This is a genomic window from Jejuia spongiicola (assembly GCF_023502325.1).
In the GTDB taxonomy this organism is placed as follows: Bacteria; Bacteroidota; Bacteroidia; order Flavobacteriales; family Flavobacteriaceae; genus Wocania_A; species Wocania_A spongiicola.
The window spans coordinates 230,686-288,356 of the sequence record NZ_JAMFLZ010000001.1 but is presented as its reverse complement, the minus strand read 5'-3'; the positions used below and the strand labels follow the sequence as shown (position 1 = coordinate 288,356).

The window sequence follows — 57,671 nt, the reverse complement described above, 5'->3', positions numbered from 1 at the left end:
TATTTCGTCTTGCTTTGGGAGGGTTTATGATTTATGGAGGCATTCAGAAATTTCAAAAGCCAATTCCTGAACCTATAGAAGTAGTAGAAAAAGCTCAAAAGTTTACTTCTCCTGAGAAAGAAAACACATTACAAAAGATACTTTATATAAGTGGTACTAAACAGACAGGCTATTTTTGGCAAGTGTTGGGAGTTTGCGAGTTATTATTTGGGCTACTCTTAATTATACAAGGAACGGGTTTTATTGGTGCTATATTTTTATTACCAATAACATTACATATTTTCTTATTTCATCTCTTTTTAGAAACTGATGAAATTGCAGAACTCATACAAACCGGAGGCTTATTTGTCATAAATATTGCCTTGGTATTACGCGAACAAGAAAAATGGAAGCATTTAGTTTGGATTAAACCTATTTAGGTTTTAAAATAAAAAAACCACTCATATGAGTGGTTTTTATTTTTATTATAATACTACTTTGTTAAAGCATTTCTACTTTTCCAGTATGTAAATTATAAACACCTCCAACAATTGCTATTTCACCATTATCTTCCATTTCTGTTAAGATTTGGCTTTTCTCGCGAATACGCTTAATTGTTAGCTTTACATTATTTTCTACTGTTTTAGCAACAAATGTTTTATTAGATGAGTTTAATTCTCCATCAACTTCATCAGCACTTTGCTTTACTGCTGGTAAAATGTTTTCTAACATTGCAGTAATATTTCCTAGTTCAACACCATCGCAAGCTGCTTTTACTGCACCGCAAGCTTCATGGCCTAAGACAAGAATCAACTTACTTCCTGCTACATTACATGAGTATTCTAAGCTTCCTAAAATATCTACGTTCTCAAAATTCCCCGCTACTCGAGCAACAAAAACATCGCCAATAGCTTGATCTAAAACAGTCTCAACAGGAACTCTCGAATCAATACAAGATAAAACTACGGCTTTAGGAAATTGTCCTCCTGTAGTCTGGTTTACTAATGCGCTATTATCAACGGATTGTGTAGTATTATTTACAAATCTATTGTTTCCTTCTAACAAATCTTCTAAAACACTATTTGGAGTTAATGCCATTTGTGCTTCTTTATTTAATGCTATATTTTTCATCTTTTTATTTTTTAAATTCTACTTATTTTTAAACAATTGATAATTACTTATCTCCATTTATATTATGCTTTATCCAAGCTAAACATTCTTTAAAGTTATCAAATATATGCTCTTTTGGAATTAAATCTGGTACAATATCAATACGTTCCATCATATACCTAGGCTGTTTTAATAAACCAACAAAAAGAACTTCAATGTTTTTCTTTCCTAATTCCTGCAGGATATCTTCCATAGCGTATAGCCCAGATTGATCCATGTATTGCATTCTTCCTAGTCTAATAATTACAGTATTGGCTGTATCTGGAATTTGTTGAGATAGCGCTTGAAAATCACTAGTTGAACCAAAAAACAAAGGTCCTTTTATATGTTTAATAAACACTTTTTCTTTTAAGTTATCTGGGAAGTCAACCTCATCAGCCCAAGCCTTTTCTTTTAATGATTCAACATCACTTCGTTCTGCAGTTAAGTCACCTATTTTTTTCATGAACATTAACGACGCTATTACCAAACCAATTCCTACGGCATAAATTAAATCCCAGAACGTAGATAATAATAATACAATAAGCATTATTAATACTTCTGAACTTAATTTAAATGGCCCTAATTTTATATCTCTTGGTAAACTTGGAATTGCTTTTAATCCTTTATAATCCATAACTCCAATACCAACTGTAATCAATATCCCAGCTAAAACTGCTGCAGGAATTTGTGACGCAACTGGACCTAAAGCCAATAATATGATTAATAAAAGAACACCAGCTATCATTCCTGATAATTTAGTTTTACCACCTGATGTAATGTTTACAACAGTTCTGATGGTTGCTCCTGCACCAGGTATTCCACCAAAGACAGCAGCTATACTATTACCAATACCTTGACCGACCAATTCTTTATTTGGTTTGTGTTTGGTTTTTGTCATATTATCTGCCACTACACTTGTTAATAATGAATCTATTGCACCTAGTAAAGATAATGTGAGTGCTGTAAAAATATAAGGCGTTATACTACTTAAAGAAAACTGTGTAAAAATCTCGAGATTAGGTATTGGTAACCCACTTGGTATTTCTTCAATAGGTCTATAGTCTAAACCAAAACCTACGGCAATACCAGACATTACTATTAATGCTACTAGAGTACTCGGAACTGCTTTGGTAATACGTTTAAAGCCATAGATTATAAAAATGGTTCCTAGTGCTAATATAAGTTCTAACCAATTTATGTTTTGGATAGCTCTTGAAAAGACTTTAACTGCTCCTAAAGCACCTGATGCTTCTTTGGCTGCTAAAGTTTGAGATTCTTTTAAAATAGCTTCTTGTGAAATTTCTCCTGCCCTAGAAATAGTTTCTCTAAAATCTTCAAGAACCAAAATACCTTCACCTGCTTCGTCTTTCAGGATGTTTTCTAAAATAACTTCTTCTGCTTGAGGTTTAAATTGGTTTACATATTCCATATCCTCTTTTGGATAATACCCTAAAGACGGAAGAATTTGGGTTAATAAAATAATAACCCCAATAGCCGTCATAAAACCAGAAACTACTGGGTAAGGAATGTACCTTATATACTTTCCTAAGCCTAAAGCTCCCAAGCCTATTTGCATTAATCCTGCCAATAAAAACACCGTTAAGATTATTGGTAACGCTTTTGTAACATCTCCATCGTTAGCTGCAATAATTCCAGCAATTACAACCATACTAACGGCTGTCATAGGTGCGGTTGGTCCAGAAATTTGTGTGTTTGTGCCTCCAAAAAGAGCCGCAAAAAAGCTAATAAAAATAGCCCCATATAATCCTGCCGTTGGCCCTAAACCAGAGGAAACTCCAAAGGCTAATGCTAATGGTAGTGCCACAATTCCTGCGGTAATTCCACCAAAAGCATCTCCTTTTATGTTCGAAAATAGATTCTTCATTATTTTGAAATTTTAGTTAAACTTTGTTTTTTCTTAAAAAGTAAAAAACGTAATTATATTAAATTGATCTCTGCTTGATGTTTCGAAAAACTGATTCATATAACCCGCTTCTAATCTTAATTTATTACTTATATTATATCCAACACCAGCATAAACCCTATTTCTATCAAAAATAGATGTTTTAGTGTTTAAAAAGATCTCATTATAGGCAGAAAGGTAATATTTACTTAATTCTTTTCCTTTCTTATTTAATGGAATGTTTAATCCTAAAAAATACCTGAAACGCATTTTAAAATCTGATTCTACAAATCGCTGTTCAAACCTATATCGATGACTAAGTTTAACCGAGCCTACTTTTTGTTTTGATGTAAACTGTTGAAAAATCCTGTGTTCGTTAACCGAAACTTTATTGTCTGAATTACCAACATAGTTTTCAGAAAGAATATAACCATATCCTAGTAATATGTTGTTTTTGTTTTCGTTAAAGGTATAGCCTAAGCCTGTTCTTAATAAAAGTTGCTCCAAATCGCCAATAGCATTGTAATTTCTATACTGAATTTCATTATGGATATTCCACTTACTATTTAATTTTTTATTACCTATATAAATAAGCCAATTACCAAAATCGCTATCCTGACTTTCAGCAAGCTTAGGCAGCATTAATGCAATAATTAATGCTGCGAAAGCTATTCTCTTTTTCATATTAATTTCTCTCATTTTATGCCGTTTTTGGTCTTAGTTTAAAAAATTCAATATAACTATCTGGATTTTCAACAATACCACGTTCAGAAATCAGTTTTATATCAATATGCCTTGTTTTTGCTTTATGGGCAAAATCTTCAAGAATTTCAACAATATCATTATCTAAAAACCTCGTTTTTCTAACATCTAGCTCTAAAAATGAGTTTTCAGGAAGTCTATCTAATTCCTTTAAAATAGCTCCTTTGTTAAAAAACGTTACCTCTTCTGCTAAGGTCATTTTTAGCTTTTGCTTGCCATTGCTTTTATCTTCAATATGTAAAAAGTGTGAATTTTGGTAACTTTTAATAAGAATAACTATAATACCTACTGCAAGCCCTAAACCGATACCATACAATAAATCGATAAAAACAATTCCAAAAACAGTAACATTAAAGGGTATCCACTGTTTCCATCCCATTTGATACATTTTTTTAAACAGCTTAGGTTTTGCCAATTTGTAACCTACAATTAATAAAATAGCGGCTAAAACAGATAGCGGAATCATATTTAATAGCCTAGGTATTAGAACTACAGAAATTATCAATAAAAACCCGTGAATGATTGCTGATAGCTTACTTTTTCCGCCAGATTGAATGTTTGCAGAACTACGAACAATAACTTGTGTTATTGGCAAACCACCAATTAAACCAGATATAATGTTACCTGTTCCTTGGGCAAACAATTCCCTGTTTGTTGGTGTAACATTTTTATTTGGGTCTAATTTGTCTGTAGCTTCCACGCACAAAAGGGTTTCTAAGCTTGCTACCAAAGCAATCGTAAATGCTACAATCCAAATATCAGGATTAGATATAGCACCAAAATTAGGAAAACTAAATTGTGCAAAAAACGTTGATAAATCATCTGGAATTGGCACATTAACTAAATGTGATTCTGAAATGTTTAACGATGTATAGGGTTGTGTTATAACATAAAAAATAATTCCAACAGCAACAGCAACCAAAGGCCCTTGAACTATCTGAAATATTTTGCTTTTTTTTGATAGTACTTTATCCCAAAGTAATAAAATAGCTAACCCCAAAAAGCCTATAATAGTTGACCCAACTTGAATATGATCGAAAATATTGAATATCTGTGTTAGAGTGGTTTCTCCATTCACTTTAAATAATGTGAACGCTTTGTCATAACCAAAAAAGTGTGGTATCTGTTTTAAAATAATAATAATTCCAATACCAGTTAGCATCCCTTTAATTACTGATGACGGGAAATAATACCCAATAATTCCTGCTTTAAGGGCTCCAAATAAAATTTGAATAATGCCACCTATAACAACGGCTAGTAAAAAGTTTTCATACCCTCCCAAAGTTCCTATAGCGGTTAATACTATAGCTGCTAATCCAGCTGCGGGGCCGCTCACCCCAATTTTAGAGCCACTTAATAACCCTACAACAATACCTCCAATAATTCCTGCAATTAATCCTGAAAAAAGTGGTGCCCCACTTGCTAAAGCAATACCTAAACATAATGGTAGTGCTACAAAAAATACGACTATACTTGCTGGCAAGTCATTTTTAATAGTTTTAAACATATTCTAAATTAAAAGTTGCTTTTAGTTTTGCTTAAATTTTAAACTAAAAGTTTTTGACTAATTAAATTACCTTTTTAAAAAGGTTAAAACCTGAAATATTATAATATGTGTAATTCTGGAGGGGGAGAGATAAGGTTTAAATGCGTTTTAGGATATTTTTTGTAACAATACCCTAAATTATTATTGGTCTTTTTTGAATCAAAAACAAAATCATTGTCAATACTTTCTGAAAATAAAACTTCTGTGTCTTTGTTTTTTTCATGCCCTTTTTCTTCCTCTTCAGAAGAAGAATAAAACACAGAAACATCAATAGAATCATCAACCATATAAATAATAGTTGGAGCTACTGTAAACAGTAAAAAGACTACTGAAAAAAAAATAGAAGCTATGTTTTTTAGCATATAATTTTGAATTTTACCAATTGTAAATATAGTATTTAAAATTTATTTTGTTTAATAAAAATTGCTTAACATTTTAATATCTTCAGAATTCACCCAACCTGTTTTCCCATCTGATAACTTTATTTTTTTCCAATTGTTCACAGTGTCTAAAACTTGAACCTTGGTACCTTCATGTAACCTAAAAGACTCATCGCTTCTTGAGTTTGGTTCACTCTTTACTTTACTTTCTTGTACGAAAACAATAGCGGGCTTGTTATTTTTATCAATATTAAATTTGTGAAATGCTAGGCTTAGTGAAATACACAATAACAATAAACTTGCTACACTACCTATAAAAGCAAGACGTTTATTGATTGTAGAATAGGCAAAATAATAGATTAAAAATAATATAACGAAGCACAATACAAAAACAACAGATGTTTTTGACCAAGCATCAAAACTCATCATGTTAGTTATATTTTTAGTAAGCTTAGTAAAGCCTGTTTCTGGAATAACATCAATAGCATCTATAGTCATGTTTTTTGCAAATGCCATGTTGTTTTTTATGTCATCATCATTTGGTGATAATTGTAATGCTTTTTCATAAAAGTAAATACTTGGTGCAATGTTATTTAATTTATAATGCGCATTTGCTAAATTAAAATACAAATCTGCCGAATGTACTTTAGTTTCTATAATACGGTTGTATTTATCTATGGCTTCAGCATATTTCCCTTCATTATATAATGCATTTGCTTGCTCGAAAATAGCCTCATTTTGAGGAAAAGCAGTAATGCTATATAAGAATGTTAAAATGTATACTATTTGTTTCATTTAACGTGCTTGTTTATCTATTAACGAAATAGTTTTAGCTGCCTTCTCGTAATCTTGTTGCATTTCTACATTTGTAATAGGTGTATAACGTGCTAATTCACAATTTTTAATAATACTTACAAAATCTGTAATAGCTGTATCATCAACCTTTTTATCTTTAAGCAAGCTAATTATTTTGTCTTTACTTAAGTCGCTTATTTCTATATGCAATTTGGCTTTTAAATAATTGTGCAATGCTTTTTCTAGAGCTATATAAAAGGCCTCCTTTTTACCTAATGCTTTTTTAGCATTACCTAAATATTTCTTAGCTAATTTATCTGCTTTTCTAATTTTATTACCATAAACATCAGCATCTCTAGTTGCTTTCTTCTTTCTAATAACAATAGCTAATGGAATGGCTAAAAAGGGTAATAATAGTGCACTCCAAAACAATGGAGTCTTAAAAAAATATGTTGGCTTTGTAGATGTAAAATTCGTTTTTGTTTTTATAAATGCAAATTGATCATTGTTTAAAACTACACGCTGTTTTCCTGAGTTTGCAGTAGTTACATTTGAATTTGAATCATTATTATTAAGAGGCCCATCTAAAACATCGATTACAATCTCATCTGACGACAACCTTTTATAACTTTCTGTTTCTAAATCAAAATAAGAAAAAGTAATATTTGGTATTGGGTACTTGCCTTTATACTGAGGCACAACGGTATAGCTATCTGAAATACTTCCTTGCATACCCGCCAAATTTGTTTTAACATTTTCGGCATGTTCTGGCTCATACACTTCTAAAGAGCTTGGTAATGAAATTTTAGGTAATTTAAATAATTTTAAATTGCCCTTTCCACTTACATTTACTTTTACTTGAAGGGATTCTGAGGCATCTAATTCTGTTTTTGATGTTGATACATTAAACTTAAAGCTACCAACAGCCCCTGTAAAATCAATTGGTTTTCCTGCTTCTGGCAAAGCTTTAACATTAATAATTTTATTCCCTGCCGAAACAGTTTTATGAACACGAGTCATTAAACGACTACCAAAAATGTCTCGTCTATTTGTTGGTACCTGTACTGTTATATCTAAACTTAAAGGTTCTATATTTAGTTTTCCTGTTTTTTGAGGATATAATACTGTTTTACGTAAAACTAAAAATCTATAATCCTCTCCTTTATATGTTCCGTTTTGGACCTTTTGCCCCTTCATATCTATGTTCTGACTCCAAAAATCGTTATATCTTGGACTGTCAATCTCGCGCCAATTATCAACCCCTGTATTTGGTGACACGTATAGTTTGTATACCACAGTAATAGCTTCATTTAAATACGGATTAGATTTTGAAACTTCAGCAATTAAATGAATGTTTTCTGATGCTATATAATTTGGGTCATTAGGGTCTTTGGGTTTATCGACTGCAGCTGTAACCACAATTTTTGTTGGTAATGTTTTATAGGTTTCACCTTCAATAGTAATTGTTGCCTGCTTAATAGTAAAGTTTCCTTGTTTTTTTGGTGCTAAAAAATAACTATATGTTTTTTTATAAGTTCGAACACCATTAATCCATGAATTACTTACCGATTGATTTGGTCCACCAATAATTGTAAAACCTGTAAAGCTTGGTGGATTAAAATTATCCCCATCTTGATTCATTTCAAAATCAACTCGTAAACGTTCATTTACACCTAATTTCTTTTTACTAACCTTGGCTTCAAATTTTACCTGAGAAAAGGCAAAACTAGTTCCTAACATTAGTACTAAAATTAATATGCGGGTTTTTAATTTCATTTTTATTTACAACAACTAAGTTTTACCAGTCTTTTTCTGTTTTTATTTTTACGCCTTTTTGCTTTTCAGCATTCATTTTCTCTTGAACCTTTTTTTCTTGGTTATTCATAGCTTCTAATAAACTCTTTATTTGCTGAGGCGATAATTGACCTGGTTGAGGCTTAAGTTTTTGTTGCTCTTTTTTCTTATCATCTTCTCCCTTTCCTTTATCTTCTTTTTCATCTTTAGGCTTGCCTTCGTCATCTTTTTTATCTTCTCCTTCTTTTTTATCCTTATCGCCTTCGTCTTTCTTATCGTCTTTGTTTTCGCCTTCTTTATCTTTTTTATCCTCGTTTTCTTTCTTCTCTTGATCCTCTTTGTTTTCGTCGTCTTTATTTTGGTCTTGCTGATCTTTTTGTTGTTCGGCACAAACTTTAGCTAAACCAAGGTTATAACGTGTTTCATCATCAGAAGGGTCATTCCTTAAAGCACTTTTATAAGCTTCAACAGCTTCCTTACACTTTTTATTTTGCATTAATATATTGCCAATATTATGAAATGCTTTATGCTTTTCGGTTTTTGACACAGCACTTTTTACAGCTTGTTGGTGGCGATATAAAGCCTCTTCGTAATTCCCTTTTTTGTAATACGAATTTCCTAAATTATAAACTCCAGCTACGCTTGTTGGTTGCTCTGATATGGCCTTTCTATATGCCATTTCTGCTGAAACAAAGTCGTCTTCATTTACTAAAGAATTTCCTTCATGCACATAGTTATTGGCTTTTTTTAATGCTAATAACTCCTCTTTTTCTTGTGCAAAAGAAATGCTCGATATTAAAATAAATATGAATAATAAATGTTTCATGTTTTTAATTATTACTCTTTGGTTTGTCTTATAAATTGAGTGCTTAAATAAACTTGTTTCCACACCCCTTTTTCATAAGTCCCTACTTTAAAATTATAGGTATTGTCATTAACATATTCCCACATATCTGTAACTACAGATGTTCCATACTGATATTGATAAATAATATTTTTTCCTTCTGCAAGTACCGTACCTTCTGTTACTCCGCCAAAAACATCAAATTCCCAAAACTTTATGGTTTTAGAAGCTGCATCAAATTTTCTAATTCCCATATTTCTATCACCTATTTGAGTTTGCTCTTTATCAATAAATCCTTTTGAATCTGCTATAATAATGGTTTTCTCTAGGTCATATTTAAAAGTGATTTCTTGAATAAATTTACTCCCATCTCCCCAATTGCCATCAGCTTTCCATGTTTTATCAATTAAATTTTCAAATATAGAAAGCTCTGCACTTTGACCCATAGTTACTATTGGCATAAAAACTATTAGAAATATGACTACTATTCTTTTCATATCATTTTATTATCCTAAGATATTAAACCTTTCAATTTATGTTCGTTAAAAAATTTATAAATTCTCGTTAAACAAATTCAGCTTTTTTAACCATGCTGTTTTTCGTTCTAAAAGAAAAACATCCAACAATAAAAAGAAAATACCAAACCCTAAAAACCATTGAAACTGATCTTTATATTCTGCAAATTGCTTTGCTTCAAATTCGGTTTTATCCATCTTATTTAATATCTCTCTAATACTCTCAACTACATTACTGGTGCTTTTTCCATTTATATATGCTCCATTTGCTTCTTCAGCAATGCTTTTAAGTGTTTCCTCGTTTAACCTTGTAATTACTGTTTCGCCTTGTCTGTCCTTCTTATAATTTAAAACTATACCATTTCGCTTTTCTGGTATAGGTCCTCCTTTAACATCTCCAACACCAATAGTAAAAATTCGGATACCTTCTTCATTTGCTTCCTCTGCAAGAGTTACTGCTTCTTCACTATGGTCTTCACCATCTGAAATAATAATAAGCACCCGATTTGTTTGCTCTTCATCATCAAAATAGGTTTTAGCTAATTTAATGGCCTCATTAATTGCTGTTCCTTGCGACGATAGCATATCTGTATTCATACTACTCAAAAACATTTTAGCTGATCCGTAATCTGTTGTTATTGGTAACTGCGGAAAAGCTTTACCTGCATAAGCAATTATACCCACACGGTCACTTGCAAGGTTATTAATGATTTGAGTTACTAGTTGTTTTGCTTTTTCTAATCTATTTGGTGCAATATCTTCGGCAAGCATACTTTTAGAAACATCTACAGCAAAAACAATATCAACCCCTTCGCGTTTAACAGTTTCTAATTTAGTCCCAATTTTTGGGTTTACTAGTGCAATTGCTAAACATGCAAAAGCCAAACTTAAAACAACTACTTTTAAAATAGATTTGAATAATGATCTATTCGGACTTAATCTTTTAAGCAACTTTTTATCCGCAAACTTATTCTGCGCTTTATGTTTCCATATTTGAAGTACTAAAAAGAATAGGATTATTACTGGAATAATTCCCAGTGCCCAAAACCATATTTTTTCTTCTAACTGCATTTATTTTTTATTTGTTTCTGCAACGAATTCACTAACTATCTTGTTTTTCTAAACAAAACTTCTAAAGAAAGTAAAACGCAATAGTAGCTCTAAAAGCAATAATGCTCCAGCTAAAAGTACTAAAAATCGATACTTTTCTTCGTAGTTATAAAATTTGAATTCTTCAATTTCAGTTTTTTCAAGCTTATTTATTTCGCTATAAATTTCTTCTAGTTTTTTGTTATTAGTTGCTCTAAAATATTTTCCGCCAGTAACTTCGGCAATTTCTTTAAGCAATTCTTCATCAATTTCAACCTGTACACGTCCGTATTGAAAATTTCCATTAGCTAAAATAGCCACAGGCGATAATGCCATTCCGTTTGTTCCTAAACCTATAGTATAAACTTTTATTTCGCTGTCTACAGCCAATACACTAGCCGTTTTAGGGTCTATAGCTCCAGAATTGTTTACCCCATCAGTTAACAAAATAATAACTTTACTGTTTGCTTTACTATCTTTTAATCGGTTTACAGCTGTACCTAAGCCCATACCTATTGCTGTTCCGCCTTCAATAATCGTATTGTATCTTATTTCTTTTAAAGATCGTAAAACGATCGCTTTATCGCTAGTAATTGGCGTTTTGGTATAAGCCTCACCAGCATATTCTACCAAACCAATTCTATCATTTGGTCTACCCTTAATAAATTCTGCTGCTACCTTTTTTAAGGCTTCTAACCTATTTGGCGATAAATCTTTAGCCAGCATACTTGCAGAAACATCAATTGCCATAACAATATCTATCCCTTTAGTTGTTTTAGTTTTTGTAGATACATCAACTGTTTGTGGTCTAGCAATTGCAGTTATTAACACCCCTAAAGCTATTAACCTTAAGCAAAACAATACATGCTTCATTTTTGGTAACCATGAATTTGTTATTTTAAAGCCCTTTAAACTCGATATATTAAGTTCTGCTGTTTGTTTTTTATGCTTAAATATATACCACAAAATGACTAATGGCAATAGTAGCAACAGCCAAAACAACTCTTTATTTAAAAATTGAATCCCTTCAAACATTATTCTTCTGCTTCTTTAAGTTCAACTGAATTTAAAATACGCTCTACCATTTGATCTGCATACGTATCATCTTCTGGGCTTGTTATTATAATTTGTTGCATTACATTTTCAGATGCAAACTGTAGCAAAACATAATGTGCGCTTCTTAACTCTTTTGAAGCTATTCCTGGTATTTTCATTGTACCTGAAGTTTTTAAGCCTTCAGCTCCGTTTGGTGTTGTAAATTTATCTCGAAGCACAACAATGTCTTTAGCTCCTACTGCTTCCATTGATTTTATACTTCCTTCTGATGCCTTTTCCAAATCAATCTTGTTTTCTCCTAAGTTTTTATAGGTTGACGTATTAACCGTAACACTAAAAAGATCTAACAAGGTACCATAGACAAAAGATGTCATGTCAACCTGTGCCTTCACTTCATCTGGGACAGGTAAATCTGTTCGCTTTAAAACTTTTGGTGTATTAATAGTTACTGGTGGGAATCCGTAAGCACTAGTAACCCAATCACCTTCTAAAAGAGTTTTACTTTCATGCCCTATAATGGTGTCTTTAACATAACCAAAACCGTGTTTAATACCAAAACCAACAAAGGTAGCTATTAGTAAAAACACTCCTATAGCAACAGTAATAATAACCTTTTTGCGTTTCTTTTTACGCTCTTGCTCTTCTTTATATTTTAAATCTAAAAGTTTTTCTTCTTCAGTTGGCTCTGGTAATGCTTCTTTTACATGATCTATTTCAATATCAATAGTATTTCTATCTAATTTTGCTAACTCTATATCTGGTGCAGATTTTGCAAATTTTACTAAATCGGCACGTTTTAAAATGCTTTCAAGGTTATTAATATCTTCTTTACTAATATCTACTTGATTTCCTTCTTTAAGTAAAGTTAGCCTATTTATAAGTTCGTCTGTTGTACTTTCTAAAGCGCGATTATAGACTTTCTCGTCTAAATATTTTCTAATAATAAATGTAAGATCTGAGTAATAATCCTTTAGATTTTGGTTTTCTAAATAAGGGCTTTCATCTAGCTTTATTAAAGCCAATTTTGCTCTGTCATATGGTGGTAATAATGCAATTTGCTCTTCTTCAGAGAGTGGCTTTTTTCTCCAGATAAACCAATAGATTAAAAATGCAATTACACCTACAATTAATAATGTTAGTAACAAATATTTCCACCAATTGCTGCCACTTTTATTTACTTCTATAATGGGTTTAATATCATAAAGACCTTGTTTAGTAGTATCTACAACAATATTATTTACCTCAACTTTTAATGAGTCTGTAAAAAAGGTTTTGCTACCAATTATAACTTTCTGCCTAGGAATAGTATATGCTCCAGAATCAAATTGTGTTAAACCATATTTTTTAATAAGGTTGTATTTATTATTATTTTTTAAGGTATCAACTTTATATGATTCAATCATTTCTAAAGGCGAAAATGTTTGTCCTTCAGGAAACACTACCAAACTTGTGGTATCGGTTTCAACTTGAATATGATAGGTGATTTGTTCACCTATTTTTATAGTGGTTGAATCTATTGCTGAAGTAACTTGTGCATTTGACAGAAAAGAAAAAAGAAAAAAGAACAACGAAAGAATGACCAAAGACTGAAAATCAAAGCCTGAAGTCTTCTTACTCATATTCTTTATATTTATCTTAATTCTGTTTTCCATATTTAATGCCTTCATACTTCTAACTTCGCACTTTGTGCTCATTATCCTCTTCTTTTAAAATAGCCCAACAATTTTTTTACATAACTTTCATCTACTCGACAATCAATTGTTCCTGCTCCAGATTTGGTAAATGCATCCTTATAGTAATCTACTTTTTCTTGATAGAATTTTCCATAATTACGCCTTACTTTTTTAGATGATGTATTAACCAACATAAGCTCTCCTGTTTCTTCATCTTGCATCTGTACCATCCCTAAATTTGGAATTTGTTCTTCACGTTTATCATATACACGAATACCCGTAACATCGTGTTTTCCAGATACAATCTTCATAGTTTGATGATAATCATCGGCTATAAAATCAGACAAAACAAATACAATGGCTTTCTTTTTCATCACATTCGATAAAAACTTTAAAGCTTCGGCTAAATTGGTTTGTTTACTTTCTGGGTTAAATTCAATCAACTCACGAATAATCCTTAATACATGTGAGCGTCCTTTTTTAGGCGGAATAAACAGTTCTACTTTATCAGAAAATAAAATAAGTCCTATTTTATCGTTGTTTTGAGTTGCTGAAAAGGCTAAAGTTGCAGCAATTTCGGTAACCACTTCGTTTTTAAATTGTTCTTGAGTTCCAAATAACTCTGAACCTGAAACATCAACCATAAGCATCATGGTAAGTTCACGCTCTTCTTCAAAAACTTTAACAAAAGGTTCATTATAACGTGCCGTTACATTCCAATCGATACTTCTTACATCATCTCCAAATTGATACTGACGCACTTCAGAAAAAGTCATACCACGCCCTTTGAAAGTCGAATGGTATTCGCCTCCAAAAATGTGATCAGACAAACGACGTGTCTTAATCTCAATTTTTCGTACTTTTTTTAGTAATTCTTTAGTATCCATTTTTCAATCATCATTTATAAACAAGAGCTATACTCAAAAAAACTACTATGGTACTTCTATTTCATTTACAATTTTATTGATGATATCTTCTGAAGTTACATTTTCGGCTTCAGCTTCGTAAGTAATTCCAATTCTATGTCTTAAAACATCTTGAACCACAGCACGAACATCTTCAGGAATAACATATCCGCGACGTTTAATAAATGCGTAACATTTTGCTGCATTAGCTAAGTTAATACTTCCACGAGGCGAAGCTCCAAATGAGATTAATGGTTTTAAATCGGCTAGTTTATATTTTTCTGGGTAACGTGTTGCAAAAATAATATCGAGAATATATTTTTCAATTTTCTCATCCATATAAACCTCACGAACTACCTCTTGTGCTTTTAATATTTGAGATACAGAAACTACAGGATTTACCTTATCCCAAGCTCCTTTTAAATTAGCACGCATTATAAGTTGCTCTTCATCTAATTTAGGGTAATCAATAACCGTTTTCAACATAAAACGGTCTACTTGTGCTTCTGGTAACGGGTAAGTCCCTTCTTGTTCAACAGGATTTTGTGTTGCCATTACTAAGAATGGTTTATCTAAAACAAAAGTTTCATCCCCTATCGTAACTTGCTTTTCCTGCATGGCCTCAAGTAAAGCCGATTGCACTTTTGCAGGAGCTCTATTAATCTCATCTGCCAAAACAAAATTTGCAAATATTGGACCTTTCTTAATAGAAAAATCATTAACCTTCATATTATAAATTAATGTTCCTGTAACATCTGCCGGTAATAAATCTGGTGTAAATTGTATTCTACTAAAACTTCCGTCAACCGCTTGAGCCAAAGTGTTAATAGCTAAGGTTTTTGCCAAACCAGGAACACCTTCTAGTAAAATGTGTCCTTGACCTAATAAGCCAATAAGCAAACGTTCAACCATATGTTTTTGGCCTACTATTACCTTGTTCATCTCTAGCATCAGTAAATCAACAAAAGCACTTTCCTTTTCAATCTTCTCGTTAATTGTCTTAATATCAATTGTCCCTGTCTCTTCCATTATATTTTTAATTTTTAAAGTCCCGAATATACAGTCCTTATTTGAGCATTGCAAATTGTTAAAATTTTTATTGTAATGCTGTTAAAAATTGGTTAAAAGTTGCAGTATTTAAAAGGCTTAATACATTTTTAATTTAGTATTTTTAAGCTTCAAAAATTAAACTATGACCAATAATAACTTTTCTCGAATTATTGCAGGCACAATGACTTGGGGAAAATGGGGTAAGCAACTCTCTAAAAAAGAGATGGTTACCCTTATAGCCGACTGTTTAGAAAACAATATTACAACCTTTGACCATGCAGATATTTACGGCGCTTATACAACTGAAAATGAATTTGGTAATGCTTACGCTGATAGTGGTATTTCAAGAGAAAAAATTCAATTAATCAGTAAATGTGGTATTCAATACTTAACTGAAAACAGAAACAATAATGTAAAACACTATAATTATAGTAAAGAATATATTATTTGGTCTGTTGAAACATCTCTAAAACATTTAAAAACTGAGTATTTAGACTTGTTACTATTACACAGACCAAGTCCTTTAATGCAACCTGAAATTATAGCAGAAGCTGTTTCTAAATTAAAACGACAAGGCAAAATAAAAAACTTTGGCGTCTCTAATTTTATACCATCGCAAGTAGATTTAATTTCTAAGGATACTAGTATTTTGGCTAATCAAATACAGTTTTCATTAACACATCACGATGCTATGCACGATGGAACTCTAGACCAAATGATGCTTAAAAATATTATTCCAATGGCTTGGTCTCCTTTAGGCATTGTTTTTAAAGAAGATACTGAACAAACAAGGAGAATACATAAGCAATTGGGTAAACTAATGGATAAATACAACGCAACCGAAGATCAGCTTTTATTGGCTTGGTTATTAAAGCATCCAGCAAAAATTCATCCAGTGGTTGGTTCAACAAATAAAGAACGATTAAAAAATGCTGTTAAAGCAACTGAAATAGATTTAGAACTTGAAGACTGGTTTTTAATTTTAGTTGCTTGCCAAGGGCACAAAGTACCTTAAAACTAATCTGCAGTCTTCAATCTCAAAAAAGACATTTATTAAATTATTTGTTTAAATGAATACAAGAATGAAAAATAAAACAGCCTTAATAACAGGAACAACAAGTGGTATAGGAGAAGCTACCGCTTACGAGTTTGCAAAACATGGTATTAATTTAGTGCTTTGCGGAAGGCGATTAAAACGCTTAAATACTATAAAAAAAGCTTTAGAGCGTTTAACCAATGTGCATATATTAAATTTTGATGTGCGTAATAAAGATGAAACTTTAAAAGCCATTGAATCGCTTCCAAAAGATTTTAAAAATATTGATATTCTTATTAATAATGCCGGAAATGCTCATGGATTAGACCCCATACATAGCGGAAATACTGACGATTGGGACGCCATGATGGATATAAATGTAAAAGGATTACTTTATGTGAGTAAGGCTATTATTCCGCAAATGACTGAAAGACAATCTGGGCATATTATAAACATTGGTTCTTCAGCAGGGAAAGAAGTTTACCCTAAAGGAAATGTTTACTGTGCTAGTAAACATGCTGTTTTAGCAATTACAGAAGGGATGCGTATTGATTTAAATCCGTTTGGTGTAAAAGTGGGTTCTATAAACCCAGGATTGGTTGAAACCGAGTTTTCGCAAGTACGTTTTAAAGGTGATGCGATAGCCGATAACGTTTATAAAGGCTTTAAAGCGTTACAAGCTAAAGATATAGCAGAAATTATTTATTTTGCTATATCGCGTCCACCACACGTAAATATTGCCGATTTATTAGTATTTCCTACAGCCCAGGCTAGCTCAACAATTGTAAAAAAAGAATTTTAAACTATGAGGTTTCTGCTTTAGCAAGAATGACAGATATGATTAACAAACGCCTACTTATAAAACACCTTTTGGCTCACAACGATGAGAATAGTTTTTATGATAAAAAGCGTAAAATAGATATTAGTCATAAAGAAGGTAAAGCTAAATTTTTAAAGCACATTTGCGCCCTTTCAAACAGTAACCCAAAAAACAATTCGTATATAGTAATAGGAGTTGAAGATGAAGACAATAATATTATTGGTGTCGATTTTTTTGACGATAGTAAAATTCAAAACCTCATAAATGCCTATTTAAGCCACCCCCCAATAGTGCAATACGAAAACATTCCGTTTCCACATTTACCAGACGATAAAGTAGTAGGGTTGGTAACTATAAGGCCAACGGGTAAAATAACATCGTTACGAAAAAACATTTGGAAATATTATGGTGGCTCAGTGTTTTTTAGAGATGGCAGCATGAGTATGCCTAAGGTGTTTGATATAGAAATAAAAGACATTAATTCTAAAATTGTTGAAGCTATTGAAAACCATGCCCAAAACAATATTGAACACACACTTGATTCTGTTTTTCATTTTATGAATACGCGTAAAGACTATAATGCGAAATACAAAGTTTTTAAAGAATACTTTGTGGTATGTTGGTCTGGGCAAAAAAAAATAGTAAAAGATGAAACCTTTTTCTCTAGAGTAGATATCGAGCTTATTAATGAACAAGTTCGTTTGTTTTTTTCAGCTTTAGATGAAGTTTCTATTTCCATTAATGCTGATAGCTTTAAAATTATTGAATATGTGAATCTTGGGCTACAAAATACCAATAAGTATTATCCGCTTGAAGAAACTATTATTCATTTTGAAAACAATGCTAATTATAATATTGAGACCCAGTTGTTATTTAAACCACCTCAGTTTGATAAAAAAGTGTTACATCATATTTATAATTCTAATAATGCAATTTTAGAAAAACTAAAAAAAGGAGTTTCTTTTACAAAAACTGAAGAGCAAGATTTAAAAAATTTACCTGCAACCTATTTAATTTGCCACCTCAACCTTTTTGATGATGCTATTGATAAGCTTAACGAAGCAAAGCCCTATTTAAAAAATTATAGTAAAGAATTGTATAGTCTATACAAAGAGTCGTTGAGGATTTTAAGAAAAGTGAAATACAGTTAATTTCCTGTTGATAAAATTAATATTAATTTAACTTTCAACTATTGTGTAACACATTAATTATAAACACTTTTGTACTGCTATTAATCTTTAATTAGATATAAACCTTGTTTCTACCAGTATATTCTGGAATCTGAGACAAGGTTTTTTCATGTAAAATGAAACCTTTCTTTTTTTTCTTCGTTTTTAATAGTATAACCATCAAGATTAAATGTCTAAAAAAATAAGTGTATTAATTAAAAAGTGTATCAAAGGCGACCAAAAAGCCCAAATGCATTTATACGATTCATACTGTGAAGCTATGTTTTATATAGCATGTAGGTATTTAAAAAATGAAGACGAAGCAAAAGATGCTATGCAAGAAGGGTTTTTAAAAGCGTTTTTTAAACTAAGCACTTATAAAGACGATCTTAGTTTTGGAGCTTGGTTAAAAAAAATAATTATAAATCAATGTATTGATGTTTTAAAGAAGAAAAAACTTGAAACAGTTTCTATAGAAAGTCAAACATTCGAAATTATTGATAATGAGACTTCTTGGGAGTTTGATTCAAGATTATCTAAGGTGATTATTGAAAACACCATTAATACACTACCAGAAAAATACAAGCTTGTATTACAATTGTATTTAATTGAAGGTTACGATCACTCTGAAATTTCAGAGATTCTAAACATTCCCATTAAAACTTCAAGAACACATTTAAGTAGGGGTAAAATGTTACTTAGAAACTTTTTAAAAAAACAAAATTATGAAGCACGATATTAGAACTCTTTTCAAAGGAGATTCGTTTCCTAAAAAGGAGTTGCCAGACTCTCATAGAAGCGAGTTTTTAGAGAAACTTCAATCTTCAAAAAAAGAGAAAAAGCATATTAATATTAGTATTTTATACAAATACGTTGCCTTATTTATTGTCTTATTATCTATTGGAATAATAGTTACTAATCCATTTTCAAAAGAAAACAGTTTAGCCGATACCGCTCTAGAAATACAATTAAAAGGGATTGAAAAAACCTATTTAGAAAATATTGACAAGGAATGGCAAAGTTTTATTGTATTAACAAAAGATAAAAAGCTTATAAAGCGCTATGAGAATAAACTGAGCGAATTAAATGATGACTATCAAGAAATTTCGAATCAATACAAAATAGACAAAAACAATATGATTGTAATTGAAGCTCTAATCGAAAATTTAAAAACCAGATTACAGCTATTAAAAGATATTCAACAACACATTAACTTATTAAATAAAGAACATGAGAACATTACAATTTAAATTATGGCTTTTAATGTTTCTTTCATCAGCCACTCTATTGGCACAAAAAGAAAATATTTATTCAAAAAACTTTAAAACAGATAAAAATACTACAGCTCTGTTAAAGTTAAAAGGTGGCACAGTTAAAATAGAATCATCTCCTGATGAAAACTTTTATGTAGAGTATAACGTAGTGTTTGATAATTATCCTAAAAGAAAAAAGAAAGGAATAATTGAAAAAATTGAAATCGAAGCTCAAATGAGTGACAATCATATTACATTAGTTGATAAATCTAAAATTTACTTTAATGCAAGATTAAATGCTATGCTAGGAAACTTGTATAAAAAAGATACATCTATAGTCAAAAACCATAATAAAAAGTCTAAACAAGATTTAATAGAAGAAATAAAAGAAATTAGAACCCCTGTTTCCTTTTACGAAGAGTTAATTAAAAACTCTAGTAGATACAGTCCAAAAGAAAAAGAAGAGTTAATTAACAAATTTAATAACCGAAAAAAAAGAAGCTATAACAAAAGTTTTATTATTAAAATTCCAACGAATATTGAGCTCACAATTGATGCAAAAAACACAATAATTAGATTAACAAATAATTTAGAAAACAAACTTTCCGTTAGGCTTGACGGAGGAAAATTTATTGCAAAATCTCTTAATAATAATAGCAATGTGATAAAAGTTAAAGACGCATTGTTTTTAACTGAAAATATTAATGGTGGCGAGTTTGCCCTTAACAATATTAAAAAAGGCTTAATCGGAAGCATTAATAACATTAACTTATTGGCAGAATTTTCTAATTTAGAAATAGGTGAAGTTCAACAAAACAATAATTTTAAAGGTTTTAGCAACGATATATTGATACATAATTTCTCAAATAACTTTAACCAATTTGATTTGTTTTTAGAGTATTCAAAAATTCATTTTTTTAAACTAAGTCATGATTATGAATTAAATGCCATCGGTTACAACACTCTTGTTAATATAGACAATATAATAGGGAAAGTGGCTCCTCAAAAAAGTGACAAAAAAGAAAAGTTTTTTGTTAAAGAGCGCTCTGGAAAAGGGCTGTTTTCTGGAATCATGAATTTTGATCTAACTCATAGTTTTATAAATATCCATTAATGTTTTAAGAAAAAAAAGCCACATCTATCGATGTGGCTTTTTTTATTTAGTGTTCTTTTTTTTTAAAGATCAAACTTAATCCCTTGAGCTAATGGTAACTCATCAGAATAATTAATAGTGTTTGTTTGACGTCTCATGTATACTTTCCAAGCATCAGATCCAGACTCACGTCCACCGCCAGTTTCTTTTTCACCACCAAAAGCGCCACCAATTTCAGCCCCAGATGTTCCTATATTTACATTGGCAATACCACAATCTGAACCAGCGTATGATAAGAATTTTTCTGCTTCTTTCATTTCATTAGTCATAATTGCAGATGATAATCCTTGAGCAACACCATTTTGCTTTTCGATTGCACGTTCTACTTCTCCTGAATATTTCATTAAATATAAAATTGGAGCAAAGGTTTCGTGTTGTACAATTTCAAAATGGTTTTCGGCTTCAATAATTGCTGGTTTTACATAACATCCGCTTTCATAACCTTCACCTTCTAAAACACCACCTTCTACTAGTACATTTCCACCCTCAGCTTTTGCCTTTTCAATAGCTGCTAAATAAGTATTTACAGCATCTTTGTCAATTAAAGGACCTATATGATTTTTTTCGTCTAATGGATTCCCTATAGTCAATTGGCCATAAGCACCAACTATTGCATCTCTTACTTTATCATAAACAGATTCGTGAATAATCAGTCGTCGAGTAGATGTACAGCGTTGTCCGCAGGTTCCAACAGCTCCAAATACTGCACCAGGAACAACTACTTTTAAATCTGCAGAAGGTGTAATAATTATAGCATTGTTTCCTCCTAATTCTAATAAAGATTTCCCAAAACGCTCAGCTACTGTTGCACCAACAATTCTTCCCATCCTAGTTGAACCTGTTGCAGAAACTAAAGGAATTCTAGGATCTGTAGTCATCATTTCACCAACTTTGTAATCACCATTAATAATACAAGAAATGCCTTCTGGCAAGTTGTTTTCTTTTAAAATTCCTGCTATAATGTTTTGACAAGCAACAGAGCATAATGGAGCTTTTTCTGAAGCTTTCCATACACATACATCACCGCAAATCCATGCTAAAGCTGTGTTCCAAGCCCAAACTGCAACTGGAAAGTTAAAAGCAGAGATAATCCCAACAACACCAATTGGGTGCCATTGCTCTCTCATAACATGTCCAGGACGTTCCGATGGAATGGTTTGCCCGTTTAATTGTCTTGATAATCCAACAGCAAAATCACAGATGTCAATCATTTCTTGAACCTCTCCGTATCCTTCTTGTAAAGACTTACCCATCTCGTATGAAACTAATTTTCCTAATGGTTCTTTTAAGTCTCTTAATTTGTTTCCAAATTGACGCACAATTTCTCCACGTTGTGGAGCTGGCATATCTCTAAAAGATAAAAAGGCTGTTGTTGCAGCATCCATTACCCTTTCGTAATCTGCTTTTGTTGTCGTTTTTACTTTTCCAATTAATTTTCCATCAACAGGAGAATATGATTCAATAATTTCTCCATTAGAAAAATTATCTGAACCTGTTGAAGTCCCTTCATTAATTGCACTTAACCCCAACTCATTCAAGGCTTCTTTTATTCCGAAATCAGTAGTTACTGCTTCCATATATTTTCGTTTTATTATTATTACTAAATTTTGTTGCGAATATACTAATTTATAGTGTTTATCTTTCTCAATTTTATATTAAAAATACTATCTTTAAAAGCCATTTAGCAGACTCTATTTATTATGAAAAAAATCATCTTTTTACTTTCTACTTTATTCATTTTTAGTGCTTGTAAAAATGCTGAAAACAATACTGAAGTAACAACAGACAACCCTAGACAAGAATTCTCTATTATTATTCATGGAGGTGCCGGCACTATTTTAAAAAAGAATATGTCTCCAGAGATGGAAACCGCTTATAAACAGAAATTAGAAGAGGCTATTAGAGTAGGTTATGAAATTTTAAAAAACGGGGGGACTAGTATAGATGCTGTAACAAAAACTATAAATGTTATGGAAGACTCACCTTTATTTAATGCAGGAAAAGGTGCTGTTTTTACTCATGAAGAAACTAACGAGCATGATGCTTCTATTATGGACGGAAAAACTTTAAACGCAGGAGCTTCAGCAGGAACCACAACCGTTAAAAACCCTATTGATTTAGCCAAGGCTGTTATGGAAAAATCGCCTCATGTAATGCTGTCTGGAAAAGGGGCAGACACATTTGCAAAAAAACAAGGTTTACAAATTGTTGAGCCAAATTATTTTTATACTGAAAGGCGCTATAAATCACTTCAAAACATAAAAGAAAAAGAACAAACAGAACTAGATCATGATACTAAAGTTTCGTTTTATGATGGCGATATTAAAGATTCAAAATTTGGAACTGTGGGTTGTGCTGCCTTAGACAAAAACGGCAACTTAGCTGCTGGAACCTCAACAGGTGGAATGACCAATAAACGCTGGGGGCGCATAGGAGATTCTCCAATTATTGGCGCTGGTACATATGCTAATAATAATACTTGTGCCGTGTCAAGTACAGGTTGGGGCGAATATTTTATTCGTGGAATGATCGCTTATGATATTTCTGCTTTAATGGAATATAAAAACTTGAGCTTAAAAGAAGCCGCTCAAGAAGTCATTCAAAATAAATTAACCCGTCTTGGTGGTACAGGAGGTATTGTTGCCATTGATAAAAACGGAAATATGGTAGCCGAGTTTAATACTGCTGGCATGTACAGAGCTACCATAAACGATAAAGGTGAATTGTCTATTGGGATTTATAAGAATTAAGTATTATTTGGCTCTGGCTTTTTCTTTAGGAAAATCTGTGTAAAATAATATACTCCTGAACTATTTTTTACAACACTAATGCCAATATGTGTAAAATCACCTTCTATATTTGCTCGATGCCCACTGCTATCTATCCAAGCGTCCATAACATCTTTAGCTGATTGTTGACCATAAGCAACATTTTCTCCAGTTCTAGAAGCTTTTTCTTCATTAAATAATCGATCGGACCTTTCGTCAAAATAATCATGACTTATATCCTTTTGCGCAATCATATAATGGGTATGCTCTTCTGCTAATTCTGTTGCTAAATTGTTTATGGCTAGAGGCTCTTTACCAATACTCGCTCTATGTAAGTTTACTAGTTGAAATATTTCTTCTTCAATAGAGAGTGTTTCTAACTTTTCTATGTCTTCAAGCGAATCATCTTTTGAACATGAAACAGTACACGTTAATACTGCAAAACAAGACAAAATTAACCAGGTTTTAAAATAGTAGGTTTTCATAAGTATTTAATTTGGGGTATTCGAATATACGCTAGTTTTTGATTTATAGATCCATAGACACAAAAATTCTAGTATTTATATTCTAAAAAAGGACGTTCATCGAGTTTTTTAATTAATTTTAAAAAAATGAACATTTAAAACGTTAAGACTTATTTAACGTTTTAAAAAAATCTAAACATCAAAATTTGAACGTAACTTTATTAACAAGAAACATCGTATGTAAAAAATATCTTTCTCCTACAAAAGCTATTTCGATGTTACATTTGACAGATAAAATCAATAAAAATCTACAAATGAAACTGCCTACGCTTTCTTTTCACCAGTTCATTTTCACTTAAATCCATCAATCCTATGTCATTAAAAAAACTTTTTGCTTTCGTATTAATTCTTACGTTAGTTATATCCTGTAAAAAGAAAGTGGTAGAAACCGATAATCTTTTCAAATTCAGAGATTACATTAGTTACACAACATCTGGAATTACATCAGTTGCTAGTCCTATTCAAATTAGTTTAGCTAACGATGTTGAAGGTTGGGAAATGGGTATGGAAATCACTGATAAAATCGTAAGTATAAAACCTCATGTTGAGGGCAAATTAACTGCTTCCAATAAGCATACTCTACTTTTTACACCGGACGAATATTTGGAACCTGCAACAGAATACACTATTACAGTAAAACTTGGAAGCATTTATGAAAACATGCCCAAAGGCTTTAAAGGTTATACCTTTCAGTTTAAAACCATCACTCCAAATTTCAATGTAGTTACAAATCATTTACAATCTTATAGCAAAGAATGGCAATATCTTGAAGGGAATATTAAATCTGCCGATATTATATCAATTAACGATGCCAAAACTTTAGTTGAAGCTTCTCAAAACAGTAAAAATTTATCTATTGTTTTTAATGAAACAAATGTGAGTTCTAAGTTTTTCGAATTTAAAATTGATAGCATTAATCGACAAGTTGAAGACAGCAAAATTCTTGTAAAGTGGAACGGGAAAAACATAAAAGCATCAAACAAAGGTGAAAATACAATCAATATTCCTGGAAAAAATAACTTTACAATTGTTGATGTAGATGTTATTCAATCGCCAGAACAACATTTGTCTATCAATTTTTCAGACCCTTTAAAAAAACAGCAAAATTTTGATGGATTAGTTACTATTCAAAAAGTTAAAAGCCCAAAATATATTGTTGATGGCAATGTGTTAAAAGTATATCCAGACAGCAAATTAGTTGGCAATATTCAGGTTGATGTTTTTCAAGGTATTAAAAATACCGAGAGTTACAAATTAAAGAAACCATTCTCTGAAATTATTGCTTTTGAAGAATTAAAGCCTCATGTGCGTTTAATTAGCAATGGTACTATTTTACCTAATTCTGAAGAATTAAAATTCAATTTTGAGGCCGTTAATTTAAGCGCTGTTGATGTTAGAGTTATTAAAATTTTTGAAGACAATATCCTTCAATTTCTACAAGACAATAATTTAAATAGCAATAACACTTATGATATTAAAAAAGTAGGTCGTCGTATTGCAAAACAAACTATTCAGCTTCAAACTCCAGCAGAAAATACTGGAAAGTGGAAAGCTTATAGTATTGATTTGTCTAAGTTCTTTAAAGCTGATACTGGCACTATTTATCGTATAGAATTAAGTTATAACAGAAATTATTCGTTATATGATTGCGAGGCAAATTCTAATATTACTAATGCTGAAAATGATGAATATGACGAGTATTACGAAGAGGACTATTATGAAGATAGTTTAAATGAAATCTCTACGGAAGATGAAGATTTAAAAGAAGAAGCATATTGGGATAATTTAGTATATCGATATAAAAATTATAGCTACAATTGGCGTGAAGAACAAAACCCATGTCATGATGCTTATTATAATGAACGCAAAATAGTGTCTCAAAACTTACTAGCTTCAAACCTTGGTGTTATTGCAAAACGAGGCTCAAATAACTCATATTATTTTGCAGTAACTAATATTTTAAGCACCAACCCAGAAGCGGGTGCAAAGGTTACACTTTATAATTTTCAGCAACAAAACATAGCTAGCAGAACCACTGACGACCAAGGTTTAATTACTATCGATTCTGAAAAGCATGCTAATTTCGCTATTGTTTCTAAAGGGCAAAACACAACGTATGTAAAACTATATGACGGAAATTCGTTGTCACTAAGTAAATTTGATGTTTCTGGAAACCGTTTACAACGCGGACTTAAAGGTTACATTTATGGAGAACGTGGGGTTTGGCGACCTGGAGACTCACTCCATTTAACCTTTATGCTAAACGATACCCATAATAAGCTTCCAAAAGGGCATCCTGTTAAAATGGAAATTACAAATCCTAATGGGAAATTGGTATATAAAAAAGTAACTACTAATAATCTTAATAATTTTTACAAATTCACAGTTCCAACGTCTCAAGAAGATAAAACTGGTAATTATAATGCCAAAGTTTCTGTTGGTGGTGCAACATTTTATAAAGGTTTAAAAATTGAAACCGTTAAACCAAATCGTTTAAAAATTAAAGTGGATTTTGAGAATGACATCTTAACTAGTAAAGCTCCATTAAAAGGAACATTAGATGTTAAATGGCTTCATGGTGCTCCAGGGAAAAACCTAAAGGCAGAAATTAAAGCAAAGTTTACACCATCGTATACAAGTTTTAAAAATTATAAAAACTACGTCTTTAATGATCCTACGCGTAAATTTCAAACTGAAGAATTCAATATTTTTGAGGGTAATGTTAATGCTGAAGGCTTAGCAAAAATTAATAATAAACTAAATGTTGGCAAAAACGCTCCAGGGATGTTAAATGCTCAATTTTTAGTAAGAGCCTTTGAAAACGGTGGCGATTTCTCCATGGATGCATTTACAAAAAAATATGCCCCTTACGAGTCATTTGTTGGTTTGCGTTCTCCAAAAGGAAATGCTTACGGTTCGTTTTTTACAGATGAAAACCAAGCCTTTGATGTTGTAGTTGTTGATGCTCACGGAAAACCCATAAAACGAAACAACCTTGAAGTAAAAGTATATAAAATTGAATGGCGCTGGTGGTGGAACTCATCTTACGATAATCTATCAAGCTATGTTTCAAGTAGCTACCACAGACCTTATTTAAGTTCTAAAATAAATACGGATGCTAACGGAAAAAGTACATTAAACATAAACATTCCAGACCAAGACAGAGGCCGCTATCTTATCAGAATTATTGATCCAATAAGCGGTCATGCTACAGGAAGAACAGCTTATTTTTATAAAAACTGGTGGAGCAACTCTACATCTGGAGATAAAGAAGCTGCAAAAATGCTTGTGTTTTCTGCAGATAAAGAAAAGTATAACGTTGGCGAAACCGCAAAAATAACGTTTCAATCTGGTAGCGAAGGTCGTGCTTTAGTAAGTATTGAAAATGGCACCGAAGTTCTAGATTTTAAATGGGTAAAAACGCAACCAAGGGAAACTACGGTTAATATTCCTGTAACATCAGAAATGGCACCAAATGTATTTGTAAATATTTCGCTTTTGCAACCGCATGCCATTTCAGAAAACGATTTGCCTATTCGGTTATTTGGTGTCATTCCTTTAATGGTTGAAGACCCAAACACCAAATTAGAACCTCAACTAAAAATGCCTAATGTATTACGTCCAAAAGAAACATTTAAGGTTACTGTTTCAGAAAAAAGCAACAAAGCTATGACCTATACAATAGCCATGGTTGAAGAAGGCTTACTAGATTTAACACGATTTAAAACGCCTAATGCCTGGAACGAGTTTTATAAGCGAGAAGCTTTAGGTGTTAAGACTTGGGATGTCTTTGATGCTATTATTGGTGCATATTCTGGTAGTATAGATCAAGTTTTTGCTATTGGTGGTGATGGCAATGCTGCTGGCGGAAAAAACAAAAAAGCCAATCGTTTTAAGCCTGTAGTTACTTATTTAGGCCCTTTTTCTTTAAATACTGGTGAACAAAAAACGCATACCATAAAATTACCAAACTACATTGGCGCTGTACGCACCATGGTTATTGCTGGTGATAATAAAAATGAAGCTTATGGAAGCACCGATAAATCTGTTGAAGTTAAAAAACCTTTAATGGTTTTAGCAACACTTCCGCGGAAATTAAGTTCAGGGGAAAAAGTAACACTTCCTGTAACGGTTTTTGCAATGGAGCCCAAAGTTAAAAATGTAAACATTAGTTTAAAATTAAGCAATGGAATTACTGTAGCTGGCAGCGCTAAAAAATCACTAAGTTTTGCTAAACCCGATGAGCAAATGACGTATTTTGAACTTGATGTTAGTAAAGCAAAAGGCATTAATACAGTTGAAGTTATTGCCACTGGACATGGTGAAAAGTCTACTTACAAAGTAGAATTGGATGTAATAAACCCAAATCCAATCACATCAAAAGCCATTGATAAAACATTAGAGGCGAATACAAATGAAACTTTAGAGTTTTCTACCTTTGGTGTAGCAGGAACAAATTCGGCTACGTTAGAGTTTTCTACATTACCTCCAATGGATTTTTCACGCAGATTGCAATATTTAATTCAGTATCCACATGGTTGTGTAGAACAAACCACATCGAGTGTATTTCCGCAGTTATTTTTAGGTGATATTTTCGATTTAACTCACAAGAAAAAGCAAGTTATTCAAAATAATATTGAAAACGGTATAAAACGATTAGGGCATTTTCAAAGACCAAACGGAGGCATGAGTTATTGGATGGGAGAAAACAACGCAAACGATTGGGGAACCAGTTACGCTGGGCATTTTTTAATTGAAGCCGAAAAGAAAGGTTATGTGTTACCATTAACTTTTAAAAGCAACTGGATTGCTTATCAAAAACAGGCAGCAAGTAATTGGCGTCCAAGTTATAGAAGTTATAATTCTGATTTAGCCCAAGCTTACAGATTATACACTTTGGCATTGGCAGGAAGTCCAGATCTGGCAAGTATGAACCGTTTACGAGAGTTTAGCGAAATTTCAAACGAAGCCAAATGGCGATTAGCTGCGGCTTATGCTTTGGCAGGACAAAAAGAAGCTAGCGATAAAATTTCGCAATCTGCAAACATTGAATTTAAACCTGTCCGTTATAATTATTACACGTATGGTTCTAGAGATAGAAATCGTGCCATGGCTTTAGAGACTATGGTGCTTACTAAAAACAAAAATATGCGTGAATTGGCTCAATACATTGCAAAAGATTTATCTAGTAATCGTTGGATGAGTACACAAACAACAGCTTACAGTTTATTGGCTATGGCAAAAATGGTGAATGCTAATGGAGGAAAAGCATTAAAAGTAAATTATACAATTAATGGAAAAACAGAAAGCATAGACACAAAAAGTGCCATTGCACAACGCGAGTTAAAAGTAAATGATGGTAAAAATAGTTTGTCTTTTACAAACCAGAAAGACAATGTGGTTTATGTACGGGTTTTAAACTCAGGGAAACTACCTTTAGGTCAAGAACTTGCCGAACAACGTGGTTTAAGTGTAGTATATACATACAAAGATTTAAAAGGAAATAAAATTAATGTGTCCAAACTACAGCAAGGACAAGATTTTGTTGCTACGGTTAGTGTTAGTAATTTGAAAAATGAACGCGTAAACGATATAGCGCTTACACAAGTTTTTCCATCGGGGTGGGAAATTGTGAATACACGATTTACAGATTTTGGCAGTGCGACAACTAGTCAAGCTAGATTTACAGATATTAGAGATGATCGTGTAAACTTCTATTTTGATTTACCAGAAAAAGGGAAACATAGTACTAAAACTTTTAATGTGATGTTAAATGCATCGTATTTAGGAACTTACTATTTGCCTGGAATCCAAGCTGAAGCCATGTACGACAATGAATATTTGGTTAGAACTAAAGGGAAATGGGTTGTAGTTGAGAAATAATGAATTCTTTTCTCTATATTTAGAATTCAACAATGAACGATAAAGATTATTTTTCTCATTTATATGAAATAGCGAGCCATCTAAATAAGGAGTTCTCTCTACATTCTGCGCTTAGAAAATCTTTAGAGAAGACTGTTGAGATTCTAAACTTAGAAACAGGTTGGTTTTGGCTTACCGAACCAGATAATAAATCGGTGTACTTAGCTGCTTCCTACAATCTGCCTCCTGCTTTAAGCAATCATCCAGAGCGCTTATCTGGTAGGTGTTATTGTATAAAACAGTATTTGGCAGACGATATAGATCAGGCAATGAATATTAGTGAGATTACTTGCTCAAGGTTAGAGAATATTAGCACAGGAACTAAAGACTTAAAGTTTCATGCTGTAATTCCCATTACCGTTAATAGGCAAAAGGTAGGACTCATGAACTTGCTAAGTAAAGAAACGCGACAACTGAACGAAAAGGAATTGGCTATTCTTAATACCATTAGTGAGTTAGTTGGGACAGCAATTCAACGTACAAGATTACAACATTCAAATAGGAGCAACAATCTTAAATCAGATGTATCTCTTCATAAAGTACTTGAACGGGTTTTTCATCCACAAATAGAAGCCATAGTATCCTGCCTTGGTAATTCAGATAGTAACGATAACAAAATAAGTGAAGCATTGCATAAGGCCAAGGAGCTTCAGAAGCATTTAACGATGTTTAGCAAAGAAACAAAAGAGCAAGAAAAAGCGAGGAATAACTCTAAAGAGTTTCTCTATCCAGACTTGCCCTTAACTAAGCGAGAATTAGAAGTTCTTACCTTAATAAGGAGAGGTTTAACTAACGGTCAAATAGGTGAAGAATTATTCATATCCGAGCGTACAGTTAAATTCCACGTTACTGCCATTTTATCTAAACTCAATGCAAATACGCGTACCGAAGCAGTAGATATTAGTTTAAAGAGAGGCCTTCTAAGTGTCTAAATTACTTTTAATTTATCATTAACCTGTACTATGGTACAGGTGTTTTTCTGTACTGAAGTCCGTTTTATAGCTTTTGTGCTATTCTGATATTTGTTATAAATTAAAAAATAATAATATGAGAACACAAAGTATGTATTTAGAACACGCCAATATTACAGTAAACGACCTACAGGAGGCCATTAAGTTCTTCCAAACCGCCTTTCCTCACTTTAAGATACGAGGTGGTGGTAACGAGATGAGAGAATGGGTGCACTTAGGAGATGATGACACCTATATTGCTATTAATCAAGCAAAGCTAAGTGATTTAAAAGTTGACAAGAACTATGATAAAATAGGAATCAATCACTTAGGGTTTGTAGTGCCTAATGTAGAAGAAATAGCAAACAATCTTCTTAGTAATGGTTATAAGCGAGATTTTCCAAAAGAAGTAGAACAATTTAGAATTAGAGACTATTTTGCTGATGTCGATGGAAATCAGTTTGAATTCGTGCAATATCTTAGTGATAAAACAGAGGAAAAAAACAGTTACACCAATTAAGTTGCAGATAATAGAAATCAAGAATTGTCTAAAACCCTAAAACATTTTCAATACAAATAAAGGATATAGTGGGAAAGCTCGATCAATTACCTGAGCTCAGTAGAAGCATTGTAATAACGCCCAAAACAATTTAACGCTTTAAAGTAACGTGCCCTGTAAATTTTTGTCCGTCAATTACAACTATATACCAATAATCATTGGTTGGTAATTGTTGATTATTGAAAGTGCCATCCCATGAAAATGAGCTATTTCTAGAGCTTTTTAATAGCTTCCCGTATCTGTCAAAAATGGATACAAATGATGTTGAATAATACTCAATACCTTTTAAATCGAAGGCATCATTTTCGCCATCGTTATTAGGTGTAAAAAACTTAGGGATATAAAAATGTAAATACGATTGTGATGTAATATGTGCACATTCTTGGTTTTTGACATAAATTGTATATAACCCTCCGTCTACATTAAAAAAAGTATTGCTGGGTTGAAAAATGTTTCCGTTTAATGAATATAGGAGGGTTCCCGTGTTTGAAGACGCATTAATAATAATATCATTCCCATCGGATATAACACTTTCAATTGTAGGGTTGTTTATTTGGTTTAGTTGAATTGTTTTAATAACAGAACAACTACCACTATTTACTTGAACAGTATATGTCCCTGCACTTGATACATCTATCTGGTCGGTAGTTTCTCCATTACTCCATAAGTAAGAAGTTACTATGCTAGGGTTAGTTGGATTTGCAAATAAAGTTATAGATGTATTTTCGCAAAACTCTAAAGTTTCGTCTGTTACATTTGGAATCTCAAAATAGTTAACTTGTAAAGGTGTTCTTGTAGTTGACAAACAGCCTCCAAGCATAGTTTCTGCTTCGGCATAGTACGTTCCTGAAACACCATTCGGGCTATATGTTCTAATATTTGCCTGTAGTAAATTGCCTCCAACGGCCGCATCGTACCAATTTACTATAACGTCGTTTGGAACATTTACTGAAAGCATTGTATTATCGTTTTGACAAATCATTAAATCACCATTGCTTGTTGGTGCGTTAGGAAAAGGAATAACTCTAATTTCAAAAATTTCGGATGTTGAATTACACGATGAGTTTGTTAAATTAACAGCATCTTCTGCTACCAAAACCCTATAAAAAGACGTATTACTTGTAAGAGTAGGTGTGTAATTTTGATTATTTTCTCCAACTATATCCGTCCAATTAATCCCATCTGTGCTCTCTTGCCATTGATAAAAATGAGATGAAAAAATAGAAAAATCTGGAATTGCAGTTAATTGTGTAGAAAAAGGCAACTGATCTTCACACACATAAATATTGCTGTTATTTAACGCATCTTCAATAGTTACGGTATCACCACATGTTTTAAAAACAATATCGTCAATAGCTAAATCGTTTCCACAACCACCAACACCATTGTTTAACATTTTTAAAATAACAGATGTTTGAGCTGGTAATGTTTGAAATACTAAGGCGTATTGCACCCAATTAGGACCTGAGGTTCCATTTATACTACCTGTATTACCACTTGCCAATAAGTTTGTATCGGTGTTATCCCAAATTTCAAATCTTACATTTATAGGAATCCCGCCGTTTGGACAAGAGGTTGTACTTGGCAGTAAATTAATCATCCAAGACGAAAACTCATACGATGTGTTTTCGCATAATCCACTTATTGTAGTTCGATAGAATTCTCCAGCGGTGAAATCTGCATTAACTACTAGCATTCTTCCATCTGTATCGTTTGGAGTGTGGTCATCTATATCATGCCAATCAAAAAAATTTGTATTGCTGGATACGGTATAAAACCCATCACTAGGCGATCCGCCAGCAAAAGTATATGTTGTTGTTCCTGCTGGTAATGGTGAACTTGTTATTCCAGCACCAAAAGTTTCAGTAAAAATAGGATCGCCAGAATTTCCACTACAAAAACCCAATTGAGCATGTAAATTTAAAATCGTTAGATTTAAAAAAACTAAAATTAGTATTTGGACTTTTTTATTAATAAGTTTATTTTTTAGAGTCTAAAAATAACAATTAGCAAACTATATTAGTAAAAAAATAGCTTTTAGTTATGAAGTCGTCTGAAATATTAAAACAAACATCACACAGATCGTTTGAATATCCTAAACGTTCATGGAAGTTTTATCAAGAATGGAACGAAGCTATTTTTTTGCATTGGGAAGTTAACGAAACTTTGATAAAACCTTTACTCCCTAAAAATATAGAGTTGGATATTATAAACGGAAAAACCTGGGTAAGTCTAGTGGCTTTTAACATGAATAATATTGGTATAAAAAGCTTGCCTAAAATTCCGCATATATCAGATTTTCATGAGATAAATATTCGTGTTTATGTTGTTTGTAATAGGAAGCCAAGTGTTTATTTTTTGAGTATGGAAGGCAGCAAACGATCGTCCTGTAGGGTATTAAAAACGCTATCTAAATTTCCATATCGATATTCAAAAATGAAAAGAAATGAATCTAATTATGACTCTAAAAACACAGCGTTTAATGATTCATTTCATATTAAGTATAAGTTAGATAGCCTGCCTGTTAAAAAAGACAAAACTGATTTATGGCTTACCGAGCGCTATACTGTTTTTCAAGATTATAAAAAACACATTATTGAATACGACGTGCATCATGTTGAATGGCCTATTCAAAATATTCATATTGAAAATCTTAAAATAAATTACCCTAGGTTTAATCATATTATTAATAATAAACCCGATAGAGTTCATTATTCAAAAGGGGTTCAAGTTTTAACTTGGGATAAGAAAAAATTGTCAGCACATGGCTTTTAATTAAAACTGATTTATAAAAATGAAAGAAGATTTTAAATCGTATTACGCAGTTATTTTCACTTCTACTCAAAACAAAAATATTGATGGGTATTCTGAAATGGCAGAAAAAATGGAAACTCTAGCCAAACAACAAAAGGGGTATTTAGGAATGGATAGTGCAAAAAACGATGTTGGAATTACTGTAAGTTATTGGGACTCGTTAGAGGCTATAAAAAACTGGAAACAACAAAGTGAGCATTTGCAAGCACAACAAAAAGGACGACAATATTGGTATAGCTGGTACAATGTGCGAATTTGTAAAGTAGAACGCGAGTATGAATTCTTAAAAAAATAATGTCTCAAATCATCATAAAATTATCTTAAAACACATCTAAACACACACGCTTAGAGTATATATTTTAAGTGACAAGGCTCATAAACCACATAAAGCGACATAAAATTAAAACGGTAATTGTTACTGTGCTTTTACTTGCCTACTATTTTTGTTTACCAAATCAACTTTTTAAAGACCCTACTTCAACTGTTATTACAAGCTCAAATAATGAATTAATGGGTGCTCAAATAGCTAAAGACGGTCAATGGCGATTTCCTGAGAATGATTCAATTCCAAAAAAATTTAAAACGTGTATTATTCAGTTTGAAGACGAATATTTTTATAAACACCCTGGATTTAACCCAATTTCAATTTATAAAGCTTTACGAGATAATATAAAATCTGGCAAAGTAAAACGAGGGGGAAGTACCATAACACAACAAGTTATCCGTCTTTCAAGAAAAGGCACGCAAAGAACTTATTTTGAAAAATTTAAAGAAATTATTCTAGCTACTCGGTTAGAGTTTCGAGCTTCTAAAAATAAAATTCTATCATATTATAGTAGTCATGCTCCTTTTGGCGGAAATGTAGTTGGTTTAGATGCCGCATCATGGCGTTATTTTAACAGGCATGCTAACGATTTATCGTGGGCAGAAAGTGCAACTCTTGCCGTTTTACCTAATGCGCCAAGTTTAATTTATCCAGGGAAAAACCAGAAGCGATTACTTGAAAAACGCAATAGGCTACTCAAAAAACTATTAGAAAAAGAAATTATAGATTCCCTTACTTATAAGCTATCAATTATTGAAAGATTACCTCAAAAACCATATCCATTACCACAAATAGCACCACACTTATTACAAAAAACAACAAAGTTTCATTACGGAAAATATATCAAAACCACTATAAATTCTGAGCTTCAAAAACAAATTAATAGTATTGTAAAAAATCATTATAATCAATTAAGTCAAAATGAAATTTATAATGCTGCCGTTTTAGTTTTAGATGTAAAAACCAGACAAGTTTTAGCCTATGTGGGTAATACACCAACCGATAAAACGCATCAAAAAGATGTAGATATTATTGATAAGCCCAGAAGTACAGGAAGTATTTTAAAGCCTTTTTTATATACAGCCATGTTGGATGCTGGTGATATTTTACCCAATACTTTGATTGCAGATGTACCCACACAATTTGGAAACTATAACCCAGAAAACTATAATAAAACATACGATGGTATAGTACCGGCAAGCCGTGCTTTATCTCGTTCTTTAAATGTACCTTCGGTAAGGATGTTGCAAGAGTTTGGCCTAGATAGATTTCACCATTATTTGAAAGCTTTAAACCTAAAAGACTTAAAATATAACGCCAACCATTATGGTTTGTCTTTAATTTTAGGTGGCGCAGAAAGTAACTTGTGGGACTTGTGTAAAAGTTATGCTGCTTTATCGTCTACTTTAAATCATTTTTCTGAAACTTCAAGCGAATATTTTTCAAATGAGTTTTGCGAACCTGTTTTTATAGCCTCGGACACTATTGATTTTGGTAAAAAAACCAGCGATAAAACCTTATTTGATGCTGCTTCTATTTATTTAACTTATAATAGCCTAAAGGAAGTAAATAGGCCGCAAAGCGATGAAAGCTGGGAATTTTTTGATAACTCGAAACAAGTAGCTTGGAAAACGGGAACTAGTTTTGGGTTTCGTGATGCATGGGCAATAGGCTCCACTAAAGATTATGTTGTTGGTATTTGGGTTGGAAATGCAGATGGAGAAGGGCGACCAGGTTTGGTTGGTGTAGAAACTGCTGCCCCAATTTTATTTGATGTGTTTGATGTGTTACCAAACAGTGATTGGTTTGCAAAACCCTTTGATGAAATGCAAGCTGTTGATATTTGTAATGAGAGTGGGCATAGAGCATCTCAAAATTGTAAAAATATAGAAACTCAATTTGTTCAAGTAAGTGGTTTAAAAACGAAACCTTGTCCGTATCATATTTTAATTCATTTGAATAAAAACGAAGCTTTTCAAGTAAACTCTTCATGTGAAACTATTGATAATATTACCCATAAGTCATGGTTTGTATTACCGCCTTTAATGGCTTATTACTATAAAGCCAAAAACCCATTTTATAAGCCATTACCAAAATTTAGAAGCGACTGTTTAGGTGGAAATACCATTTCTATGGAATTTATTTACCCTAAAGAAAATAATAGCATTTTTTTACCGAAAGATTTTGATGGTAATATAAACGACCTTATTTTAAAAATTGCACACTCAAAACATGATTCTACATTATTTTGGTATTTGGATGATACTTTTTTGGGAAGCACAAAAGATATTCATGAGCTTGCTATTAAACCAAAACAAGGCGTTCATGTAATCACCGTGGTGGATGAGTTTGGGAATGAGGCGAAACGCCAATTTAAGGTCTCAAATTAACGCTTTAAGGTAAAATGTCCTGTAAACTTTTGACCCTCAATAATAATTACATACCAATAGTCATCAGAAGGTAAACCTCTCCCGCTAAGGGTTCCGTCCCAACTAAAAGTTCCATTTTTAGAAAACTTCATCAGTTTTCCATACCTATTAAAAATTGAAACTTCAGATGAACTATAAAATTCTATCCCCTTTAAATTAAACGTGTCATTTACACCATCATTATTTGGTGTGAAAAACTTAGGAATGAAAAAATGTAAATACTCTGCTTCAGCTATTTCAGGGCAATCTCTCTGTTTAACAAAAACAGAATACAATCCTCCATCAATATTAAAAAACGTATTATTTGTTTGAAATATATTACCGTTTAAAGAGTATAGAAAATCTCCAGTGTTTACGGTATTTATAGTAATATTTTTTCCATCTGAAATAATACTATCAATAATTGGAGTTTCTAAAAAAGTAACATTAAACACTCTAGTTTCAAAAGAACAAACGCTTCCTATTATTTCAACGGTATAATTTCCTGCTGAATTTAAATCAATACTTTGAGATGTTTCCCCTGTATTCCATAGATAAGTTGGATTTGTAATATTCGATTGAGCTGTTAATAGTTTGTCCTCTGTAGCGCAAAACACTATATCTTCTTCTATTATAGTGCCTGGTTGTGTTCCAGAAATCTCCCAAACACAAGTGTTAGTATTGAATAAAGCAGTTTCCCAACATTCTAAAGTAGGTTGCATGGGTTGTGTCCCCGATACTTCCCACATACAAGACGTATCATTAAAGCTTGCGGTTTCCCAACAGTCAGTATTTGGCTGCGCAGGTTGCGTTCCTAACACTTCCCACAGACAACTGGTATTATTAAAAACAGTGGTTTCCCAACAGTTTAATGTAGGCTGTACAGGTTGGTTTCCAGAGACATCCCAAGAACAGGTTATGTTATTAAACGTGGCGGTTTCCCAACACTCTAAAGTAGGTTGCAATGGCTGAGTTCCTGTTACTTCCCACATACAAGACGTATTATTAAATGTGGCGGTTTCCCAACATTCAATGTTTGGCTGTATGGGTTGCGTCCCTGATACATCCCAAGAGCAAGTTGTGTTATTTATTACTGCAGTTTCCCAACACTCCAAAGTAGGCATTGTAGGTAGTATACTTACTTCGACTTGATATTCATTTGAAAATGAAACGCACTGCGCATTTGTTAAGTTTATAGCTACTTCTGCAATTTTAGATCGAAAATAAGTGGTATTAGTGACTGAGATATTTAAGGTTTGATTGTTCTCTCCCGCTAAATCGTTCCAAGTAACTCCTCCATCAGTACTAGATTGCCATTGATAAAAATGCGAACTATATACACTAAAATCTGGTGTTGCGGTTAATGTCGTGTTAAAAGGAGCTTGAGAGCTACATAGACTCTCTGTATCATTATTAGCTAAATCTGATACTATAACTGTATCTCCACATGATTTAAATTCAATATCATCAATAGCCAAATCATTACCACAACCCCCTAATCCGTTGTTAATCATTTTAAGAATTACTGTATTTTGACCCATTAATGTTTGAAAAACCAGACCATATTCCTGCCAATTCGGAGATGATAACTCAACAATATTTCCTGTATCGCCACTAGCTAGTAAATTAGTATCTGTACTATCCCAAATTTCAAAACTAACATTTATAGGGATTGTGCCTCCAGGTACTGTTGAACAAAAACTATTGGCAATAACAAGGTTTAAAACCCATGCTGAAAATTCATAAGTGGTTGTTTCACATAAACCCGTTACTGTTGTTCTGTAAAACTCCCCAGGAGAGGCTGCAGCGTTAACAATAAGGCATTTCCCATCAACATCTCCAAGTGTATGATCTTGAGTTTGGTGCCAATCAAAGGCGTTTCCAAAAGTACCATTAGACACGGTATAAAAACCGTCACCCGGATAACCTGTTGAGTAAAAATATGTTGTAGTGCCTGCAGGGAGTGAATTATTTGCTATTCCTGTACCAAAATCTTCGGTAAAAATAGGATCTCCAGAGTTTCCTGAACAAAACCCTAATTGTCCTGATGATTTCTGCGAATAAAACAGAAACAAAACAAACCACAAACAAACTAATATTCTTTTAATTTTATAACCTTTTTCAATATGATTTTTATATCACATTTTGTTTATAGGCTATATTAAATTAATTTAAATATCTAAAAAAATAATAAACCTATACAAAAACCATACACATAGATTAAAATAATATTAATACCGTTGTAATGAGCTAATGTTTGAGGCAATGTGTATGTTAAAACAATGACAGCTATTTAATTTGCTATAAACACCTTAAGCATACTATGATCAGATTTCCATGTGTTGACTTTCTCTGTTTTAAGAATTTTTAAATCTTTTGAGACCCAAATATGATCGAGAGAAAGCAAGGGGATATTCCAAAACCAAGTTTCTCTAAACCCGTTACCTTTTTTATTAAATGCGTGGTTAAAATTAGCCTTAATGTTTGTTAGAAATTTAGATTCAAAAGGAATGTTAAAGTCCCCGAGTAAAACTGTTTTTTCTTTTATTTTAATATACTCATTTACAAAACTTAATTCCCAAGACCGAGGCACATCCATACTTGCTGAGACATCAACGGCATAAAAACAAATACCGTCAACTTCAAAATTAATAATATTTGTTTTATGATTAGAAGTGATTTCATCTAAAATCTTTAGAGGTGTTTTAGAAAAAATACTGATTCCTCTAATAGATTCGTGAAAATAATATTTAGGGTACTTTAATTTAAAGTCTTCTAAATTATATACTCCGTCTTCAACTAAAACTAAAACATCTGGAATACTATTGTTAATATTAAAAGCGTCATCAAAGTCTCTATTATGAGAAGCATTCCAAAACACAACTTCTAAATCTGTTTCTTTAATATCTTCAGAAAAATGAATTTTAAAACTTCTTCCTAACCAAATTACTAACAATATAAAAGCGATTAGTAGATTATACTTTTTGAGCTTTTTATTTAAAAAAATAGCCAAAAATAAAACTATAAGAATAATAATTGGTAGTGGAAATGTGTAATAGAGTAATGAGTTTTGATAACTATTCTCTTTATAAAAAAAATGAATAGTCAACAATGCTATAATAATTGCAATGTTTAAAAATAGATATAGGGCTCGAAATATTTTTAGCATTATCGTAACGGAAACCCTTTTGCTGCCCACCACGGGTGTATTTCTATTTCTAATCGCCCAGCTTTAACCATAGGGTCAGCATTGGCTAAACTATCTGCCATTTTTTGTGTAGGCACATTATAAATAGTTATACCACGAATGTCGCCATCGTCTCCAAAAGGGCCAGAAATATCGGCATATCCTAGCTCGTACATTTTACCTAAATGAGCCAAGTGTTCTTTCTGCAGGTCTGCAGTTTCTTCCTCATTTTGTCCTCGTATTGGTCCTCGTTTTAAAAAAGCAATGAAATACTGTTGCATTAAAAAAGTGTCTTTTGTTTTCTCATCAACATAATCAAATGTTTTATAGCCTTTAGCATTTAATTCTTCCTTTAATTGTTTTATAGTTTTTTTTATAGGCTTTTCTACAGCAACCTCAACTATTGTATCTTCTACTATTTTTTTGGTTTCTGGTAGGTTTTCTTTTATTTCTAAAACAGATGTTTTTGCCTCTTCTTTACAAGCGATAAAAATTAGTAAAGCGGCACATACTAAAAATATTTTTTTCATGATTTCCAGGTATTATATGGTTGTTTACTTAATTGCGAATTATAGTATTTTATGTTTCCTGTTAATTCTTCACCTAACCAATCTGGTTTTTCAAAGGTTTCGTTTTCGTGCTTTAACTCTATTTCAACTATAATTAGTCCTTTATTATCTCCAAAAAACTCATCTGCCTCAAAAACATGATTTCCCACTTTTATTTCATAACGTATTTTATCAATAATTGTTGGTTCACAGAGTTTTAAAAGTGATTCTGCCTCATGCTTTTCTATTTCTCTTTCCCATTCAAAACGCGATAATCCATTGTTTGAAGATTTCCCTTTAACCGTTAAAACGCCTTTATCACCTTTTATTCGAACTCTAACAGAACGTTCTGGATCTCGATTTAAAAACCCCTGAACAATTCGTGTACTTTTAAAAGCTTGAGCTTTAAAAGCATCTGATTTAACTAAAAACTTACGCTCTATTTCTATCATTAATTTTATAAATCAAAGTTTAATAACCATTAGAGTATATATAATTTAAAAGCATTTAATGCCTAAATTTACATCATGTCTAACGATTTACCAATTCGAAAAATTATTCATGTAGATATGGATGCATTTTATGCTTCTGTAGAGCAAATGGATAATCCAGATTTAAAAGGGAAACCTCTTGCTGTTGGTGGTGGAGGTAAACGTGGCGTAGTTAGCGCAGCTAGCTATGAAGCAAGAAAATTTGGTGTTAAAAGCGCCATGGCTGGAAATTTAGCTGCTAAATTGTGTCCCGATTTAATTTTTGTGAGGCCACGTTTTGAAAGGTATTCTGAAATTTCTAAAAAAATTAGAGCCATTTTTTACGATTATACCGATTTGGTTGAACCTCTTTCTTTAGACGAAGCCTATTTGGATGTTACTGAAAACAAAAAAGGTAACCCAAGTGCATCATTAATAGCTAAAAATATACGTGAGCGCATTTTTAAAGAGGTTGGTTTAACCGCATCAGCTGGTATTTCTATTAACAAATTTATTGCTAAAGTTGCGAGTGATTATAATAAACCTAACGGGCAAAAAACTGTAAACCCAGAAGAAGTTTTAGATTTTTTAGAGCAATTAGATATTCGAAAATTTTATGGTGTTGGAAAAGTAACTGCCGAAAAAATGTATCAGAAAGGTATTTTTACGGGCTTAGATTTAAAACAAAAATCTTTGGAGTATTTAGATGCAAACTTTGGTAAATCTGGACGCTATTATTATTACATAGTTCGTGGGGTTCAAAATAGTGAAGTAAAACCAAATAGAACAAGAAAAAGTTTAGCAGCCGAACGTACATTTAGCGAAAACCTATCTTCTGAAATTTTTATGCTTGAAAAATTAAAGCATATTGCTGAAGAGGTTTCTAAGCGTTTAACTAAAAGTAAAGTAGCTGGAAAAACGGTAACTTTAAAAATAAAATACAGCGACTTTACTTTACAAACCCGAAGTAAAACCTTGCCTTATTTTGTAAGTGATACTAGCATTATTATGGAAACTGCCAAAGATTTGTTGTTTCAAGAGAAATTAAGTAACTCTGTTAGGTTATTAGGTATTTCTTTATCTAACCTAAATACAGAAACTAAGAAAAAACCAGAAGCAAAAAAAAGTGTTAGTGTACAGTTGAAATTTGAGTTTTAAAAGGTGCGATATAACTTCCATTTAAACAGTTATAAAGTAAGTGTGCAAAAAGTAATCAATAACCTACTGTTTTGGTTGGTTATGAGGCCTTTTTTCTATAAGTTTGGTTATACTAACGTTCGGCGACATTTAGCCCTATCGGGCACATACCGCCGAATGTCCCACGCAGGGACGTTGGCTGTAATTAAGACAAATGAAGAAAATTTACATTTTAATATTAATTCTTTTAAATATTTCTGTTATTAATGCTCAAGATTTTCAAGGAATTCTGACTTATGAAACAAAAACAAATGTTCATATTCAAAAAGGCCAGAAGCAAAATTTGAAACTTAAAAGCCCAAATCGAAAGGACAAAGACTCTATCCATGTTGTTGTAAACGATTCGACATTGTATAATCATTTGAAAAGAAAGGGAAAGATAGTCGATTCTATTAAAGTAGTTTTTGGAAATTACAAAATCAGAAAAACATATTATCAGAAAGAAAAGATTGAATATATCTTTGATTTAGCTTCAGCAAAAAAAATAACCCATACACCTAAATATGAGTGTATCGACACTACTGATTTAAAATTAATTGATTACAAAGATGAAGTCGAAATATTTGAAAGTGATTCTATATTTACAATTAATGGTTATGAGTGTAAGAAGATAAAGATTATAAAATCTGATTATTATTTCATTGATCTTTATTTCGTGGAAAGCGAGTTTAAAAATCTAACTGATGCATTGATATTTGACATAAACAGCAATTTGCTTTTTCAAAATCTATATTTTCTAAGAAAAAAGATGGAATTCAAGAAAATCATTAAACTTAATTATTACTCAAAACCAAATGCAATTGATTTTGAATACATTTTAAAGTCCATGATTAGCAAGCCTTATTCAGAAAGTGATTTTTCTCTTCCAAAATATGAATATTGTTTTTGGGATACGTTGAATGATAAAAAATTAATGAGAAAGCATAAAAAAAGATTGAAAAGAGAAAAAAGTAAATAACAACAGCCAACAATGACTATAATTCATTGCTATGAATAAACTAAAACAAAATAACTAACTTTATTTCGGCTGATTTCTACGGTTGAAAATCATACTGATTTTCTTCCCGCAACGAAATCATAGCCGAAACCGTTCGGCGAAAACGGCGCTTAGCTGCGCGGGACATTAGTTTTCATACACCTACTCAATACTAAAATGAATATTATTTTAAAAATTTGGATTTGGATAACCTTTATTAGAAATAAAGAAACATTACCAACAGAATCTAAGATTGATAGCCCAAAAATGGAATACGAAACAATGTCTGGATCATTTATTTGGGAAGATGAAGGGTTATGGGAATGCCGAAATCATCATTTGCAAGATGCATTTAAATACGTTATAAACCATAGAATGAATTTAATTGTAGGACCTGATAATAATGTCGGAGTTATGCGTTCTAAAAAATTTGACAAATCGATTTTTAAAATGGCGAAAAAATTCTTTCCGAACTGGATTGGATTTAATAATTCAAGATGTTCGTATGATTTTGAACTTGCGGATAGAATACTTAGAATTAAAAAGGTTGAGAAATGGGGATTTGATAAACTAGCTAACGAATGAAAAAAAGGTACAAAAGCTAACAATGTATAACCACAATTACGGCGGATTCGACTACGTCCGAGTCCACTCAGAATTGCTAAAGTCAGTGTTTAATACGAAAATAATTGCTGATTTAACCCGTAACTGACGGTTATACGAGACCGTTCGGCGGCATTTAGCCCTATCGGGCACATACCGCCGAATGTCCTGTGCAGCTGCGCGAGACATTGTAAAACATTACTAGAAAATTCTAAAAAACTTCAAATATTTTATGAGAAAGAAAATTAATTGTTTCATGTTTTTTCTACTTTCTTCGTTTTTATTACAAGCACAATACCATATTGTTAAGAATGATTCTATTTACTCTGAACATCTTGAAGAACTTAGACAAATTAGAATAAATGTTCCAAAAGAATATGATGTTAATTCTAATGAAAAACTTGATGTTTTGTATGTTCTAGACGGAGAATGGTCAACTTCGCTAACAAAGACTGTTTATGAATTCTTAGAATACGCAAAATTTATTCCTAAAAATATACTTATTGTAAGTATTCCCAATAGCTATAAAGACGGAGTTAACATGAGAAGAAGAGATTTTACTCCAGTAAGAACTAAAAACCAACATATTTCCAAAGGAGTAATTAATTTTCATAATTTCCTAAAGGATGAACTAATACCTCTAATAAATAAAAAATACTCAACTAATCCGCAAAATAATATTTTGTACGGGAGCTCATTAGGAGGTCTGTTTTCAATATATTCATATTTGAGAAACCCTTCCCTATTTAAATCTTATATCTCAATTGAGCCCGTTTTAAGATTGGGTGATGATTATATTAACAATATTGCTATCGCAAAACTTAAGCAGAATACAGATTCGAAAAATAGGCTTTGGATTTGTTCACGTGATGGAAAGGATTTTAACGAAATGGGAATATCTAAGTTTAAATCTACTCTAGATTCTAATGCGCCTAAAAATTTAGCTTGGAAAATAAATACATATCAGAATGAAACACACTTCTCAGTTATTTGGAAAGGAATTTATGATGGTTTGAAATTTATTTATGACGATGATAAAAAGCCGTAAGCATTTATGATGTAACGTTTCACAACAACGTGTATAGTTCATTGCTAGTTTGTGTGTACTCGGAAAACCCTACGGATTTCCATCTGGTTCGCTTTCTTTTGTTAACTTAGTTCTTGCCAACACAACTAACCATACACACGTACACGTTCGGCGAAAACGCCGCAGAACAGCCAACTATACGCCATTTTCCTACGTGAATTAGTTTCACTATTTTCACTTCACAAAACAGCGCATGGCTGCACGGGACATTATACACAATACCTGAAATGAAAATTGGAACTAAAATATTAATTCTATTTCTGACTTTGAATTTGCTTTCTTGCAAAGGTTCAGCGCAAGAAAATGAAACAAAAAAACTAACTACTGAAATTAACTCTTCGGAAACAGTAAAAAGAACTTTTCCAAAACCAATCGGAATTATAAACGATTACGGAAAAATATTTACGGAATCACAACGGGCTGAATTATCGAAAGTACTTTATGTCTATGATATTGAAACTACGAGACAAATCGTTGTTGTAACAATTGATAGCATAAACCAATATCAAAACATTCAAGAATACGCAACTGACTTGGGAAATGAATGGGGAATTGGAAATGCGGAAAAAAATAATGGATTGACAATTGTTGTTTGCAATCCTTGTCGACAAATCGGGATTGCAACAGGTTGCGGAACTGAGCTGATTTTAACGGACGAAATTTGTAAAAAAGTAATTGACGAAACAATTATACCTGAATTTAAAAATGGAGAATTTTATAATGGAATAAAAAAAGGTGTGACTGAATTAATTGCTAAATGGAAATAAAAGTACTGTTTACAACAATGGCTATAATTCATTGCTACATTCTTACTAACTTTAAACCTAGTAAACATTAACACAACTGGATTTCACACGGACAATTTCCGTTGGAAATGTCCGTAACGAAATCATAGCCGAAGCCGTTAGCTGTAATTAAAACTCAATGAATCATTAAATGAGTTATACTAAATTAGATAAAGAGATTGAAAAATATTATAAGTCAAATAATATGGCTTTTACATATAATTCATCAACGACAACCAAGGAAGAGCAAGAAAAAAGACTGAAAGAGTATAATATAATTCGTGATATTACTGTTGAAAAATGGAAAGATGAAAAAAAATATAAGGAACTTATTTCTTGCGCCCACGGAGGTTGGTTTTCATATGAAGATTTTACAAAACCTTTAGCCGAATATTTTATAAAACATAACGAGTTGTTACTTCTAAAAGTACTTTGTGAAAGAGATATAAGATTTAAAATTGAAGACACTTTGAAATGCTTAAAAAGAGTAAAAGAAGACTATCCAGAAATTACTACTGAACAAATGGTTTCTTTCAATTTAAAAGAATATCAAAAAACTAATTCATATCATCCTATTGGAGATTTATCTAATTGGAGAACAAAATCGTTATCGTTATTGAATAGATACATAGAACTTTTAAAGCTTACTAATGATACTGATTATTTAAAAATGATAGCTAGTATACATGAAAAGACAAGTGATTTGACAATTAAAAAATCTGACTTAAAACATATTAAGCATAAATTAAAATAAAACTACAACTAACAATGGCTAAAATCATAGCTGCCCTCTGGGACAGCAACGCTTTTTAGCCGTAACCGTTAAAACCGAATTACAAATACTAATCTTGAAATTATGTTGACTGATATCATTCCGAAATTACCAATGCGTGACAAAAATGTTACCAGAGCATTTTATATAGATAAGTTAGGCTTTAAAGAAATAGGCGATTATGAAGCGTATTTAATGGTTCGAAAAGATAAAATAGAAATTCATTTCTTTGAATTCAAGGAACTTAACCCTAAAGAAAATTACGGACAAGTTTATATTAGGACCAATGGCATCGACAATTTTTACCAAACATTATTAAACGATAAAATAAAAATACATCCAAACGGGAAATTGAAATCAAAACCTTGGGGCCAAAAGGAGTTCTCATTACTTGATCCAGATACTAACCTGTTAACCTTTGGACAAAGCATTTAAATAAGGTTTGCAACATATAGTTTTTTTCTAAGTCTTTAAATTAAAAAAGTAAACAAAATGAGATTCTTCACAATGTTTCTATTCTTAAGCATTTACACCTCTTCTTTTGGGCAGAAAATGAAAGTGTTAAAATCGTTTAAACATTATTCAGTTATAGTAAATAATGATACAATAAACTACCACACCTTTTCAAAAAAGAGTATAGACTCTACAAAAACTCTTTTGGTATATGTTCAAGGATCAAGTGCTAAGTCTCTTTATCAAACAATGGAAAAAGACGGAAAAAACTATGTTGGGACTGTCATTCCCTTCGATTTTAGTTTATTACCTGATGACTACTTGTTTGTAGTAATATCAAAAAAAGGATTTCCTTTCCTGACAAAAATGGATGAAAAATTTCCAATTCCAAAATCATATTATGAAAATCAAACATTAGATTATCGAACTTTCCAAACCGACCAAGTAATCAATAACTTAACAGAGAAACATAAAAATCATTTTGGAAAAATTATCGCGCTTGGGCATTCTGAAGGAAGTGATGTAATTGCCAAATTAGGAACCATAAATAAAAACATTACGCACTTTGGCTATTGGTCAGGTGGAGGAAATACACAATTTATTGACTTCATTACTTTCGTAAGAAAAAAAGTAGATAAAGGTCAAATTAGCGAAGAAGAAGCTCTGAAAGAAATAAATTCAATCTTTGAAGATTTAAAAAAGATAATGGCAGACCCAAAATCAACAGACAAATTTTGGGCAGGCAAAAATAACAGTTATAATCGGTGGAGCACTTTTTCAGAACCTCCCATCGATAACCTAATAAAGATATCAAAACCTATATTTGTCGCCATTGGTACAAAAGACCGAGCCGTAGCACTTGAATCAGCTTACTTAATTCCAATAGAATTTATAAGGAAACAAAAAGATAACTTAACATTTAAAGTTTATCCAGATTTAGACCACGGATTTGGAAAAGAAATTGGAAAAGGAAAGTTTGAAAAACACTGGAACGATGTTTTTCTAGACTTTCTAAATTGGGTAAACGGAGAATAAAATGTATGCTAACAACGCATATAAAAAATAGTGTTTAAAGAAAACCCGTTACTTTTCATATACAAGGCCGTTAGCAACAATTATAAAGAAAAACTTGCGTTCTAAATTTGACAACCAAATATCATAAGTCAATGAATGTTTTTCAATTTGATTTTTTCTACAATAAAAATACTATCCTAAAGAAAAAGTTATTACTACTAACAGCATTGTTTTGTTTGCTCAATTTAAATGCCCAAGTAACATTTAGAATAGAACCTGGAGTTCTTTTAAAAACTGACTCTGATAATTTAGGTTTATTGCTCAATATTGAACCTAAAGTTAAAGCTTCAGAAAATACTGTAATTGGGTTAAGGTTTGGAATTGCAATAAATCCTCAAAAAATTAGGATTGATAATAGTACATCATTTTTTATAGATGAATTAGATGATAATAGTATCATTTCTTTTGTCTCAACTTATGATTATTATCTGAATGCAAAAAACCATCGTCCATACGTAGGGTTAGGTCTGGGGTATTATTTGTTTAATGATATAGATATTTCTGACCGAAATAGTGGTTCTACAGATATATTGGAAGGAAGCGTGAAGAATAAGTTGGGCTTTCTATTAAGAGGTGGGCTTGAAATTAGAAATACAAGATATGGTTTAGAGTATAATTTTATCCCGAAAGCTGATATTAAGATACCTAATGGACAAACAATAGGCACAATAGATAATAGTTATCTTGGACTTTCCATTGGATTTACAATTGGTGGTGGAAAAAATTCAATTTGACGAATAATAACACTTGCTAACAACGTATATAGTTGCTTTAACACGCAACGAAATCAAATCATACACTAAACCGCTCAACGGCATTAAGTTAACGCCAAAATATTACAGACTACAGCTTGTAATTTCAGTAACGCGCAAGGTATTTACCATACCCTTCTCTTTTATTGGCATAGCGGCTAGACTTATTAGCATATCACCAACTTCTAAGTAACCTTTTTTGCAAGCTATGGCATTTACATCTTCAATGGTTTCATCAGTACTTACAAACTTATCGTAATAAAATGCTTTTACACCCCAAAGCAAGCTTAAACGTGTTAAAATACGCTTGTTTGATGTAAAAACTAAAATATGTGACGATGGTCTCCAAGCCGAAATTTGAAATGCCGTATAACCACTATTCGTTAAAGTTGAAATAGCTTTTGCATTAATTTCGTTAGCCATAAGTGCTGCATGATAACAAATTGATTTTGTTATATAACGATTGGTTCGAATATGCGGTGGTAATTGCGGTACTTGTATTAAATCTGAATTTTCGACACTTTTAAGAATATCTGCCATTTGTTTTATAACCTGTACAGGGTAACTCCCTACAGAGGTTTCGCCAGAAAGCATTACTGCATCTGCGCCATCCATAACTGAATTGGCAACATCGTTTACCTCAGCTCTCGTTGGTGTTAAACTGGAAATCATGGTTTCCATCATTTGGGTAGCAATAATTACTGGAATCCTTGCTTTTTTTGCTCTTAACACTAATTGTTTTTGAATAAGAGGCACTTTTTCTGCAGGAACTTCAACACCTAAATCTCCACGAGCTACCATTAACCCATCGCAATGTGCTACAATTTTATCAATATTTTCAACAGCTTCTGGTTTTTCTATTTTAGCAACAATAGGAATTTTATGCTCGCTATGTTCGCTAATTAAATCGCGTAGTTGCATTAAATCTTCTGCATGGCGTACAAACGATAATGCTATCCAATCTACATCTTGACTAATAGCAAAAATAGCGTCGTCGATATCTTTTTTTGTTAAAGCAGGTTGAGATATATCAGTATTAGGAAGGTTAACCCCTTTTTTAGATTTTAATGGTCCGCCTTGAATAACACGCGCTTTTACTTCTCTCTTTTTATCTGTAGAAACAACTTCAAAAATTAATTTTCCGTCATCTAAAAGAATACGTTCTCCAGGTTTTGCATCTTGCGGAAACCTATCATAGGTCATATAAACACGCTCTTTTGTTCCTTCAAAACGTTCGCCTGTAGCAAAAATTATTTCGTCATCTACATGCACAACAACTTCTTCTTTCATAACTCCTACTCGAAGCTTTGGTCCTTGTAAATCAGCCAGAATTGCTGCTGTATAACCAAACTCTTTGTTTAGTGCTCGTATCATTTTAATACGGTCTTCAACATCTTTATAATCAGCATGAGAAAAGTTAATTCTAAAAACATCAACGCCTTCTTCAAGCATTCCTTTTAAAACTTCTTTTGTGCTTGTAGCGGGTCCTAGTGTGGCTACTATTTTGGTTTTTTTTCTTATTGGCATTAGCTAAAAATTAAATTGTCTTTTGATTTTAGTTGATTCACATCAACGCTATAGGCAGTTACAATTTGTGGGATATTTAAAATACTACTTAATATATATGCTTCTTTACTAAAACTATTATCATTATCTATTTTTAAAAAATAGTTTACACCTTTATATTCTGGTATTAAATTAAATGTTTTTATAATCTGCTCTTGTGCTGTAAATAATGATTGTTGACTAACTTGCGGTAGTATTTCTTGTGTTTTACAAATATTTGAAGCTAAGCTCCACGTTGTTAGTTGTTTATTATCTTCCCATTCAAAAATAGAATACACTGATTTATCTTTATTATAGTCTAAATCTGATGGCTTTCTAGTAAGGTTTATACCTAAATGCTTGTTTAAAAGATATGCTAGCCTATAGTCCTCAATAGTACAATGAATAGCAATTAACGTATACAACGCTTCTTCAAAAACATCATCTAAAACAAGTTTGTGAACAGCCATAACCTACTTAATTAATAGCAGTAAATATAAGGTTTAAAATAGTTACTTGTAAAATGTTTGCCCTAATCTTAACGATAAAATGAACTAAAACGTTGTAGTTAACCTACTTAAAAAAATGATTCTTTACATCATTTTTGACATACTATTCTGAAATGCAAAAAAAGCACGCTTAGAGGCTTTTTCTTCAGCCTTTTTCTTTGAAGTTGCTCGTGCTTTAGCTATTACTTTTTCGTCTATTGAGAGTTTTACTGAAAAATGTCTAACATCATCGTTTCCTGTATCTTCATAAACATTGTATCCAAATGTTCTCTTTTCTTTTTGACACCATTCTATTAATAAACTCTTGTAACTTATTACTTTACCTTCTAATTTTTCAATATCAACATAAGGAATTATAACACGTTTAAAAATAAACTTTTCGCAGTATTTATAGCCTCTGTCAAGAAAAATAGCACCTATTAATGCTTCAAATAAATTACCATGAATGTTATCTCCAAATTGTCCTGATGGAATTTTACTTTCAACTAAATCTATTAAACTTAAGTCTTTACCTAGTTCGTTTAAATGTTCTCTACTCACAATTTTAGAGCGCATTTTGGTTAGATAACCTTCATCACCGCTAGGTACTTCTAAATATAAATGTGATGCAATAACCGAGCTTAACATGGCATCTCCTAAAAACTCTAAGCGTTCATAATTAATAGCATTGCCTTTACTATCTTTTATGTTCATGGAACGATGCGTAAATGCTGTACTATAATACTTTATCTTTTTAGGTTTAAAACCAAGAATTTTAGTTAATTGCATAAAAAAATTCCCGTTGCCTTTAAAACGGGAATTCAATATGTTACGAATGTTTTTCATTCGGGATTCAATCTATTTTTTTGAATAATACACAAGCGTTATGTCCGCCAAATCCAAATGTATTACTCATAGCTACTTTAACATCTCTCTTTTGAGCCTTGTTTAGAGTTAAATTTAATTCTGGATCAATGTTTTCATCCACAGTTGTATGGTTAATCGTTGGAGGAACAATACCATGCTCCATTGCCAATATAACCGATATAGCTTCAATAGCTCCTGCTGCACCTAACAAGTGCCCTGTCATCGATTTTGTCGAATTAATATTTATATTTTTTGCATGACTTCCGAACACATTTGAGATTGCTTTAAGTTCTGCAACATCTCCTAATGGTGTAGATGTACCATGCGTATTTATATGGTCTACATCTTCTGGTTTAAGTCCTGCGTTTTCTAAACAGTTTTTCATTACAGCAATAACACCTATGCCTTCTGGATGTGGAGCCGTCATGTGATGTGCATCAGAAGACAATCCTCCTCCTGCAACTTCAGCATAAATTTTTGCTCCTCTTGCTTTTGCATGCTCATACTCTTCTAGAACAAGTGCTCCTGCACCTTCGCCAAGAACAAAGCCATCTCTTGTGCCATCAAATGGACGAGATGCTGTTTCTGGACTTTCGTTTCTAGTAGATAATGCATGCATAGCGTTAAAACCACCCATACCTGCAATAGTAACAGCTGCTTCACTTCCTCCTGTAACAACAACATCACAATGCCCTAAACGTATAGAGTTTAATGCATCGAATATTGCGTTTGCTGAAGAAGCACATGCAGAAACTGTTGTGTAATTTGGCCCCATAAAGCCATGCTTTATAGAAATGTTTGCTGGTGCAATATCAGCAATCATTTTAGGAATAAAGAATGGGTTAAATCTTGGCGATCCATCTCCTTGAGCAAAGTTTAATACTTCGGTCTGAAACGTCTCTAAACCTCCAATACCTGCGCCCCATATAACACCTACTCGCAATTTGTCGACTTTATCAAGATCTAAATCAGCATCTCCAATAGCCTCATCTGCAGCCACCATAGCGTATTGGGCAAATTTATCCATTTTTCGAGCTTCTTTTCTATCAAGAAAATCGGTTGCGTTAAAGTTTTTAACCTCGCATGCAAACTTGGTTTTAAACTTTTCGGTATCATAATACGTTATAGGCGCAGCACCACTTTTACCACCAATTAGTCCTTCCCAAAATTCATCTTTGGTATTACCAATAGGTGTTAAAGCCCCTAATCCTGTGACTACAACTCGCTTTAATTCCATAAAATTTAGTGCTTATTTTGCAGCTTCAATATATGATATAGCTTGACCAACTGTTGCAATATTTTCAGCTTGATCGTCTGGTATTTGAATATCGAACTCCTTTTCGAATTCCATAATTAGTTCTACAGTGTCTAATGAGTCTGCTCCTAAATCGTTTGTGAAGCTCGCTTCTGTTACAACTTCGTTCTCATCAACCCCTAATTTGTCTACGATAATCGCTTTTACTCTTGATGCAATGTCTGACATAATTTTTTAATTTTAAGTTTTAATTAAGTGGCAAAAATAAAAAACTTTATTTTAAAACAACCTTTTAGTTTAAAAATGTGTTTGTAATTTAATAAAATTCCTTTTAAGTATTTCTTTTTTACCCTCAAATTGTTAATATTTATTCTTTTTTTTGTTTGAATAATTTTATCAAAATGTCTGTAAAAATGAAACGTATTGTAATTTTTGCGTCCGGAAGTGGTACTAATGCTGAAAATTTAATTAAGTTTTTTCACAACAGAGATAATGTATCTGTTATTCAGGTACTAACTAACAATCCTTATGCCAAAGTTTTAGATCGTTGTAAAAAACTAAAGGTTAGTGCACTATCATTCAACAGGATAGCCTTTACAAAAACGGATGACGTGCTAAACATTTTAAAAACATCAAATCCAGATTTAATTGTATTGGCAGGTTTTTTATGGAAATTTCCTGAAAATATTTTAAATGAATTCCCAAATAAAGTAATTAATGTGCATCCTGCATTATTACCAAAATATGGCGGAAAAGGTATGTATGGCATGCATGTACATGAAGCTGTTGTTAAAAATAATGAACCTGAAACCGGTATAACCATTCATTATGTAAATGAACATTATGATGAAGGCGCTATTATTTTTCAAGCAAAATGTGAGGTTTTAGCGAAAGACAAGGCTGAAGATGTAGCTGAAAAAATTCATGAATTAGAAATGGAACATTTTCCTAAAGTGGTAGAAAAATTATTGTTTTCTGAAAAAACAAAAACTTATAATGACTGAAATTATTGATTTAAGTCAAGATATTTATGAAGGCATGCCTGTTTTTAAAGATTTACCACAGGTAAAAATGAGTGTACATAATACACATGAAGAATGGGATGGTGACTTTGATGCTATAACAAAAACACCAGCAGTACATAAACTAGAGCTTGGAGAACATACAGGGACTCATGTTGATGCCATAAACCATATGGCTAAAGAACACAAAGGGCAGTCAATAGATAAAATGCCTTTATCTATGTTTTATACAGAAGGTATATGTTTAAATCTTTCAAATAAAAAATTCAATGAATTAATTGAAATAAGGGATATTGAAGAAGCTTGTAAGAATGGAGATTTGGAAATAAAAGAAAAAGATACTGTTTTGATTTATACCAATCATTATAGAAATGCTTTTGGAACTGAAAATTGGAGTAAAGGCCCAGGAATTTCAGTAGAAACCGCAAAGTGGCTAGGTAATAAAAATATTTCAGCTTTTGGTGTTGAAACCATGTCACCAGGAGTTTCTGGGATATCCAACAAAAAAGTGCATCGCATTTGTGGTGAATTAGGTTTTACACATTATGAAAACTTGATAAACCTACATAAATTGATTGGAAGAGGTCGATTTCGTTTTATTGGGTTTCCTCTAAAAATTAAAGGTGGAACAGGTTCTCCAGTTAGAGCTGTTGCTGTTTTTGAAAGCTAGAAAATAATTTTATAAGACTTTCTCCTTAGCGAGAATGATGAAATGAGTAAAAAGAAAAAAAAATATTACACTGTTTGGAAAGGACATCACACTGGTGTTTTTGAGTCTTGGGATGATTGCAAGGCTCAAATTAAAGACTTTCAAGGTGCTCAATACAAATCATTCTCAACCTTTGATGCTGCAAAAAAAGCCTTAAATGGCAACTATAAAGATTATATTGGTAAAACTTCAAAATTTAAAAGCGAATTATCTGAAGCTCAATTAAAAAAAATAGGGCAGCCTAATTATAACTCTATCTCAGTTGATGCCGCTTCTAGTGGTAACCCAGGGAAAATGGAATATCGCGGTGTAGACACAAAAACAAAAAAGCAGCTTTTTATACAAGGCCCTTTTGAGGAAGGCACTAATAATATAGGTGAATTTCTTGCTATTGTACACGGCTTAGCTCTTCTTAAAAAGCATGATAGTAACAGAATTCTTTATACTGATTCTAAAACCGCTATGAGTTGGGTTAAAAAGAAAAAGTGTAATACAAAATTAGAGCGTAATAAAAAAAATAAACCTGTTTTCGATTTAATTGATAGAGCTATTGATTGGTTAAAAAACAATACATACACAACAGTTATTGTAAAATGGGAAACTAAAGCTTGGGGAGAAATTCCTGCAGATTTTGGACGAAAATAATGTTATTGACGCCATTTAACACAAATCATAATTGAAACATTATTAACATTCCCATTTCCATCATTATTTATAGTTCCGTTAATATAATCTCCAGCTGAAAAATCAACATCTACAGCAGTACTAGTATATTCTGATGAAGATGTTGTAAAATTTGTAGTTGAGTTTGTTGTATTCCCATTTCTCACTAAAACAGAAAACTGTTTAGATTGTGCTCCACTATTATTATTAGATTTTGCGGTAATATAAGTTATCGTTCCATCAAAAGGCATTAAATAACCTGATCTATTATTAGATTGATTTGCAACCGCTCTTAAGTTTACATTATCTTGATTCCCGCTTCTTCCAAACAATAAAGTTGTAGTCTCAATACTTAGCCACTTTGCTCTAGAAACATTATACATATACAACCTATCACCTATAACTGCTAATTGACCTTCTGCCGAACCTGTGGGTGATGTTTGAGGGTTTATTTCAAGAGCTGGAATTCCTGTGTTATTTGCTTCAATCTCTAATTGGGCTGTAGGGCTTGTGGTGCCTATCCCTACTTGAGAATAAGCTACATTAACTCCAGAAAAAACAATACTTAACAGTAAAATTATATCCCTCATAACTAATAATTAGTATATCTTCAAAACGCTTAATTTTTTAGTAAGTCTCATCAAATTTTTAGAGGGATCTCTTGAAAAAGGTTCAGTTTATGGACTTTACAACATAAAAATAGAGCTATTAAGCATATCTATCTGCCTTGAAATTCTTGAATACCAATATATTTAGCCTAAACATCATTTATTTTACTTCGAACACTAATAATAGAAGAAAGTTAGGTTTTTAATAAATTATTATCCTAAATTTTCAAAATTACGAGCATTAATTAGTAATTAAAAAGCATAAAATGTATTCAAAAAATTATTCTTGAATTAGTCTTTAAAAGACTTATATTTGCAGAAAATTATAACTCCTTTTTATGGGTAAATTAGTAATTGTAGGTACCGTAGCGTTTGATGCTATTGAAACACCTTTTGGTAAAACTGATAAAATTCTTGGAGGTGCAGCAACTTTTATTGGGTTAGCTGCCTCTCATTTTAATATTGATACTACAGCTGTATCTATAGTTGGAGGTGATTTCCCTCAAGAATATCTAGATTTATTATCAGAAAAAAAGATTGATACATCTGGGATAGAAATTGTTAAAGATGGTAAAACCTTCTTTTGGAGCGGACGCTATCATAACGACATGAATTCTCGCGATACGTTAGTAACAGAGTTAAATACCCTTGCAGATTTTAACCCTGTTGTTCCAGAAAATTACCGCGATGCCGAAATAGTAATGTTAGGTAATTTACACCCTATTGTCCAATCAAGCGTGTTAGATCAAATGACTACCAAACCAAAACTAGTCATTTTAGATACTATGAATTTTTGGATGGATAGTGCTTTAGAGGATTTACACAATGTAATTAAGCGCGTAGATGTTATTACCATAAATGATGAAGAAGCAAGGCAATTAACAGGAGAATATTCGCTTGTAGTAGCTGCTCGTAAGATTCATGCCATGGGACCAGAATACGTAGTTATTAAAAAAGGAGAGCATGGTGCTTTATTGTTTCATAACGACCATGTATTTTACGCTCCTGCTTTACCACTTGAAGAAGTTTTTGATCCGACAGGAGCTGGCGACACTTTTGCAGGTGGTTTTGCTGGTTACATTGCAAAAACTGGAGACACATCATTCGATAATATGAAAAAGGCTGTAATATATGGATCAACATTAGCATCCTTTTGTGTTGAAAAATTTGGCACCGAACGCATGATTGATTTATCAAGTGAAGAAGTACACAAGCGACTATTGCAATTTAAGCAATTAACGCAATTTGATATAGAATTAACATAAACCAACGCGCTCTAAAATAGAGCGCGTTTTTAATTTAAAATGGGTTTCTAGAAAAGAGTTTATTTTGGAATCCAAAAAACACTAATAAAATTTATAATGAGTGACGCACTAAAGCACGAATGTGGAATAGCAGTTATTAGGCTTTTAAAACCACTAGAATATTATAAAGAAAAATACGGTAGCGCATTTTATGGTGTGAAT

55 protein-coding genes (2 of these 55 only partly in view) are annotated in these 57,671 nt (G+C 32.1%); 28 read left to right on the top strand and 27 right to left on the bottom strand.

All coding sequences use genetic code 11. From position 1 onward, the window contains the following. Nucleotides 1-419: the 3' portion of a DoxX family membrane protein gene (locus M3P09_RS01320; protein WP_249971741.1), read on the top strand. 31 nt of this gene lie to the left of the window's left edge; the window shows 419 of its 450 coding nt (coding positions 32-450); its start codon lies off the left edge, out of view; the stop codon is at nucleotides 417-419. Nucleotides 420-480: 61 nt separating this feature from the next. On the opposite strand, the gene M3P09_RS01315 is transcribed toward M3P09_RS01320, so the two are convergent. The 14 genes from M3P09_RS01315 to M3P09_RS01250 all read right to left on the bottom strand — a co-directional run bounded on the left by M3P09_RS01315 (nucleotide 481) and on the right by M3P09_RS01250 (nucleotide 15,422). Further along, the gene (locus tag M3P09_RS01315) at nucleotides 481-1,110 is read right to left on the bottom strand and encodes a carbonic anhydrase family protein (protein ID WP_099565006.1); all 630 of its coding nucleotides are present in this window, start codon (nucleotides 1,108-1,110) and stop codon (nucleotides 481-483) included. 43 nt (nucleotides 1,111-1,153) lie between these two features. Next, nucleotides 1,154-3,016: a SulP family inorganic anion transporter gene (locus tag M3P09_RS01310; protein ID WP_099565007.1), complete on the bottom strand. Its 1,863-nt coding sequence runs from the start codon at nucleotides 3,014-3,016 to the stop codon at nucleotides 1,154-1,156. A gap of 33 nt (nucleotides 3,017-3,049) precedes the next feature. Further along, on the bottom strand, nucleotides 3,050-3,733 hold the full coding sequence (locus M3P09_RS01305; RefSeq protein ID WP_249971740.1) for a DUF2490 domain-containing protein: 684 nt from the start codon (nucleotides 3,731-3,733) through the stop codon (nucleotides 3,050-3,052). Nucleotide 3,734: 1 nt separating this feature from the next. Beyond that, nucleotides 3,735-5,303, bottom strand: a complete 1,569-nt coding sequence (locus tag M3P09_RS01300) for a SulP family inorganic anion transporter (protein WP_099565009.1) — start codon at nucleotides 5,301-5,303, stop codon at nucleotides 3,735-3,737. A 98-nt stretch (nucleotides 5,304-5,401) separates the two neighbouring features. Next, on the bottom strand, nucleotides 5,402-5,704 hold the full coding sequence (locus M3P09_RS01295; protein WP_249971739.1) for a hypothetical protein: 303 nt from the start codon (nucleotides 5,702-5,704) through the stop codon (nucleotides 5,402-5,404). 51 nt (nucleotides 5,705-5,755) lie between these two features. Continuing rightward, complete coding sequence (locus M3P09_RS01290) at nucleotides 5,756-6,517, bottom strand: tetratricopeptide repeat protein (protein WP_249971738.1); 762 nt, start codon at nucleotides 6,515-6,517, stop codon at nucleotides 5,756-5,758. Then, on the bottom strand, nucleotides 6,518-8,293 hold the full coding sequence (locus tag M3P09_RS01285) for a BatD family protein (RefSeq protein WP_249971737.1): 1,776 nt from the start codon (nucleotides 8,291-8,293) through the stop codon (nucleotides 6,518-6,520). Nucleotides 8,294-8,315: 22 nt separating this feature from the next. Then, on the bottom strand, nucleotides 8,316-9,137 hold the full coding sequence (locus tag M3P09_RS01280; RefSeq protein ID WP_249971736.1) for a tetratricopeptide repeat protein: 822 nt from the start codon (nucleotides 9,135-9,137) through the stop codon (nucleotides 8,316-8,318). A gap of 11 nt (nucleotides 9,138-9,148) precedes the next feature. Further along, entirely contained in the window at nucleotides 9,149-9,652 is a 504-nt protein-coding gene (locus M3P09_RS01275; protein ID WP_249971735.1) for a hypothetical protein, read from the bottom strand. A 54-nt stretch (nucleotides 9,653-9,706) separates the two neighbouring features. Next, nucleotides 9,707-10,741 (bottom strand): vWA domain-containing protein, encoded by a 1,035-nt coding sequence (locus M3P09_RS01270; protein WP_099565015.1) that lies wholly within the window; start codon nucleotides 10,739-10,741, stop codon nucleotides 9,707-9,709. Between the two features lie 48 nt (nucleotides 10,742-10,789). After that, nucleotides 10,790-11,794, bottom strand: a complete 1,005-nt coding sequence (locus M3P09_RS01265; protein ID WP_249971734.1) for a vWA domain-containing protein — start codon at nucleotides 11,792-11,794, stop codon at nucleotides 10,790-10,792. Then, on the bottom strand, nucleotides 11,794-13,434 hold the full coding sequence (locus M3P09_RS01260) for a hypothetical protein (protein ID WP_430886759.1): 1,641 nt from the start codon (nucleotides 13,432-13,434) through the stop codon (nucleotides 11,794-11,796). The genes M3P09_RS01265 and M3P09_RS01260 overlap by 1 nt, the downstream gene beginning before the upstream one ends. A gap of 74 nt (nucleotides 13,435-13,508) precedes the next feature. Continuing rightward, on the bottom strand, nucleotides 13,509-14,375 hold the full coding sequence (locus tag M3P09_RS01255) for a DUF58 domain-containing protein (protein ID WP_249971732.1): 867 nt from the start codon (nucleotides 14,373-14,375) through the stop codon (nucleotides 13,509-13,511). 45 nt (nucleotides 14,376-14,420) lie between these two features. Next, a complete protein-coding gene (locus M3P09_RS01250; protein ID WP_099565018.1) occupies nucleotides 14,421-15,422 on the bottom strand; it encodes an AAA family ATPase in 1,002 nt (333 codons plus the stop codon). 163 nt (nucleotides 15,423-15,585) lie between these two features. Between M3P09_RS01250 and M3P09_RS01245 the strand changes: the two genes are divergently transcribed. From M3P09_RS01245 to M3P09_RS01220, 6 genes are all read left to right on the top strand, one after another. Beyond that, nucleotides 15,586-16,458, top strand: a complete 873-nt coding sequence (locus M3P09_RS01245) for an aldo/keto reductase (protein WP_249971731.1) — start codon at nucleotides 15,586-15,588, stop codon at nucleotides 16,456-16,458. 67 nt (nucleotides 16,459-16,525) lie between these two features. After that, complete coding sequence (locus tag M3P09_RS01240) at nucleotides 16,526-17,281, top strand: SDR family NAD(P)-dependent oxidoreductase (RefSeq protein WP_249971730.1); 756 nt, start codon at nucleotides 16,526-16,528, stop codon at nucleotides 17,279-17,281. Nucleotides 17,282-17,316: 35 nt separating this feature from the next. After that, nucleotides 17,317-18,450, top strand: a complete 1,134-nt coding sequence (locus tag M3P09_RS01235) for an ATP-binding protein (RefSeq protein WP_099565434.1) — start codon at nucleotides 17,317-17,319, stop codon at nucleotides 18,448-18,450. Between the two features lie 208 nt (nucleotides 18,451-18,658). Beyond that, nucleotides 18,659-19,210 carry an RNA polymerase sigma factor gene (locus M3P09_RS01230; RefSeq protein ID WP_249971729.1) on the top strand — a complete coding sequence of 184 codons (552 nt, stop codon included), beginning with the start codon at nucleotides 18,659-18,661 and terminating at the stop codon, nucleotides 19,208-19,210. Next, nucleotides 19,194-19,718, top strand: coding sequence for a hypothetical protein (locus tag M3P09_RS01225; RefSeq protein WP_249971728.1), 525 nt, complete (start codon nucleotides 19,194-19,196; stop codon nucleotides 19,716-19,718). The genes M3P09_RS01230 and M3P09_RS01225 overlap by 17 nt, the downstream gene beginning before the upstream one ends. Then, nucleotides 19,699-20,835 carry a hypothetical protein gene (locus M3P09_RS01220; protein ID WP_249971727.1) on the top strand — a complete coding sequence of 379 codons (1,137 nt, stop codon included), beginning with the start codon at nucleotides 19,699-19,701 and terminating at the stop codon, nucleotides 20,833-20,835. The genes M3P09_RS01225 and M3P09_RS01220 overlap by 20 nt, the downstream gene beginning before the upstream one ends. 62 nt (nucleotides 20,836-20,897) lie before the next feature. Here M3P09_RS01220 and amaB read toward each other — a convergent pair whose 3' ends face one another. Then, nucleotides 20,898-22,451, bottom strand: a complete 1,554-nt coding sequence (amaB, locus tag M3P09_RS01215) for an L-piperidine-6-carboxylate dehydrogenase (RefSeq protein WP_249971726.1) — start codon at nucleotides 22,449-22,451, stop codon at nucleotides 20,898-20,900. Between the two features lie 123 nt (nucleotides 22,452-22,574). On the opposite strand from amaB, the gene M3P09_RS01210 reads away from it, so the two are divergent. Next, the gene (locus M3P09_RS01210; RefSeq protein ID WP_249971725.1) at nucleotides 22,575-23,624 is read left to right on the top strand and encodes an isoaspartyl peptidase/L-asparaginase family protein; all 1,050 of its coding nucleotides are present in this window, start codon (nucleotides 22,575-22,577) and stop codon (nucleotides 23,622-23,624) included. Here the strand turns inward: M3P09_RS01210 and M3P09_RS01205 are convergent. Further along, a complete protein-coding gene (locus M3P09_RS01205; protein ID WP_249971724.1) occupies nucleotides 23,621-24,127 on the bottom strand; it encodes a CAP domain-containing protein in 507 nt (168 codons plus the stop codon). The two genes, M3P09_RS01210 and M3P09_RS01205, sit on opposite strands and share 4 nt — an antisense overlap. A 351-nt stretch (nucleotides 24,128-24,478) precedes the next feature. Between M3P09_RS01205 and M3P09_RS01200 the strand changes: the two genes are divergently transcribed. The 3 genes from M3P09_RS01200 (at nucleotide 24,479) to M3P09_RS01185 (ending at nucleotide 31,558) form a co-directional block, all read left to right on the top strand. Then, the gene (locus tag M3P09_RS01200) at nucleotides 24,479-30,049 is read left to right on the top strand and encodes an alpha-2-macroglobulin family protein (protein WP_249971723.1); all 5,571 of its coding nucleotides are present in this window, start codon (nucleotides 24,479-24,481) and stop codon (nucleotides 30,047-30,049) included. A gap of 32 nt (nucleotides 30,050-30,081) precedes the next feature. After that, the gene (locus tag M3P09_RS17295; RefSeq protein ID WP_284041101.1) at nucleotides 30,082-31,020 is read left to right on the top strand and encodes a LuxR C-terminal-related transcriptional regulator; all 939 of its coding nucleotides are present in this window, start codon (nucleotides 30,082-30,084) and stop codon (nucleotides 31,018-31,020) included. Between the two features lie 115 nt (nucleotides 31,021-31,135). Then, nucleotides 31,136-31,558, top strand: coding sequence for a VOC family protein (locus M3P09_RS01185; RefSeq protein ID WP_249971722.1), 423 nt, complete (start codon nucleotides 31,136-31,138; stop codon nucleotides 31,556-31,558). A gap of 130 nt (nucleotides 31,559-31,688) precedes the next feature. Here M3P09_RS01185 and M3P09_RS01180 read toward each other — a convergent pair whose 3' ends face one another. Continuing rightward, on the bottom strand, nucleotides 31,689-33,503 hold the full coding sequence (locus tag M3P09_RS01180) for a T9SS type B sorting domain-containing protein (RefSeq protein WP_249971721.1): 1,815 nt from the start codon (nucleotides 33,501-33,503) through the stop codon (nucleotides 31,689-31,691). Nucleotides 33,504-33,640: 137 nt separating this feature from the next. Here M3P09_RS01180 and M3P09_RS01175 point away from each other — a divergent pair, with 137 nt between their 5' ends. From M3P09_RS01175 to pbpC, 3 genes are all read left to right on the top strand, one after another. Beyond that, nucleotides 33,641-34,372, top strand: a complete 732-nt coding sequence (locus tag M3P09_RS01175) for a YqjF family protein (protein WP_249971720.1) — start codon at nucleotides 33,641-33,643, stop codon at nucleotides 34,370-34,372. Nucleotides 34,373-34,391: 19 nt separating this feature from the next. Further along, nucleotides 34,392-34,706, top strand: a complete 315-nt coding sequence (locus tag M3P09_RS01170) for an antibiotic biosynthesis monooxygenase family protein (protein ID WP_099565033.1) — start codon at nucleotides 34,392-34,394, stop codon at nucleotides 34,704-34,706. 125 nt (nucleotides 34,707-34,831) lie between these two features. After that, nucleotides 34,832-37,126: a penicillin-binding protein 1C gene (pbpC, locus tag M3P09_RS01165; RefSeq protein ID WP_347709788.1), complete on the top strand. Its 2,295-nt coding sequence runs from the start codon at nucleotides 34,832-34,834 to the stop codon at nucleotides 37,124-37,126. Here pbpC and M3P09_RS01160 read toward each other — a convergent pair. The 4 genes from M3P09_RS01160 to M3P09_RS01145 form a co-directional block, all read right to left on the bottom strand. After that, nucleotides 37,123-39,231 (bottom strand): T9SS type B sorting domain-containing protein, encoded by a 2,109-nt coding sequence (locus M3P09_RS01160; RefSeq protein ID WP_249971718.1) that lies wholly within the window; start codon nucleotides 39,229-39,231, stop codon nucleotides 37,123-37,125. The genes pbpC and M3P09_RS01160 overlap by 4 nt on opposite strands. A gap of 206 nt (nucleotides 39,232-39,437) precedes the next feature. Then, nucleotides 39,438-40,100 carry an endonuclease/exonuclease/phosphatase family protein gene (locus tag M3P09_RS01155; RefSeq protein WP_249971717.1) on the bottom strand — a complete coding sequence of 221 codons (663 nt, stop codon included), beginning with the start codon at nucleotides 40,098-40,100 and terminating at the stop codon, nucleotides 39,438-39,440. A 212-nt stretch (nucleotides 40,101-40,312) separates the two neighbouring features. Continuing rightward, nucleotides 40,313-40,861 carry a YciI family protein gene (locus M3P09_RS01150; RefSeq protein WP_099565037.1) on the bottom strand — a complete coding sequence of 183 codons (549 nt, stop codon included), beginning with the start codon at nucleotides 40,859-40,861 and terminating at the stop codon, nucleotides 40,313-40,315. Then, a complete protein-coding gene (locus tag M3P09_RS01145; RefSeq protein ID WP_249971716.1) occupies nucleotides 40,858-41,331 on the bottom strand; it encodes a CYTH domain-containing protein in 474 nt (157 codons plus the stop codon). The genes M3P09_RS01150 and M3P09_RS01145 overlap by 4 nt, the downstream gene beginning before the upstream one ends. 75 nt (nucleotides 41,332-41,406) lie before the next feature. Between M3P09_RS01145 and dinB the strand changes: the two genes are divergently transcribed. The 9 genes from dinB to M3P09_RS01100 all read left to right on the top strand — a co-directional run bounded on the left by dinB (nucleotide 41,407) and on the right by M3P09_RS01100 (nucleotide 49,030). Then, nucleotides 41,407-42,507: a DNA polymerase IV gene (gene dinB / locus M3P09_RS01140; protein WP_249971715.1), complete on the top strand. Its 1,101-nt coding sequence runs from the start codon at nucleotides 41,407-41,409 to the stop codon at nucleotides 42,505-42,507. Between the two features lie 193 nt (nucleotides 42,508-42,700). Next, the gene (locus M3P09_RS01135) at nucleotides 42,701-43,504 is read left to right on the top strand and encodes a hypothetical protein (protein WP_249971714.1); all 804 of its coding nucleotides are present in this window, start codon (nucleotides 42,701-42,703) and stop codon (nucleotides 43,502-43,504) included. 195 nt (nucleotides 43,505-43,699) lie between these two features. Beyond that, nucleotides 43,700-44,107, top strand: coding sequence for a hypothetical protein (locus M3P09_RS01130; protein ID WP_249971713.1), 408 nt, complete (start codon nucleotides 43,700-43,702; stop codon nucleotides 44,105-44,107). A 274-nt stretch (nucleotides 44,108-44,381) separates the two neighbouring features. Beyond that, nucleotides 44,382-45,173, top strand: coding sequence for an alpha/beta hydrolase (locus M3P09_RS01125; RefSeq protein WP_249971712.1), 792 nt, complete (start codon nucleotides 44,382-44,384; stop codon nucleotides 45,171-45,173). Nucleotides 45,174-45,439: 266 nt separating this feature from the next. Continuing rightward, the gene (locus M3P09_RS01120; protein WP_249971711.1) at nucleotides 45,440-45,979 is read left to right on the top strand and encodes a TPM domain-containing protein; all 540 of its coding nucleotides are present in this window, start codon (nucleotides 45,440-45,442) and stop codon (nucleotides 45,977-45,979) included. 169 nt (nucleotides 45,980-46,148) lie between these two features. Continuing rightward, nucleotides 46,149-46,751, top strand: coding sequence for a hypothetical protein (locus tag M3P09_RS01115; protein ID WP_249971710.1), 603 nt, complete (start codon nucleotides 46,149-46,151; stop codon nucleotides 46,749-46,751). A gap of 78 nt (nucleotides 46,752-46,829) precedes the next feature. Beyond that, nucleotides 46,830-47,204, top strand: a complete 375-nt coding sequence (locus M3P09_RS01110; protein WP_347709791.1) for a bleomycin resistance protein — start codon at nucleotides 46,830-46,832, stop codon at nucleotides 47,202-47,204. Nucleotides 47,205-47,261: 57 nt separating this feature from the next. Beyond that, entirely contained in the window at nucleotides 47,262-48,257 is a 996-nt protein-coding gene (locus tag M3P09_RS01105; RefSeq protein WP_249971708.1) for a dienelactone hydrolase family protein, read from the top strand. A gap of 215 nt (nucleotides 48,258-48,472) precedes the next feature. Continuing rightward, nucleotides 48,473-49,030 carry a hypothetical protein gene (locus tag M3P09_RS01100; RefSeq protein ID WP_249971707.1) on the top strand — a complete coding sequence of 186 codons (558 nt, stop codon included), beginning with the start codon at nucleotides 48,473-48,475 and terminating at the stop codon, nucleotides 49,028-49,030. A gap of 102 nt (nucleotides 49,031-49,132) precedes the next feature. Here M3P09_RS01100 and pyk read toward each other — a convergent pair whose 3' ends face one another. The 5 genes from pyk to M3P09_RS01075 all read right to left on the bottom strand — a co-directional run bounded on the left by pyk (nucleotide 49,133) and on the right by M3P09_RS01075 (nucleotide 53,431). Continuing rightward, nucleotides 49,133-50,575, bottom strand: a complete 1,443-nt coding sequence (pyk, locus tag M3P09_RS01095; RefSeq protein ID WP_099565048.1) for a pyruvate kinase — start codon at nucleotides 50,573-50,575, stop codon at nucleotides 49,133-49,135. Then, nucleotides 50,575-51,063, bottom strand: coding sequence for an IPExxxVDY family protein (locus M3P09_RS01090; protein WP_249971706.1), 489 nt, complete (start codon nucleotides 51,061-51,063; stop codon nucleotides 50,575-50,577). The genes pyk and M3P09_RS01090 overlap by 1 nt, the downstream gene beginning before the upstream one ends. Nucleotides 51,064-51,186: 123 nt before the next feature. After that, a complete protein-coding gene (rnc, locus tag M3P09_RS01085) occupies nucleotides 51,187-51,927 on the bottom strand; it encodes a ribonuclease III (protein ID WP_099565050.1) in 741 nt (246 codons plus the stop codon). Between the two features lie 7 nt (nucleotides 51,928-51,934). Further along, nucleotides 51,935-53,185 carry a beta-ketoacyl-ACP synthase II gene (gene fabF / locus M3P09_RS01080; protein WP_099565051.1) on the bottom strand — a complete coding sequence of 417 codons (1,251 nt, stop codon included), beginning with the start codon at nucleotides 53,183-53,185 and terminating at the stop codon, nucleotides 51,935-51,937. Between the two features lie 12 nt (nucleotides 53,186-53,197). After that, complete coding sequence (locus M3P09_RS01075) at nucleotides 53,198-53,431, bottom strand: acyl carrier protein (protein WP_007647141.1); 234 nt, start codon at nucleotides 53,429-53,431, stop codon at nucleotides 53,198-53,200. Nucleotides 53,432-53,616: 185 nt separating this feature from the next. Between M3P09_RS01075 and purN the strand changes: the two genes are divergently transcribed. From purN to M3P09_RS01060, 3 genes are read left to right on the top strand one after another with little or no spacing between them, the layout of a single operon-like run. Beyond that, complete coding sequence (gene purN / locus M3P09_RS01070; RefSeq protein ID WP_249971705.1) at nucleotides 53,617-54,207, top strand: phosphoribosylglycinamide formyltransferase; 591 nt, start codon at nucleotides 53,617-53,619, stop codon at nucleotides 54,205-54,207. Beyond that, nucleotides 54,200-54,895 carry a cyclase family protein gene (locus M3P09_RS01065; RefSeq protein ID WP_249971704.1) on the top strand — a complete coding sequence of 232 codons (696 nt, stop codon included), beginning with the start codon at nucleotides 54,200-54,202 and terminating at the stop codon, nucleotides 54,893-54,895. The genes purN and M3P09_RS01065 overlap by 8 nt, the downstream gene beginning before the upstream one ends. Nucleotides 54,896-54,937: 42 nt before the next feature. Continuing rightward, complete coding sequence (locus M3P09_RS01060) at nucleotides 54,938-55,579, top strand: ribonuclease H1 domain-containing protein (RefSeq protein ID WP_249971703.1); 642 nt, start codon at nucleotides 54,938-54,940, stop codon at nucleotides 55,577-55,579. 2 nt (nucleotides 55,580-55,581) lie between these two features. Here the strand turns inward: M3P09_RS01060 and M3P09_RS01055 are convergent, their stop codons facing one another. Continuing rightward, the gene (locus M3P09_RS01055; protein WP_249971702.1) at nucleotides 55,582-56,187 is read right to left on the bottom strand and encodes a hypothetical protein; all 606 of its coding nucleotides are present in this window, start codon (nucleotides 56,185-56,187) and stop codon (nucleotides 55,582-55,584) included. Between the two features lie 356 nt (nucleotides 56,188-56,543). Between M3P09_RS01055 and M3P09_RS01050 the strand changes: the two genes are divergently transcribed. Both M3P09_RS01050 and M3P09_RS01045 read left to right on the top strand, forming a co-directional pair. Continuing rightward, entirely contained in the window at nucleotides 56,544-57,470 is a 927-nt protein-coding gene (locus M3P09_RS01050) for a PfkB family carbohydrate kinase (RefSeq protein WP_249971701.1), read from the top strand. 96 nt (nucleotides 57,471-57,566) lie between these two features. Then, nucleotides 57,567-57,671, top strand: partial view of an amidophosphoribosyltransferase gene (locus M3P09_RS01045; protein ID WP_249971700.1) — the start only. 1,794 nt of this gene lie beyond the right edge of the window; only the first 105 of its 1,899 coding nucleotides appear in the window; it begins with the start codon at nucleotides 57,567-57,569; its stop codon lies beyond the right edge, outside the window.

Coding starts and splice junctions, on each gene's coding strand:
- M3P09_RS01315 (WP_099565006.1), bottom strand. CDS start 1,110: ATGAAAAATATAGCATTAAATAAAGAAGCACAAATGGCATTAACTCCA.
- M3P09_RS01310 (WP_099565007.1), bottom strand. CDS start 3,016: ATGAAGAATCTATTTTCGAACATAAAAGGAGATGCTTTTGGTGGAATT.
- M3P09_RS01305 (WP_249971740.1), bottom strand. CDS start 3,733: ATGAGAGAAATTAATATGAAAAAGAGAATAGCTTTCGCAGCATTAATT.
- M3P09_RS01300 (WP_099565009.1), bottom strand. CDS start 5,303: ATGTTTAAAACTATTAAAAATGACTTGCCAGCAAGTATAGTCGTATTT.
- M3P09_RS01295 (WP_249971739.1), bottom strand. CDS start 5,704: ATGCTAAAAAACATAGCTTCTATTTTTTTTTCAGTAGTCTTTTTACTG.
- M3P09_RS01290 (WP_249971738.1), bottom strand. CDS start 6,517: ATGAAACAAATAGTATACATTTTAACATTCTTATATAGCATTACTGCT.
- M3P09_RS01285 (WP_249971737.1), bottom strand. CDS start 8,293: ATGAAATTAAAAACCCGCATATTAATTTTAGTACTAATGTTAGGAACT.
- M3P09_RS01280 (WP_249971736.1), bottom strand. CDS start 9,137: ATGAAACATTTATTATTCATATTTATTTTAATATCGAGCATTTCTTTT.
- M3P09_RS01275 (WP_249971735.1), bottom strand. CDS start 9,652: ATGAAAAGAATAGTAGTCATATTTCTAATAGTTTTTATGCCAATAGTA.
- M3P09_RS01270 (WP_099565015.1), bottom strand. CDS start 10,741: ATGCAGTTAGAAGAAAAAATATGGTTTTGGGCACTGGGAATTATTCCA.
- M3P09_RS01265 (WP_249971734.1), bottom strand. CDS start 11,794: ATGTTTGAAGGGATTCAATTTTTAAATAAAGAGTTGTTTTGGCTGTTG.
- M3P09_RS01260 (WP_430886759.1), bottom strand. CDS start 13,434: ATGAGTAAGAAGACTTCAGGCTTTGATTTTCAGTCTTTGGTCATTCTT.
- M3P09_RS01255 (WP_249971732.1), bottom strand. CDS start 14,375: ATGGATACTAAAGAATTACTAAAAAAAGTACGAAAAATTGAGATTAAG.
- M3P09_RS01250 (WP_099565018.1), bottom strand. CDS start 15,422: ATGGAAGAGACAGGGACAATTGATATTAAGACAATTAACGAGAAGATT.
- M3P09_RS01245 (WP_249971731.1), top strand. CDS start 15,586: ATGACCAATAATAACTTTTCTCGAATTATTGCAGGCACAATGACTTGG.
- M3P09_RS01240 (WP_249971730.1), top strand. CDS start 16,526: ATGAAAAATAAAACAGCCTTAATAACAGGAACAACAAGTGGTATAGGA.
- M3P09_RS01235 (WP_099565434.1), top strand. CDS start 17,317: ATGATTAACAAACGCCTACTTATAAAACACCTTTTGGCTCACAACGAT.
- M3P09_RS01230 (WP_249971729.1), top strand. CDS start 18,659: ATGTCTAAAAAAATAAGTGTATTAATTAAAAAGTGTATCAAAGGCGAC.
- M3P09_RS01225 (WP_249971728.1), top strand. CDS start 19,194: ATGAAGCACGATATTAGAACTCTTTTCAAAGGAGATTCGTTTCCTAAA.
- M3P09_RS01220 (WP_249971727.1), top strand. CDS start 19,699: ATGAGAACATTACAATTTAAATTATGGCTTTTAATGTTTCTTTCATCA.
- amaB (WP_249971726.1), bottom strand. CDS start 22,451: ATGGAAGCAGTAACTACTGATTTCGGAATAAAAGAAGCCTTGAATGAG.
- M3P09_RS01210 (WP_249971725.1), top strand. CDS start 22,575: ATGAAAAAAATCATCTTTTTACTTTCTACTTTATTCATTTTTAGTGCT.
- M3P09_RS01205 (WP_249971724.1), bottom strand. CDS start 24,127: ATGAAAACCTACTATTTTAAAACCTGGTTAATTTTGTCTTGTTTTGCA.
- M3P09_RS01200 (WP_249971723.1), top strand. CDS start 24,479: ATGTCATTAAAAAAACTTTTTGCTTTCGTATTAATTCTTACGTTAGTT.
- M3P09_RS17295 (WP_284041101.1), top strand. CDS start 30,082: ATGAACGATAAAGATTATTTTTCTCATTTATATGAAATAGCGAGCCAT.
- M3P09_RS01185 (WP_249971722.1), top strand. CDS start 31,136: ATGAGAACACAAAGTATGTATTTAGAACACGCCAATATTACAGTAAAC.
- M3P09_RS01175 (WP_249971720.1), top strand. CDS start 33,641: ATGAAGTCGTCTGAAATATTAAAACAAACATCACACAGATCGTTTGAA.
- M3P09_RS01170 (WP_099565033.1), top strand. CDS start 34,392: ATGAAAGAAGATTTTAAATCGTATTACGCAGTTATTTTCACTTCTACT.
- M3P09_RS01150 (WP_099565037.1), bottom strand. CDS start 40,861: ATGAAAAAAATATTTTTAGTATGTGCCGCTTTACTAATTTTTATCGCT.
- M3P09_RS01145 (WP_249971716.1), bottom strand. CDS start 41,331: ATGATAGAAATAGAGCGTAAGTTTTTAGTTAAATCAGATGCTTTTAAA.
- dinB (WP_249971715.1), top strand. CDS start 41,407: ATGTCTAACGATTTACCAATTCGAAAAATTATTCATGTAGATATGGAT.
- M3P09_RS01135 (WP_249971714.1), top strand. CDS start 42,701: ATGAAGAAAATTTACATTTTAATATTAATTCTTTTAAATATTTCTGTT.
- M3P09_RS01130 (WP_249971713.1), top strand. CDS start 43,700: ATGAATATTATTTTAAAAATTTGGATTTGGATAACCTTTATTAGAAAT.
- M3P09_RS01125 (WP_249971712.1), top strand. CDS start 44,382: ATGTTTTTTCTACTTTCTTCGTTTTTATTACAAGCACAATACCATATT.
- M3P09_RS01120 (WP_249971711.1), top strand. CDS start 45,440: ATGAAAATTGGAACTAAAATATTAATTCTATTTCTGACTTTGAATTTG.
- M3P09_RS01115 (WP_249971710.1), top strand. CDS start 46,149: ATGAGTTATACTAAATTAGATAAAGAGATTGAAAAATATTATAAGTCA.
- M3P09_RS01105 (WP_249971708.1), top strand. CDS start 47,262: ATGAGATTCTTCACAATGTTTCTATTCTTAAGCATTTACACCTCTTCT.
- pyk (WP_099565048.1), bottom strand. CDS start 50,575: ATGCCAATAAGAAAAAAAACCAAAATAGTAGCCACACTAGGACCCGCT.
- M3P09_RS01090 (WP_249971706.1), bottom strand. CDS start 51,063: ATGGCTGTTCACAAACTTGTTTTAGATGATGTTTTTGAAGAAGCGTTG.
- rnc (WP_099565050.1), bottom strand. CDS start 51,927: ATGAAAAACATTCGTAACATATTGAATTCCCGTTTTAAAGGCAACGGG.
- fabF (WP_099565051.1), bottom strand. CDS start 53,185: ATGGAATTAAAGCGAGTTGTAGTCACAGGATTAGGGGCTTTAACACCT.
- M3P09_RS01075 (WP_007647141.1), bottom strand. CDS start 53,431: ATGTCAGACATTGCATCAAGAGTAAAAGCGATTATCGTAGACAAATTA.
- purN (WP_249971705.1), top strand. CDS start 53,617: ATGAAACGTATTGTAATTTTTGCGTCCGGAAGTGGTACTAATGCTGAA.
- M3P09_RS01065 (WP_249971704.1), top strand. CDS start 54,200: ATGACTGAAATTATTGATTTAAGTCAAGATATTTATGAAGGCATGCCT.
- M3P09_RS01060 (WP_249971703.1), top strand. CDS start 54,938: ATGAGTAAAAAGAAAAAAAAATATTACACTGTTTGGAAAGGACATCAC.
- M3P09_RS01055 (WP_249971702.1), bottom strand. CDS start 56,187: ATGAGGGATATAATTTTACTGTTAAGTATTGTTTTTTCTGGAGTTAAT.
- M3P09_RS01050 (WP_249971701.1), top strand. CDS start 56,544: ATGGGTAAATTAGTAATTGTAGGTACCGTAGCGTTTGATGCTATTGAA.